Source organism: Dysgonomonas mossii DSM 22836 (assembly GCF_000213575.1).
GTDB classification, from domain to species: Bacteria; Bacteroidota; Bacteroidia; order Bacteroidales; family Dysgonomonadaceae; genus Dysgonomonas; species Dysgonomonas mossii.
Genome location: NZ_GL892008.1, coordinates 178,597 through 236,267, shown reverse-complemented (window position 1 = coordinate 236,267; position 57,671 = coordinate 178,597). Strand labels below are relative to the sequence as shown.

Sequence of the window (57,671 nt, the reverse complement as noted above, 5' to 3'; positions counted from 1 at the left end):
TGTATTCTTAATGTTTGGCTGGTGTTTCTGCTGTTCTTATTTTTCTGAACAAACTTCTTATATAGAAGATACCCTATAATAGAGATACATATACTAGTTAGGCCGATAATTATTAAAACAATAATACCTGATTCTTCTTTCGGATAATTTGTAAGATCTCCCGCTGTAATGGGAGGGAATGCCAACGAATAAACCTTAAGATCGGAAGATACATCATCGGCAAACTCCTGTACAATTGCATACAGATTGTTTAGCTGATGGTCGTAATATAGATTAGCGTTTGTTGTAATCTTATCCGAATATATCGGAATCGAGTCTCCTAATATTTCATAGCTGCCGTCTTTCAGTGAGAAGCGGTACAATTGTAAAAATGATTTCGAAAAATGCTCAGGATAGCACAATGTGTAAAAACAAGAATCATCAAGGATAACCATTCCCCGTACAGGTACTACATTGTTTTTATCCCATGGAATTTCCCAGAGCTTTGTAATATGTTTTGTATTTAAATCAACTTTATGCAGATCATAGAAATATTTTCGTCCTACCACCTGTTCGCCCGATTCGTTGCCCATACCTCCGAATACATATATGGAATTTGTTTTCTTCAGATATCCTACCGACGAAAAGTAACGAGGAAGTATTGTATCTCCGCTAAACCCGTCCAGTGTCGACCATTTTCTCTCGTTTAGGTCGAAACAGTAAAAGTTCTTACTGTAGTACATATTGCCGAATCCACCAAAGATGGTATATTTATCTGTGGAAGGATCGTAGTAAGCTCCGTGATGATGTAGTTGTTTGGGCAGTCGCTCAGTACTTTCCGTTGTCCATTGATATGTGTCCAGATCTAGACTGGCAATCATGGGTTGTTCATCCGTTATATTGTGATACACCTCGTACGCATATAGTCTATTGTTTTTCGTATCGATAAAGTTTGTACCCAAAGCAAGGTTTACCGGACATTTTTCATCAAATACTTTTGTCCTTGTTTCACCCGATCTTACATTATATATAGAGATAGCATCCCTGTTGAAATAATATATTTCTTTCTTTCTTACGTTGTAGTTGGCTCCGGCTACAGTTTCGGATTTGAATGAAGTCTTAAAGCTCCAGTGATAAGCATCATTTATCAGCCATTGTGGATTTAATACTTCTCCCAATGCCTTCCCTTTCGAATCGTGGACAATACTTCCCTCATTCTCTCTTAATGGGAATGTATATTTCTCATTATTCCCCACCGAAAGCTCCTTGATCGCAAAAGAAGGAGTGTCGATAATGTGATCGCTTTTACCAAAGAGAATAACCGGATAGTATTTTTCAGGAAGCCCTGAGGCTACAGCTCTAAATACCCTGTCGTTTACCGTTAATCTTATCGAATCACTCTTTAGGTCAAATGATATTATCATTCTGAGCCAATGCTTATCAAGCTGTTCTTCTTTATTTAGTTCGGCAGTGATCAAGCTGCTTCGTCCTTCTTCGTTGAACTTGAATACAAAACTACTGCCTTGTCCGTCATAAAATAAATTATAGATTTTATCGGATTTCTCATTTTTTATACGAAGAATGTATCCAATTTCTTTTGCAGGATAAAGGGCTATCTTAAAATCGATATTGAAATAGTTGGAAAATGCAACGGATGAATTTTTGAAAACATCGTAAGAAGTTCTCTTATCTATAGCTTGCTCCCCTCCACAAAATTTTAGACCTTGAGATAAGGCTGTTTGTGAATAAAAACAACTAAGTATGAAAAATATATATAGATACAGTTTCATGGAATAGAAAGTACAATTTTCAAGTTAATAAGATTGTTTCCGGGTGACCTCTATTGCAATACTCTGTTTTGTGATAAATGGAGATGGGCAGAGGTGTCTTATCAAGATATAAAGATATTAAAATCTTTTTAATAGAAAGAGATTCCCTTTTAATACCGTTTTAACTGGTTTTTCATAGTTTCTTATAATGTCCACATAATAAGGTAAAAAGAACAAGATTAATGTTTTTTTTACTTAATAACCCAAATTTAACCCAATAATTAACCTTTGAGCGCCAATCTTTGGTAAAAATGATAGCAGGCAATAAATATGTCGAGCTGTATCATAAAAGAAAAATAATTAAATAACCAAAATCTATTAATCAACCAACCAAAAATCAGCCTATGTACATTGATGTTTCTAATTAATGTTAACTCTTAACTTTTATAACATGATTTTAATGAAGAAAATTTTGCGAACATTTCTGTTCGTAGCTATGCTTGGCGGCATAGTATCTGTAGCAGCCTCATGTAGTGATGATGAATCGGAACGTGTCGATTACGGCACTGTTACGGGGATTGTATTAGATGAGATGGATGCTCCTATTAGTGGTGTTACTGTTACCATATCGGGTGTAGAGGAAACAGTGACTACAGGAAGTGATGGCAAATATACTGCCCAGAACGTATCTATTGATTCCCATTCGGTAAAATTCTCAAAGGATGGATTTCAAACAATTGGTGTAACTATTACTGCCGGTAAATTCGATGCAAACAAAGTAGCAACTACAAGTGTAAAAATGGTAAATGCCTCGGCAAAAGTTGTCGGTACCATTACTGATGCTAAAAACGGAGGAGCTCCTCTTGCCGGCGTAACAGTAAGTGTAAGTGCTGATGAAAGTGCTACATCGGGAAGTGATGGTAAGTTTGAAATTAAAAATTTAGTGGCAAACGACTACACCGTAACGTTTACTAAAGCAAACTATGTAACAATAACCAAAACAATAACCAAAAGTGATTTCGTTGATGGTGTTGCAACAATAGATCTAAGAATGGGTGGCGTTGAACTGCTACGAGGTTTAACCGCAGAAGATTTGGTAACTGCCGATAAATGGTATTACAATGAATACCGTGGTGGTGGTAATGCCGATGCGTATCCTCATTGGGATTGGGCATGTGACTATATGTGTTCCCTTACCTTCTGGGGCAACTGGGAAGAGCAATGGGAAGGAACTACGTTACGCATTAGAAACGATGGTGCAGATCAAAAGAATCCTGCCGATTTAGACGTTTTTGATTCATTTACATACGGTAGCAAAAAAATAACAGAAGATAATAAAATTCTTTCTGTGAGACTTCGTACGCATAATGCTGATCCCGCTGCGCCTGCATATTTCGGAGTACAGGTAATAGACCTTTCGGCTGCTGATCCCGTAGCTGTAAAAGTAGGCGATACAAAAACACACGGGTCAGGAAACTATGCAGACTATCATTTCGACCTGAGTGCGTATGTTGGTAAAGAAGTGATTGTGGCTATTGGTATCTATCGTCAACAAACCGGAGATTATTGGAAACAATTAGTCCTTCGTCGTATTGCTTTTGCCCAAGAAAATGTAACTAACTGGGATTGGATACCCGGAACAGAAGTAATAGATGGTTGGAAGCTGACTCACGAGATGGTAAGGTCAACAATGCCACATAACAAGAAGTCGTTTACCGGTATAAGTCCTATCAGTGCGGGAAGAGATGTAAACATGGCAACCGGATATCCGGCTGCATACCGAGCATGGCGCAATGTTTCTCATATAGGACACGAATGGTCATTTGTCCCTCTTCACAAAGACCCGGAAGTATTCCCGTCCGAAGGTTACTTGATTAAGACCAGAGGCTCAGGCACTGCTGTTAATACCAAAGAGCCCGAAGCATACTTTTATTCTAAGTTTGCTATAGCAACAGGTAGTAACCAGTTGACTTTGAAGACTCGTAACTTTGGAAGTAACTATACATTCTTTAAGCTGACTGCAATCAAAGAAGACGGAACAATCGTGCATGTCGCTCCAAAATCGAATACCGCTCAAGAAGCTTCCGCTGCCGCAGACGGCTGTTGGAAATTCAAGCACGGTGCGGGTGGAGCCGGTGATCCTGAAGCCTATGCTTCATTTGTGTACGATCTGTCACAGTTCAACGGCAGCAATGTCGTATTGGCATTCGGCGTGTACAAAGGCGAAAGCAACGGTGACGAAAGCAAGCTGGTATTCTATAGTATCAATCTAAATTAATAAAAATGTTGTGGTCTTAGTGAATCCTCTGCATACGACAGTATGGTAAAAAAGATTGTCTATGCAGAGAGTACACTGAGATACAAGAAAAATAGAAAAAATGAAAAAAATAGTAACAACTATTCTTTGTTCTTTGTTGGTAATAACCGTTGCATGCAGCGATAATTCCGAGATAGACAATGGAGGAGGCAAAAAACCGGGAATTATTACTTCCGATAACCTTGCCGAGCAGAACATCCTTCGTGCTATGCAAATGGTAGATAGTGCCATGCTTTATCATTTCAAAGGCGAAGGAATGGCAATGTCGAGATTTTATAATCCTTATACTAAATCCAATGCGAATAGAGACGGCTCTGACGAAAAGGGAAGTGTATGGATGTACACCAGCTCTATCGAGGCTGTGAACGCAATATTACACGGGTTGAAAGCTCACAAGGAGAAAGGCAAAGCCGAACTTTATGATAAGAATTTCAACCGCTATACCGAATTGTTGAACAAGCTGTATACCAATGCCGCGTATTATAAAGGAACATTTAGTCTTACTTCATATACGCAGACTAAAGACTGGTCTGTGTACGGCGTAGATAGAGGTAATGCCAAAGGAACTGCACTGGTAGAAGGGATACACAATGTATATGACGATCAGCAGTGGCTGATACGTGAATTGTTGGAGGCTTATAAGCTTACCGGAAATAATACTTATCTCACAGAAGCGGAGTATCTAACAGAATACGTGCTCGATGGTTGGGACTGTGTTCTCGACAGCAATGGTAAAGAATATGGCGGTATTCCTTGGGGGCCGGGCTATGTAACAAAACACTCGTGTAGTAATGGTCCTGTAGTTAGCCCGTTAGTTTGGCTGTCAGAGCTCTATAAAGGTAAGAATGATGAAATTACCTATAAGTATATTGCTACAGATAATAGCCGCAAATCGGCAACTGTGAAAAAGAGCGAATACTATCTGAAATTTGCTAAAGCAGTTTATGACTGGCAAAAAACAAACCTCTTGCGTGAAGATGGTGTATACCATGATATGATGGGTGGTTGCGACCCTAACTGTGATGTGGCATACGAAACCGTGAATGGTGTAAAATATCGCAAGCACACCAATCTGCGCGATCGTACAGGTACTCCTTATTCGTACAATTGCGGTTCGATGATTTCAGGCGCAGCCGATCTGTATCGTGCAACAGGGGAAAATGTATATCTGGAAGATGGAAAAAAACTATCGGATGCAAGTTTCAAATATTTTGCAAAACTTGGTCTTAATGTTCCGGGATACTATACCTACGACCTGATTGGTTTCAACAACTGGTTTAATGGCGTACTGATGCGTGGATATGTAGATGCATACTCATCTTACAAAAACGCATCGCAATATATCGATACCTTCCAGAAGAATTTGGATTACGGATACGATAACTTCTTCTATAGAGGATTACTTCCTGCAAATCTGCTGGTTGGCTGGAGCCGCGAAAATGTAAATAACAGACTGGAAGGGATGTTTACATTCGCTTTTGCTGCCGAATACGCAACCTTAGCACGATACGAATTGGAGAAAAATTAACTAACTTAAATTTATATTGTTATGATAAAAACACATCATGCCAGAAGGATGCAATTTTTGTGTTCCTGCATTTTAATGATGCTCTTTCTTGTCTTTGCGCCTTCGCTATGGGCTCAAAACAAGACCATATCGGGTATAGTTACAGACGAAAACAATGAGCCTGTAACCGGAGCGAGTGTAGCAATTAAGAATACGACTGTTGGTACAATCACAGATATAGATGGTAAATATACTATCGATGCTCCTGCAAATGCTACGTTGGTCTTTAAATTCTTGGGATATGGAACCAAAGAAGAGAAGGTGAACGGACGTAGCCTGATCAATGTAGCAATGACCGTTGACGAAACTACACTAGATGATGTTGTAGTTGTTGGTTATGGCGTACAGAAGAAGGTTACTTTAACCGGAGCTGTTGCCGGCATCAAAGGGAACGAGATGCTGAAAACCAAGAACGAAAACCCTCAGAATATGCTTACCGGTAAAATTGCCGGGGTGCGTGTATGGCAAAAAAGTGCTGAGCCGGGTACATTCAATAACAACTTTGACATTCGCGGACTAGGTGCACCATTGGTCGTTATTGATGGTATTCCGAGTACTACAGAAGAATTTCAACGCTTGAATGCAAATGATATTGACGATATCTCTGTTCTGAAAGATGCTTCGGCAGCTATATATGGGGTTCGTTCGGCAAATGGAGTTGTATTGGTAACCACCAAGAAAGGATCGAAGGACGGAAAAACATCAGTTTCTTATAACGGTACATATACTTTCCAAAAGCCATCGGGTATGCCGGTTCTTGCCGACCCTTACCAGACTATGACATTGTACAACGAAAGGTCGATGAACAATATCAATGGGGGAAGTATCATCTATAAAGAGGAAGATTTTGAAGCTTTTCGCAACGGAACTCGCCGCACAACGAATTGGACAGACCTATTGTTCTCTAATTATGCACCTCAAACACAACATGATTTAAGCATCACCGGCGGTAACGACAAAACTCAGTTCTATGTAGGCATGGGGTACTTCTATCAGGAAGGGTTCTTTAAGTCGGGCGACCTTAATTATAATAAATATAATCTTCGTGCTAACGTTACTACTAAGATTCTGGACGGGTTAACTTTTGATGTTAATTTAAGTGGTGTTGCCGATGAGCGTAACAATCCATATACAAGTGCTGTAAATATCATTCGTACCTATTGGAGACAAGGTGTTTTGAATCCGGCGTATGCTGACCCTGAAAACACAATGCTAAATTATCAAGGGTTGGAAATGCAGGAGAATGCCGTAGCACAAATGACTTCCGATATATCGGGATATAGAAAATATCAACAAAAATATTTTCAATCTTCGGCATCCCTTAATTACGATTTAGGTGTTGTTGCTCCCGTATTGAAAGGCCTATCGGCAAAAGCATTAGTGAGTTTCAATTACCGTATGGATAACAATAAGGCATATCGTAAAGAATACTATCAATATGCATACAATGAGGTTACTGGTTCTTATGATCAGGCATTATTCAATGCCAGTTCACCAAGCCGTCTTCGTCGCGAATCATACAATAAGCAACAGATTCTAAGCCAGCTATTGTTGAACTACAACCGTACTTTCGGTGAGCACACTTTTGGTGGAGTAGTTGGTATGGAAACACAAAAGCGTACCGGTGATAATTTCTATGCACAGCGTGAGCTTGCATTTTCTACAGATTACCTATTTGCGGGTGTGGACGAAAATCAGTTGGGCGGTATGAATATTGGCAACAATGACCTTTATGAGGAAGCCAATGCCGCAATGATAGGTAGGATAAATTATGCTTATGGCAGCCGCTATATTCTCGAAGCCCAATTTCGTTACGATGGATCTTCTAAATTTGCAAAAGGACACCAATGGGGATTCTTCCCTTCTGTATCGGCAGGATGGCGTATATCTGAAGAGCCTTTCTTCAAATCAGTTTCTGCCTTATCATTTATAAATCAGTTGAAACTGCGTGCTAGCTACGGGGTGTTAGGAGATGACTTGTCTAGTAATTGGAATTATGAGTGGGCAAATGGATATAACTATCCTGCTACAAACTCTAACTCAGCTTCGGGATATTACAATCAATATGCACCGGGATTCATCATCGGAGATAAATATATTTCTGCCGCATCTACCAAGCCGCTTCCTAATGTAGGCATTTCTTGGTACGAGTCTCGCACATTCGATGTTGGGGTAGACTTTGAAGGATGGAACGGATTGTTTGGTTTTGCCGCCGATTATTTTGATCGTCGTCGCGAAGGTATGTTTGCCCGTCGCAAAGGAGATCTGCCTACCGTAGTAGGTGCTGAGGCTCCAAATGAAAATCTGGACAGTGACCGTCATTTCGGTATAGATCTTGAACTATCACACCGTAACAAGATAAATGATTTTTCATATCGTGTAAAAGCGATTGGTACAATTACCCGTCAAAAACACATGATCGCTTCCGAAAAAGGACCTTGGGCAAACTCGTACGACAGATGGCGTAGCGACAACTTGACTAATCGTTATCAGGGAGTACAGTTCGGCTATACTTCTGCCGGACGTTATCAGAACTGGAAAGATATCTGGTCTTATCCGATCTATAAAGATCGTGGACTTTTACCGGGCGACTATAAATATGTAGACTGGAATGGCGATGGTGAAATAAGTGATTTGGATAAACACCCTTATGCGTATGACCAAACACCCTGGTTGAATTACAGTTTCAACTTTGATTTCGAATACAAGAATTTCGACCTGAATATATTGTTGCAAGGATCAGCACTTGGTTCTATGAAATACCAAGAACCATTGTATGCTATATGGGGTAGCAATGGTGGTGGTACACTTACTCAGTTCCTTGATCGTTGGCATCCGGTAGATCCGTTTGCAGATCCTTACGATCCGGCAACACAATGGGTATCGGGTTACTATGGCTATACAGGACATTATCCTGACCCAGATTCTGAGTTCAACCGTGTAAGCACAGCTTATCTGCGTCTAAAGAGTATCGAACTAGGGTATACATTGCCTAAGATAAAGGCATTGTCGTCTATGAGATTGCGCATGTTTGCCAATGCTTACAACCTATTTACTATAACAGGAGTGAAATTTGTTGACCCTGAGCACCCGGATGATGAATTGGGACGTTTGTATCCACTCAATAAAACGTACACCGTTGGTATGTCTCTTACGTTCTAAAAACTTGTATTAGTAACGAAATAATAAATTTGATAGATATGAAAAAAATATTAATACTGTCTTTGCTAAGCATGTTATTCTTTGCTGCTTGCAACGATCTAGATATTCCGCCAAAAAATCTGATTACCGATGAAGACCTTCTTACCAATGAGTCGGGTATGGATATTTACATGGCGACTATGTACAGCAATATGCCTTTCGAGGATTTCAAATATATGGGCGAATGGGGTGTAGAATTCAACTCATGGCTCGGATCGATGGGTATAGAAGGAACAGGAGAAGCCCTTAATCGTGACGGTATATGTAAGACTTTCACAGGCGAACGCACAGCCTATTGGGGAAATGCATTCTCATTGTTGCGCAAAGCCAACTATTTGCTCGAGACACTACCTAAATATAAAGATTCGTTTCAGGAACAGACATACAATCATTATTTAGGAGAAGGATACTTTGTGCGTGCCTTTGTATTTTATGCTATGGCTCGTCGTTTTGGTGGAATTCCATTGGTAACAAAGGTTATGCAGTATCCCAATGAGAAAGAGGCGCTAGAAGTACCACGTGCCAGCGAAGAAGAAACATGGGATCAGATTCTTGCCGACTTCGATCAAGCAGCTTCATTGTTGAGCCCAACCAGTCCAAAGTCCGGTTACGCTAACAAATATGTAGCTCTGTCTTTCAAATCGGAAGCAATGTTATATGCAGGAAGTGTTGCTAAATACAACGAAACTGTAACAGGACGTCTTACCGGCTTTGGTCAGAAGACCGGTGTTCGTGTAATTGGTTTTGGTGAAGATACATGGCAAAGTGCATCCAAGAGATATTTCAAAGAAGCATATAAAGCCGCACGTGAAGTAATGCAGACCGGAGGGTATTCTCTCTATAAGAAAAAATGGTCGGCTACAGATCGAGAAGCACAATACCAGAATATGGTGGATATGTTTAGTGACCTTTCGAGCCTTGAGAATATTTATGTGAGAAAATATGTGTACCCAACTCTAACTCACGGGTATGATGCATATAGTGCGCCATTCATATTCCGTGCACCGTTGTCGTCGGGAACATGTCCTACTCTTGACTTCCTTGAGTTGTTTGACGGATTTGCTCGCTATGCTGATGGAACAGTTAAAGTAACAACAGGAACATCGAATACGAACGGTGACTATATATTGTATGATAAGCCAATGGACTTTTTCAAAAATGCAGAGCCAAGATTGCGTGCTTATGTAATATTCCCCGGAGATATGTTTAAAGGCAAGGAAATTGAAATTCGTGCGGGAGTATACACAGGCTCAACACCGGTTAAGCCTTTGTTCAAGGATTATTCGTATGCTAATGCCGAAACGTATTACCAGCATTTGGATGTTTATACACAGAAACCTAAGACATTGTATCTGAGTCCAAAATCAGAAAATCCTGAAAAGGTAGAATTCAATGGGCAAACAATAACAGCTTCCGGAGCAAATGGTCCGTTCTACGATCAGGGAGAATCTGCAATGGCAGGGCTTTATGGACGTAAATGGCTAAATCCTGACCCTGCTTTTGTGGCAGCAGAAGGAAAATCGGAGCAACCATTTATCCTGATGCGTTATGCTGATGTATTGCTCAATGCCGCAGAGGCTGCTGTAGAATTGTCATTGGCAGGAGAGCCGTCTCCTGACGGATCAGACTTGTTGAAAGTAGCAACAGATGCAGTAAACGAGATTCGCGAACGCGCAGGAGCAACCAAGCTTACTTCTAACCTTACTTCATCTGTAGAAGGACGCAATACTGTGCGCAAAGAGAGACGTAAAGAACTTGCTTTTGAGCATAAGACTAAATGGGACTTGAGACGCTGGCGTGTACAACATTACGATGGACGTGATGGCTTTTGGGGTGAAACACGGAATAAGGATGCTTACAGCAATAACTCTCGTTATCGTTTCCGTGGATTGTATCCGTTCCTTTCTACTCAAACAGGTAAATATTTCTTCGATGCCCATTTCCAAATGGTAGGTTTGAGAACATTCGAGTATAATCCGATCGATTATTATTTCGAAATCCCTAATGGAGAAGTTGCTAAGAGCTTAGTGATTGATCAACAGCCAAATAGATAATGAGCAATAATAAAACACAGAATATGAAAAAAATAGTATTTTATTCTTTAATATGCGTACTGCTATCTTTCAGTTCCTGCGATTTGTTCAAGATGGACAATTACGATGAGCCGGCCGAAACACTGGAAGGAGAAGTAGTAGACGTGGCTACCGGCGAGCGTGTGCTTACCGATCAAGGTAGCGAAGGTATCCGTGTGAGTTTAACAGAACTTAGTTGGGGCGATAATGTTTTACATAATCCTTATTTTTATTGTATGCCTGACGGATCGTTTAGAAATACAAAATTGTTTAAAGGAAATTATAATATCCGTATCGATGGACCTTTTATTCCTCTCATCCGCGAAGCCGATGGCATTCTTTTGGCAGACGATACCAAAATAATGGATATAAAGGGCAAAACTAAGGTTAAGTTTGAAGTTCAACCTTTTCTCAAAGTAGAATGGGTAGAAGAGCCTACTGTTACAAATGGTATAATTAAAGCCAAGGTAAAGGTTACGCGCGCTGTGTCTGAAGAAGACTTCCGTGCAAAAATAGAACCGATGGGAAGTTATAATAATAGCTTTTTGAATATGACTGATATTCAGTTGTTCGTTAGCTATTCGTCAACAGTAGGATACCGTGCCCGTGACGAGAGATGGTCGAACCAAATAGAATATACAGGTTCAGCTTTCAACTCTTTGTTTGGTCAAACGATTACGATCGAATCTAATCCCAAAAAGCCTATTCCTTCCGGAAGAACTGTATTTATTCGTGCTGCTGCACGTATCAATTACGATACACCGAAAGGAAGTGGAACACGTAGATGGAATTATAATGAGCCAATGGAGGTGATGATTCCATAATGTAGAGAAAGTAAATTAGATTTAAGGTTTAAAGTAATTGACCTGCCGGTTAGGCTTTAAACCTTAAATTTTTATTTATTATCCTAAATCAGGTTATATTTGCAGATGTATACTAATGAGGTTTGTAATATATAAAGAAAATGCCCTTTGACAAGCCTTTGCTCTCTATGCAAAAAGTTATCTTCTATGTAACTTGATACTGATCTTAAACAAATTAAATTAACTTGGCTATTACCTTATTATGAAAAAGAATGTATTAATCTTATGCCTTTTGGGGCTTGGCCTTCAGCTGGGGGCTCAAACCAAAGACAATGTTAAAACCACATTCCAGACTTCACGAGAGTGGAGACCAACAATAGATACCCGAGCCGATGCGGTGATGGTATATGGAGTAGGTGGAAACCCTTCTGATAAATCGAAAAGAATACCGTTTGAAGAACGTGTGCAATCGTGGCGCGACAGAGGTTATATTGCTCACTTCATGACAGGCATAGCTTGGGGCGAATACCAAGACTACTTTACAGGACAATGGGATGGCAAAATGCATCTTGACGAAGGTCAGGTGCAACAAAATGGAGATACGATATGGCATGGACATATGGTTCCTTATATCGTTCCTACACAGAACTACCTGAAATATATAAAGGAAAGACATGTAAAGCGGGTGATCGATGCAGGCATCGACGCCGTATTTATGGAAGAACCCGAATTTTGGGCTCGTGCAGGCTATAGTGAAGCCTTCAAACGAGAATGGAAAAGCTATTATGGTTTTGACTGGAGACCACAACACGAGTCTCCCGAAAATACATATTTAGCCAATAAACTAAAATATCAATTGTATTACAATGCACTCAAAGAAGTGTTTACATACGCTAAAGAATATGGTAAGAGTCGGGGAATTGATGTGAAGTGTTATGTGCCCACACACTCACTGGTTAATTATTCGCAATGGATGATAGTTAGCCCTGAAGCAAGTTTGGCGTCTCTTGATTGTGTAGACGGATATATAGCCCAAGTATGGACGGGTACGTCAAGAGAACCAAACTACTTTGATGGAAAAGTAAAAGAGAGAGTCTTCGAAACAGCGTTTCTCGAATATGGGTCTATGGAGTCGATGACTGCACCCACAGGCAGAAAGATGTTCTTCCTCACCGATCCGATCGAAGACTGGCCGAGAGACTGGGCAGATTACAAAAAGAACTATCAGGCAACCTTTACGGCTCAATTGCTATACCCCAATATAGCAAATTATGAAATAATGCCTTGGCCCGAACGTATTTATGAAGGGCTTTACAGAACAAGTGCGAATAGTGACAAAAAGGAAAAAATACCAAGACACTATTCTACACAAATGCAAATAATGGTAAACTCGCTGAACAGCATGCCTCTGTCTGATAATAAGGTGACTGGCTCGCGGGGTATAAGCGTGCTGATGGCAAACTCACTGATGTTTCAGCGATTTCCTACACACGCAGGATATGAAGATCCTCAGTTGGCAAATTTCTACGGACAGGCGTTGCCTTTCCTTAAACGAGGAGTACCTGTGAAAACAGCTCATATAGAAAACTTAGGTTATAAAGAAGCATTAGCCGATACGAAGGTATTGCTTATGTCTTATTCGAATATGAAGCCTTTGTCTCCCGAAGCTCATACATATATCGCTCAGTGGGTGAAAGCCGGAGGTGTGTTGGTTTATAGCGGGCTCGATAGCGATCCGTTTCAGACTGTACAGGAATGGTGGAATACAGGGGGCAATAAATATACTGCTCCGTCTAACCATCTATTCGAGCAGATGAATATATCTTCATCTCCCAAAGAAGGAGAATACAGCTATGGAAAAGGAACTGTTTATATTATCAGAACCGATCCAAAAGACTTTGTTCTAAAAGCCGATAACGATAAGCAATTGCTCGATGTAGTGAAAAGAATGTACGAGCAAAAAGCAAATGCAGGGAAGCTGATCTTTAAAAACAATTTCTATCTCCAAAGAGGAGCGTATGATCTGGTTGCTGTGCTCGACGAAAGTGTGAGCAATGAGCCTTATATAATAAAAGGGAATTTCATTGACTTATTTGACCCCAAGCTACCTGTATACCAATCTAAGACCGTAAATCCGGGAGAACAAGCGCTCTTGCTGAATATCGACAGAGTGGCAAACAAACAACGTCCGCAGGTGCTTGCCACTGCATGCCGTGTATACGAAGAAAAGGTAGGTAAGGGCTCGTATTCGTTTATTGCAAAAAGTCCTATAAATACCACGAACGCATCTCGTGTTTTACTACCCCGAAAACCTGTGAGCGTATCGGTAAACGGCAAAGAAGAATTCTTGGCTAATGCATGGGATCAGCAGACCAAGACTTATTTATTGGAATTTGAGAATAATCCGGAGGGAGTATCAGTTAATATTAAATGGTAAATTATATACAAAACAAAAAGAAAATCGCATGAAGAGCATTGTGTTATATCTTCTTCCGCTGTTTGGCTTACTCGCCTGTAAAAGCAGTGGTGTGAAAGATTATGAAGTGGTTAAAAATGAATTAAGAGCCCCTGCGTATCCTTTGGTCACAATAGACCCATACACCAGTGCGTGGTCTATGACAGACAATCTGTACGATGGAGCTGTAAAGCACTGGACAGGAAAAGACTTTCCGCTTATAGGAGCTATAAAGGTGGATGGCGTTGCCTATCGTTTTATGGGTACTGAAGATGTAGAGTTAAACCCGCTTGTTCCAACATCGGAGCAAGGCGAATGGTATGGAAGCTACACGACTACCCAGCCGGCAGCTAACTGGAAAGATAATAATTTCAACGATTCGTCTTGGAAAAAAGACAAAGGCGCATTCGGTACAAAAATAAATGAGCCTACAGCTAAAACAGATTGGACAACAGAAAATATCTGGGTCAGAAGACATATCGTTTTAGATGAGGATGTACAAGGAAAACAAATCTATTTGGAGTTTTCGAACGATGATGATGCCGTTTTCTACATCAATGGTATTGAAGTACATAATACAGGTTCGACATGCAACAAAAATGCAATGATTAAATTGTCGGCAGATGTTGTGAATGCACTAAAGAAAGGTGATAATCTGATAGCCGCTCATTGTAAGAACCCTGTGGGTAACGGACTGTTGGATTTTGGTTTGCTGGTACAGAAAGAGATGCATACAGCTCTCGAAAAAACGGCTGTGCAAAAATCTGTGGATGTGCAAGCTACACAAACGCATTACACATTTGCTTGTGGTGAGGTTGATCTGAAATTGACCTTCTCTGCACCCCTGTTTATGGATGATTTGAAGCTACTGACTCGTCCTGTAAATTACATTACCTATCAGGTTGTGGCTAATGACGGAAAGGCTCATGATGTACAAATATACTTCGAAGCTTCTCCACGCTGGGCTCTTGACCAACCTTATCAGGAATCGGTAAGCCAGAGCTTTGAAGATAACGGTTTGTTATTCCTTAAATCGGGAAGCAAGGAGCAGAACATACTTGCTAAAAAAGGCGATGATCTGCGCATCGATTGGGGGTATTTCTATCTCGTAGCCGAAAAAAATAATGTATCGGTTAATATTGGAGAGAGCAATACTTTGAGAACTAATTTCGTCAACAACGTTCAAGACGGGCAGGCAACCTCAGGAGAAAATGAAAAGTCGAAAATGTCTTTGACGCATAATCTCGGCTCTGTCGAAAGCTTTTCAGGAAAAGTAATGGTTGGTTATGATGATATTTATTCGATACAATATTTTGGAGATAACCTTCGTCCATATTGGAATCAGGACGGCAACCAGACTATCGCAGGACAATTTCATGCGGCAAATAAAGAATATGACAAGCTGATAGAAAAATGCTATACATTTGATAAAGAGCTAATGGATAAAGCAACTCTGGCGGGAGGAAAGAAATATGCAGAACTTTGTGCTTTGGCATATCGTCAAGCCATTACAGCTCACAAATTGGTGAAAGCGCCGAATGGGGATTTACTATTCTTGTCGAAAGAAAACAACAGTAATGGCTCTATTGGTACAGTGGATGTAACATATCCGTCAGCACCGTTGTTCTTGTATTACAATCCTGAGCTGGCTAAAGGTTTATTAAATCATATATTCTATTATAGCGAAAGTGGTAAATGGACAAAACCGTTCCCTGCTCATGATGTTGGTACTTATCCATTGGCTAACGGACAAACCTACGGGGGTGACATGCCGATAGAAGAAGGAGGTAATATGCTCGCTCTTACAGCTGCTATTGCAGCCATGGAAGGCAATGCCAAATATGCAGAAAAACATTGGGATGTACTGACTACATGGACGGATTACCTTGTGGAATACGGTCTCGATCCGGAGAATCAGTTGTGTACAGACGACTTTGCCGGTCACTTTGCTCACAATGTGAATTTGTCGGTGAAGGCTATTATGGGTGTTGCTTCGTATGGCAAGCTTGCAGATATGCTCGGAAAGAAAGATGTTGCCGAGAAGTACACGGCTAAGGCCAGAGAAATGGCACAAGAGTGGATGAAGATGGCTGATGATGGAGATCATTATCGCCTTACATTCGACAAACCGGGAACATGGAGTCAGAAATATAATCTGGTATGGAATAAGCTTCTAAAGATGAATATATTCCCTGACGAAGTGGCTCAGAAAGAAATTGCTTATTATTTAGGTAAGCAAAACAGATACGGACTGCCTCTCGACAATCGTGAAACATATACCAAGACAGACTGGATAATATGGACTGCTACGCTTGCTGATGATAAAGCGACATTCGAGAAGTTTATAGATCCGCTGCATTTGTTTATGAACGAGACAGTAGACAGAATACCGATGTCGGATTGGGTATTTACAGATAAGCCAAACTACAGAGGATTTAAAGCCCGTTCGGTAGTCGGAGGCTATTATATCAAAATGCTGGAAGAAAAACTAAAAGGAAGTAAATAGGTTTTAGGCAACCATTTCATGGAAGGGGGTTCACAAATTATTTGTGAGCCTTCTTTTTTTGTTGGAGTTCATTATTATCAAGTACCCTAAAAAATTATCTATATAAGGACAGAGGTTCAATAAGAAGGTGACAGAAAAAAATGAGGTGAAAAGTGTCACTTTTGTCACCTTTTGAGGGGTAAAGTGTTGTTATATAGCGCAATGTTGTTTTTGGTAATTGTCACCTTTTATTCCTCACTGATCTTAGAAATATGATTATTAAGTAAAAAGAAGTAAAGAATGGATACTAAATTATTTGTAATAACTTTTTTTCTATTCGGAATAAGGTCGTATTTTTGCACACTAACTAAAATTTAGTTACATAGTACATTAATAAAACTGATTCGATGAATTTTGTTGAAGAATTAAGATGGAGAGGTATGATCCATGAAATCATGCCGGGTACGGAAGAGCAACTGCAAAAAGAATTAACTTCGGGCTATGTGGGTATCGATCCTACAGCCGACTCATTGCACATCGGACACTTGGTGGGCGTAATGATTTTGAAGCATTTTCAACGTGCAGGACATCGCCCGATAGCTCTCATCGGAGGAGCAACAGGTATGATAGGTGACCCTTCTATGAAGTCAGCCGAACGTAACCTATTGGACGAAGCAACTCTCCGCCATAATCAGGAATCGTTGAAAAAGCAACTTGCTAAATTTCTCGATTTCGAGTCTGACAAACCCAATGCAGCCTTATTGGTAAATAACTATGACTGGATGAAAGATTTCTCTTTCCTTAACTTTATCCGCGACATAGGAAAGCATATCACAGTGAACTATATGATGTCTAAAGATTCTGTTAAGAAACGTCTTAACGGAGAGTCTTCGGAAGGAATGTCTTTTACTGAGTTCTCATACCAATTGATGCAAGGTTACGATTTTCTTCACTTATATCAGACATTAGGATGTCGTATTCAGATGGGAGGTTCCGATCAGTGGGGAAATATCACCACAGGGACAGAGCTTATTCGCCGTAAAGCGGGAGGAGAGGCTTTTGCCCTTGTTTGTCCTCTGATAACTAAAGCCGACGGTACTAAATTCGGTAAAACAGAATCTGGTAATGTATGGCTCGACAGAAGATATACATCTCCTTATAAGTTTTACCAGTTCTGGTTGAACGTAAGCGATGAAGACGCAGAGAAATATATCAAGATATTTACAGCACTCGACAAAGAAGAAATAGAAGGCTTGGTTGTTGAGCAAAAAGCAGCACCTCATCTCAGAGCATTGCAAAAGCGTCTTGCTAAAGAAATAACCATAATGGTTCACTCTGAAGAAGATTATAATCAGGCTGTGGAAGCTTCAAATATCCTATTTGGAAATGCTACTGCTGATGCTTTGAAGAAGCTGGACGAGGAAACTTTCCTTCAGGTGTTTGAAGGCGTTCCAACGTTCGATATCTCGAAAGATGAGCTTGCGGCAGGAATCAAGGCTGTTGATCTGTTGACAGAGAAAGCTGCTGTTTTTCCTTCGAAGGGAGAAATGCGCAAGACTGTGCAAGCGGGAGGTGTAATGATCAATAAAGAGAAGCTGGAAAACTTTGACGATGCTATTGACGCTTCGTCTCTTATAGCCGAAAAATATATAATAGCACAAAAAGGGAAGAAAAATTACTTCCTGTTGATCGCAAAATAAAATAATTATTACTTTTGTACTCGCAAAAGTAATATTGTCTCATGGTGTAATGGTAGCACTGCAGTTTCTGGATCTGCCTGTCTAGGTTCGAATCCTAGTGAGACAACAAAACTAAAGAGGCTGTCCTTCTTTTCTGGGGGACAGCCTCTTCCTCTTTTTAGAATAGCCTCATTTTATTAATCGACCTAGTGTTTACAAAATTAAAACCTTATAAATCGGTTATCGGTTTGTAATGAGGAACTAAGCTCTTCATTATAACCCAACCTATAAGATAGGCAAAAGCGCATATACAGAATATAATAAAGTATCCTGCCGGTTTTCCTTCAAATCCCATAAATGTAAGCTGTACTTCGTCTGAGTAAACGAAGAGCTTTCCGGCAGACTTTTGCAAGATCATAGAGCTTATTCCTCCGGCCATACCTCCTATCCCTGTGATGGATGCAATAGCTCCTTTCGGGAACATGTCTCCTATGGTAGAGAAAATATTAGCCGACCATGATTGATGTGCTGCACAGCCTATACCAATGGTTATGACTGGTAGCCAAGGCGAAATAGTACCCAGCGGTTGTGCAAACAATACAACCAGCGGGAAGAAAGCAAAGATAAGCATCGCTCTCATGCGTGCGGCGTATGGATTCATTCCTGTCCTGTTCATGATGATGGTTGGTAATTTTCCTCCCAAAACAGAAAGCATGGTGATTGCATATAGCGTAAATATCAATGCAATACCCAATCCTTCGGAGGTCTTTATTCCAAACTGTGTATTCAGATATGAAGGTGTCCAGAAGAGGAAGAACCACCATACCCCGTCAGTCATGAACTTGCCTGCGGCAAAAGCCCATGTCTGTTTATATGAGAAGCATTTCCAAAAAGGTATCTTCTTTTCATCCTCCGCTTTACCGGTATCTATAATGCCTTCTTCATTTCGGTCTTGTTCTATGTATGTCAGTTCAGCCTCATTTACATGCTTGCTCTTTGCCGGTGAGTCATATATAAATATCCAAAAGCCCATCCAAATAAAGCCTAATGCTCCAATTACGATAAAAGCCATTTCCCATCCCCAACACTTTGCCAGCAAAGGGATACTTAGTGGAGCTACTAATGCGCCAATAGACGCTCCGGCATTAAAGATGCTGGTTGCATAAGCTCGGTCTTTCTTCGGGAAGTATTCAGCTGTTACCTTGATTGCTGCCGGGAAGTTACCCGCCTCGCCCAAGGCTAATATGCAACGGGCTAGTAAGAAGCAATACATGCTGAAGGTAGCTATTACTACAGCAACATCGCCTGTAGCGGCAGCCAATTCTGCTGCACTATGTAGCCCGACATGTGCTTCGGTAACCAGTCCGCAGACAGCATGAAGGCATGCACCTACCGACCATACTCCGATAGACCAGAGGAAGCCTTTCTTGCTGCCCATCCAGTCGATGAAACGACCTGCAAATAGCATACAGACTGCATATATAAAAGAAAACATGGAAGTGATTGTTCCATAGTGGTTTTCATCCCAATGAAATTCAGGCTTTATAAATTCGTCCCAAGTAAGGGATAGTACTTGCCTGTCGAGATAATTGATCGTAGTAGCAAAGAAAAGCATCAGGCAGATAGTCCACCTGTAATTTGTCATTTTTGTTTTTCCGGTATTCATAAGGTATTTTTATATTGTTTTTGCTTTAGCTATTATCTCAAGAGCCATCTTGCATATCTGCGTTATTCTACCCCAATCTTTTGCTGCGATAATCTCCTTCGGGAACAAGTTTGATCCCATGCCTACGCAAGTAACACCGGCTTTAAACCATTTCGTCAGATTCTCTTCAGATGGTTCTACTCCGCCTGTCACCATAATATTCGACCAAGGCATTGGTGCTTTTAGATTCTTTACAAATGAAGGACCTCCCACATCGCCTGCCGGAAATATCTTTACTACTTCTGCTCCTAACTCTTGTGCATAACCAACTTCGGATACCGATCCGCAACCGGGAATATATGCTACTTGCCTACGGTTGCACACTTTGAAGATGTCAGGGTTTAATAGTGGCCCTACTACAAAGTTGGCTCCAAGCTGTAAAAACAAAGAAGCTGTACCGGCATCGACAACCGATCCGATACCCAGTATCATTTCGGGGCATTCTTTGGCTGCCCACTTATTCAGGTCTCCGAATATTTCATGAGCGAAATCACCTCGATTGGTGAATTCAAATACCCTTACACCTCCTTCATAACAAGCTTTGAGTACCTGTTTGGAGGTTTCGAGGTCGCTATGATAAAAAACAGGAACCATTCCTGTCTCTGCCATTACCTGACAGGTTTTTATTCTTGAAAATCGTGCCATCTACAGTCGTCTTATTTTAGAATTAAAAGGTATTATATCAAAAAGCATGAACAAGCAAGTAGGTATGTTTTACATATATATCAATAAAAACAATGGATCGAGTTATCATACCCGCTTGCTGTTCATATTTTAGTTATTTACTATTTTTCCCATTTTTATCTTGAAACACGCCCCGAGCCGTCCCCTTTCATCAGGTTCTCTACTTCGGCTACCGTTACAAGGTTATAATCGGCATATATTGTATGTTTCAGACATGATGCCGCCACAGCGAAGTCAAGTGCTTTCTGATCGTCAGCAGGGTAGGTGATGAGTCCGTAGATAAGCCCACCCATAAAAGAGTCTCCTCCGCCCACACGATCAACGATGTGTGTGATGTCATACCTTTTGGATTGATAAAGCTTATCGGAATATAAGCAACCTCCCCATGTATTATGATTTGCATTAATCGACCCACGCAATGTGATAATCACTTTCTTAGCACGGGGGAAGCGTTTCTTCAATTGAGTACATACCGACTCAAATTCTGCGGCATCCACATCTCCACCTGTATGTGCTACGTCAAAACCTTCGGGCTTGATACCGAAAACTTTTTCGGCATCTTCCTCATTGCCTAAAATGATATCACAACCTTCAACCAAGGTCGGCATAATATCAGAGGCTGACTTGCCATATTTCCAGAGATTTTTTCTGTAGTTGAGGTCTGTAGAAACAGTAATTCCTTTTTTGTTTGCTATTTTGATGGCTTCCAAGCATGCATCTGCTGCCCCTTGCGATAGAGCCGGGGTAATGCCTGTCCAGTGAAACCATTGGGTATCTTTAAATACTTCTTCCCAGTCTACCATTCCGGGTTTTATGTCTGCCATCGCAGAATTTGCCCTGTCGTAGATAACTTTCGAAGCACGGGCTACTGCACCTGTCTCCAAATAATAAATGCCGACACGGTCACCACCTCGTATAATATTCTGAACACCTACATTGTACTTTCTCAGATCAGAGATGCACCATTCTGCTATATCATTCTCGGGCAAGCGGGTTACATAGTCGGTAGGGATACCATAGTTGGATAGTGATACGGCTACGTTGGCCTCTCCGCCTCCAAATGTAGCATTCAGGCTTGTAGACTGTATAAATCTTTGATATCCGGGAGCACTAAGGCGTAGCATGATTTCCCCGAATGTTACTACTTTTTTCATTGTCTTGATTCTAATAATATTCTAGCGTTTAGTTATATTTAATTATCAATGGCTGTTTTAACCCTTCCGAAAAGGTTTGGATATATCTTTCGAAATCACTCAATGTAGGGAACCCAAATTCAGACCAACCGTAACCAGTATAATATGTTACCGGAATGTTGGGTTGTTGGGCTGTAATGCCTAGAACATGGGAGTGTTTTTCTTTTCTATTTGTTACAGGATTAATAATCTCATAGGTATCTATTTTGTTTTCTGTCATACCTTGAAGAAAAACAAGTCCTAGATATACGCCGGACGTTTTGGGAGTTGTTGGTTCGGCGTAAATAATATAGTTCTTGTCTAAAGAACTGACAATTGAATCTCCTTTCTCTCGTTTAACAAAGCCGGCAGCTACAGGCATTGTTTCTTTTATGGTATATGCCTGAATAACTTTTGATAATTGAGAGCCTGCATCTAACGAGATTGTTCTGCTTTCGGCTACAGATTGTCCGTTTATATTCAGATTATTGTAAGTCAACTTGAATGTTGTGCGCAATGGACCATTATCAAGCAGTTCTTCTGATACAAAATTTTCGTTCAACCAAAGTTTGCTGTCTACATAAGGAGACATAGCACCTGCTCCAAGGCTGTAACCTGTCTTATAATCATTGAGTCCTTCGCTCGGATCTTCTTGATAGGATATTGTTCCCGAAGCATCCTCTTTATACCATTTGTCTATGATAAGATTATTTGTGCGTTTGTACCAGATATTTATACCGTTCCCGGGACTATTCGTTTCCATACCGGCAGGACCATACATACGGAACGCCACACGGTCGTTTTCCCAAACGAAGCCATCTTTATGTCCCGAAAGAAGCCGTCCGAATGTTTTTGGTGTAAAGTGCTGAACCTCTCCCGTTTCTATCATAAAAGACTTTGACTCGTTTGCTCTTAGTTGTGGTTGAAAAATAATCTTACGATCGTATGTAACTTGCGAAGGTATAATTTCACCTTCGGTCGTTTTAATGACATAAACTAGACTATCTGATACCACAATCCTATTCTTAATGCTATCGATTGGTATTTCTACCAGTTCTGTCATCCGATCAAAATCTGTCGGGTTTTCGATCGTGATTATAACATCCTTTTCGGAACAAGCTAATAAGAATATCGTAGATAATATTATGAAATATAATTTCTTCATTTCTATTGATTTTTTGAGTTTACAATTCTGCTTAAGGTTTAATATAACTTGTCAGTAGAGAAAGTGCCCATATCGCCACCAGTCCGATTTTATATTTTAAGATTGATCTTTAGAACTTAAAGAAGTTTTTAGCATTATAATACGATACGTTCTCAACCAATTTGCCCAGAAACGGCAATTCGGAATAGGGGAGTAATCCTTGTTCAACATCTGTCCCTATGAGGTTGCATAGTATACGACGAAAATATTCGTGACGAGGGTATGACAAAAAGCTTCGTGAATCAGTTAACATGCCTACAAAGCGGCTCAGTAGTCCAAGATTTGATAGAGAATTTATTTGAGCTTCCATCCCCGCTTTTTGGTCGAGGAACCACCAGCCCGATCCGAACTGTATCTTTCCTGCAACAGAGCCATCCTGAAAGTTGCCAATCATGGTTGCAATCATATCATTATCGCGTGGATTCAGGTTATATATGATTGTTTTAGTTAATTTGTTGTCAACGTCGAGTCTGTCAAGAAACTTCGACAATGCTTTAGCTACTGTAAAATCGCCGATGGAGTCGAAGCCTGTATCTGCTCCTGCTTGTTTAAATAGGCGGGTATTATTGTTTCGGATGACACCGTAATGAAACTGTTGAGTCCAGCCTTTTTCCCAATCCATGATTGCCCCTTCTACGAGTATGGCAGATTTGAATTTGATGATCTCTTCACGTGATAGCTCTTTGCCTCCATATACTTTGTTGAAAATAGCCTCTATTTCCGTCTGAGTATAGTCTTCGGCATAAAATTCTTCCATACCATGATCAGAGAGCTTGCAGCCGACATTGGCAAAGAAGTCGTGACGTTTACGAAGAGCAGTAATCAGGTCGGTAAAGTTACTGATTGATACACCTGAAACTTCGGATAGCTTCTCTACATACGTGCGAAATACATGAGGTACTTCTATCGCCATTACTTTATCGGGACGCCAAGTAGGGAGTACTTTTATAGAGAAGCCTTCATTTTTTAAGGCTATGTGATATTCCAATGAATCTATAGGATCATCTGTGGTGCACACAGCCTCAACGTTGTAATGCTTCATCAATCCCCGAGCCGAGAATTCGGGTGTGCGAAGTTTCGCTGTGCATTCATCATATATCTCTTTTGCTGTCTCAGGTTTTAATAACTTGGTAACCCCAAAGGCAGTCTTTAATTCCAGATGCGTCCAGTGATATAGCGGGTTACGCATGGTGTAGGGTACTGTTTCTGCCCATTTCTCAAATTTTTCCCAATCGCTGATATCCTTTCCTGTACAAAACCTTTCGTTAATGCCGTTGGTGCGCATTGCACGCCATTTGTAATGATCTCCACTTAACCAGATTTCCCCCAAATTATCGAACTGATAATTTTCTGCAATCATTTTAGGATCGAGGTGACAATGGTAGTCTATGATAGGCAAGGATTTAGCATGCTCGTGATATAACTGTTGAGCTGTTTCATTTTGCAATACGAAATTGTCATCTAGAAAGTGTTTCATGAGCTCTATGGTTTTATTTTCTTCAATCAGATTCGTCTGTTAACTTGCTTTATGTACTGTGTGCGCACACACAAACTATTGCAAATATAGCGATTAATGGTAATTAAACAATCTGTGTGCGCACACATTATTTGTCTTATGTATGATAAGTTGCAATATAATAAATTGTTATGAAGTTTTTAAGAGCTAAAAAATGTTTTAAAACATTTATGTTGTATCTGTAACTTATAAGGGCAAGTCATAAATTAAGAGATACCCTCTTGATATTCGATTCTAAAATACATTGACGGATTTATATAAATTTATAGACTAGCAAAAATTCCTAATTCTCCAAATATCATCTGCTATAAATTGATTGTGTGATAAGAGTCTCAGTAGATATTTATACAAACTCATATAAAGAATTTAACGAAGTATTGGAGAAAAACAACGAATCCATATAACCTAGACCGAATTTAAACGAGCCGTAAGTTTGCTATAGAAAAATATATAATTTATATTTGATTACAAATAATATTGACTCATGTGTCTTTATATATAAGTAACATATAATCTAATTAAGAAAAACACAAAAGTCTGATTCTGATCAACTAAAGTAATCGTAATAAGACTATAAATTTGATTGAGGATGTCTCAGAATGTATTTACACAAATAACATCTGCTGAATTTGGAAAGTTATTTGAACAGTATAAGCCACAATTTGTGATGGTTGCTCGCTCCTATGTCCGAGATGCTATGGTTGCAGAAGATTTAGTTATGGATAGCTTCATATCTTTTTGGGAAAATAGAAATAAAACGGAAATAGTTCAGAATATACCTTCATACATCTTGATTTCTATCAAACATCGGTGTTTAAATTGGTTACGAGATCAAAGTATACATCTAAAGGTACAAGAAGATATTCATTCTACAGCTTTACGTGTCATATCATCACGTATAGCAACTATTGAGACAAACGACCCAAAGGGTCTTTATGCGGAGGAAATTAGTACTATTATAAAACGAGAATTGGCTAATATGCCTTCAAAAACACGCAAAATATTTTTAGCTAATCGTTTTGAAAATATGACTTATAAAGAAATAGGAGAAAAATTTGGCTTATCTTTTAATCAGGTAAACTTTGAAATTAGAAAAGCAACCCAGATACTTCGGTTGTCTCTAAAGGATTACCTTCCATTACTTATCACATTGGCTATTTGGAAGTTTCTCCTATAAAATCTTTGTAAAATATAAAAATCTCATTTTTCGATTGCAAATAGTTATTGCTCATGTGTCTTTATATAGTAGAGAGGAGAAGATCTCTTTAAAAAATAAAAATTATATATACATTATTGCAAACAGTCAGCTATTAAGTGTCTTTATTATAGTATGGAAAAAGAATTACTTATAAAGTTTTTAAAATGTGAAACAACACCGGAGGAAGAAAGGCTTTTGGTTGATTGGCTCGAATCGGACCCCGAACATCGCAAAGAGTTAGATTCCATGCAATTGATAATGGAGGGTATGGCTTTGTGCGCACCTGATTTAGAAAAAATGACTTCAGACAAAACTTCACCTCGGGTTTCACTATTTACAAGACTTGCAAAAATATCAGTAGCTGCTTCTATAGCAATAATTCTTGCAGCAGGAATAGGATATAATTACATTTCAAATAAAATAGACAATCTGTCTAACCAAAAAACAATGATAGATGTTCCCGAAGGGCAACGAGTACAAATTACATTGGGTGATGGGACAGAAGTTTGGCTTAATTCGAGTGCAAAGTTGGAATACCCTTCTGTCTTTTCAGGAAATCAACGGCTTGTAAAATTATCCGGTGAAGCAATGTTTAATGTTAAACATGATGAAAAACACCCCTTTATAGTAGAAACATACGCTTGTAACATTGAGGTGCTTGGTACAAAATTTAATATCAATGCAGATGAATCATTAAAAAGCTTTTCGGTGGCATTAATGTCTGGGTCAATAAAATTAACAAATAAACTGATCCAAGAGAATCCCATCATAATGAAAGTCAATGAAGTAGTTACACTTAAAGACGGGCATTTACATCTGAAAAATATAGAAAATCACGATGAGTATCTTTGGACTGAAGGAATTATAAGCATCCATGATATATCTTTCGTAGAGCTTATGGCCAAGTTTGAGCAAATTTTTAATGTTCAAATAGAAATACGAAGTAAAAATATCCCTACCATTAGTTATAATCGAGGAAAAATACGTGTTTCTGATGGAATCGATCATGCTTTGAAAATATTGCAATTATCATCAGAATTTACTTATAAAAAAGATCCGGAGACAGGAGTAATAACAATTTTATAAATAAAACCTTAAATATGCCTATGAAATAAAAAAAAGTAAACAATCACTCTCCTGCCATTTACATAATAAAACCTGCCAATGCTGTAACATTGACAGGCCGTAAATCGCAGTTAATTAACTTTAAAGTTCTAACTACTAATGATTCTTATTTCACAAAGTTATGGATAAAAAAAGTATTCAGCAAAAAAAATGGTTCTTTACCACGATGTTAGCCATTTGTTTTTTTCTGATCAATAATCAACCTATTCTTGCACAAAGTATCCGTGTGACTATAAATATGCAAAATGTCTCGATGGAAAGTGTAATGAATGAAATCGAAAAACAAACCAAGTACCTCTTTATATCAGATAAAGAAGTAAATATTAAGCAAAATGTAAGTGTTAACGCACAAAACAAACCTCTCAGTGACGTGTTGGCACAAATGGTAAAAGGAACGGACATTACTTATAAAATAAGTAATTCTAATATTCTTCTTTTTAAGCAAGTTGACTCTGTCAGTAAAGTTGAAACACTGTCGGGGATTGTATATGACCAGAATGGAGAAATCGTTATCGGAGCCTCTGTCGCAATAGAAGGTACCACAAATGGAACTTTGACAGACATAGATGGAGCTTTCTCCTTAAAGGCTTCAATCTCTAAGAATACATCTCTGCAAGTTTCTTGTGTAGGTTATGAATCTAGTATAATACCGGTCGGGAATAAAACACAGTTTAGCATTACACTCAAGGAAAAGGATAATGTTTTGGATGCTGTAGTCGTCACAGCCTTGGGCATCAAACGTTCCGAAAAGGCATTGAGTTACAACGTAACACAGATAGATGCCGAGTCTGCTCTCAGTGTGAAAAGTTCCAATTTTATCAACTCTCTGACTGGTAAAGTTGCAGGTTTGAATATCAATGCATCCTCTTCGGGGATTGGTGGAGCCAGTAAAGTCGTGATGCGAGGTTCTAGAGGAATTGAGCAATCGAGTAACGCTCTTTATGTAATAGATGGTATTCCGATGTACAATCTCAGTGCGACAGGAGGAAGCGAAGAATTTCAATCGCAAGGATCTAGTGAAGCTATCGCCGATATCAATCCCGAAGACATTGAATCGATGTCTGTTCTGTCAGGTGCCGCCGCAGCCGCTCTTTACGGTAGCAACGCTTCAAATGGAGCTATTCTTATTACAACAAAAAAAGGACATGTAGGACGTACTACAGTTACTGTTTCAAGTAACACTGAGATGCTGAATCCTTTTGTCATGCATAAGTTCCAGGATAGGTACGGAACATCTGGGACAGAGGCTAGTTGGGGTTCGCGTCTTAATGCCGGCAATTATTACGGATACAACCCAAAAGATGATTATTTCCAAACAGGCCTTATCGGAACCGAAACAGTTACGCTGTCGACCGGATCTCAGAAAAATCAAACTTACCTGTCTGTTGCTGCTTTAAATTCACGGGGGATAGTACCTAATAATAAATACAACCGTTACAATTTCACCTTCCGTAATACAACATCTTTCTTAGATGATAAAATGAAACTTGATGTAGGTCTGCAGTATGTTATACAAAAAGACCATAATATGGTGAATCAGGGAGTATATGCCAATCCGATCGCGTCTGCTTATTTGTTCCCGCGAGGAAATGACTGGGAAGAATATAAGATGTTCGAACGTTTCGATCCTACACGTAACTTATACACTCAGTACTGGCCACAAGGCGGAGGGTCGTTTCGTTTACAAAACCCATATTGGATCAATTACCGCAATTTACGCGAAAACGATAAAGACCGCTACATGCTCAGCACCGCATTGTCTTACGATATTCTAAGCTGGCTGAATGTTTCAGGAAGAGTTCGAGTAGATAACTCTACGAATACTTATAAACAGAAATACTATGCCAGTACCGAACCTGTTATTGCCGAAGGCTCACAAAACGGTTACTACGGAGTAGCCAATACGGGAGACAAGCAAACATATGCAGATATTCTGATGAATATTAATAAATACTTTGGCGAAGACTGGTCATTAACGTCCAACATTGGAGCTTCTTACTCAGATAATCGGTCTGATGCTCTCTCTGTTTCGGGACCTATACCCGCAGATGGGCTTGCTAATTATTTCACTATCGCCCAATTGGATAAAGCGACAACTAAAAGGAGGGAAAATGGCTACCGTGAACAAACCCAATCCGTTTTTGCTTCAGCCGAAGTGGGCTATAAAAATTCCTATTACCTGACGCTCACAGGGCGTAACGATTGGCCTTCGCAACTTGCCGGTCCTCGTTCTGCAACGAAATCGTTTTTTTATCCGTCTATAGGAGGCTCAGTTATTTTTTCTGAACTTTTAACCTTGCCTCAAGATATATCCTTTCTGAAATTACGCAGTTCGTGGGCATCTGTAGGTCTTCCGTTTAGTCGTTTTCTAGCTAGTCCTACTTTCTCGTGGGATGACTCTAAAGGAGGCTTTACTTCGCAGTCAGCTTACCCGTTGTATAACCTGAAACCGGAACGGACTAACTCATGGGAAATAGGTCTTACCACGTACTTCTTTAAGAATTTCAACCTGGATGTTTCATACTATAATACAAAAACCTATAACCAGACGATGAATGCTAATTTATCTCCTACAGGTGGTTATAGCACATTTTATGCGCAAACAGGCGATGTGAGCAATCATGGTATAGAACTATCTCTTGGCTACAAAAACACATGGAATAAATTTACGTGGAGTTCTAACTATACTTTTAGTGCCAACAAAAACAAGATTAATAATCTGATAGATGGATACATACATCCGTTGACCGGAGAAAAAATCACAAAAGAAGAGATGAATGTAGGCGGTTTATCAAAAGCCCGATTCATTTTAAAGAAAGGAGGCTCGTTAGGAGACTTATATTCTATGGCCGACTTGCTGCGCGATTCAAACAATAATATTTATGTAGATGCAAGTGGAGCTGTAAAGGTCAACGATTTGACTGAGGGTATCTATCTGGGGTCAGTATTTCCAAAATCAAACATGGCATGGAGGAATGACTTCCTGTTTGGGAATTACGAATTAAGCTTCCTTGTTTCAGCACGCTTTGGCGGCGTCGTTTATTCAGCAACACAGGCTGTTCTCGACTCTTATGGCGTATCTGAAGCAACAGGAAATGCCCGCGACAACGGGGGCGTCGTTATCAACGGCAACGATATGCTCGATGCACAGCAATGGTATACAGCAATTGGAGCCGACAGTGGTATCCCTTTGTTCTATACTTATAGTGCAACAAATATACGTTTACAGGAAGCTTCTTTTAGCTATACGATCCCTCGATCAAAGATTAATAATATTGCAGACGTCACTCTTTCACTGGTAGGACGTAACCTCTTTATGTTTTACTGCAAGGCTCCTTTCGACCCTGAGGCTGTTGCCACTACAGGTAATTACTATCAAGGTGTTGACTATTTTATGATGCCAAGCTTGCGCAGCATAGGCTTCAATGTAAAACTTAAATTCTAAAACTCAGATAGTATGGAATTACATAAAACTATAGCAAAGTTTATCGCGATCGGCGCAATTCTTTTTGGAGTGGCCGCTTGTACATCGAACTTCGAAGATTACAATAAAAATCCTTACGAACCGGATGCTGATGATATGATGGCAGATGGGTATTTAGTCAGAGCCCTTGTGTTAAATATGCAGGATGTGATGATGCCCGAAAACGAAAATTTCTCTCAGTATGTAGATTGTTTAATGCCGGGTGGGTTTTCTGGATATATAGCTGACTCTAACCTAGGAACCGGTTGGTCGGGGCGTTTTGCTACTTATAATCCATCCGAAAACTGGTCAAGAGTTCCTTTTGGCGACTTCTATGAAAAGTTTTATCCGGATTACTTCCAATTGGTAAACCAGAGCAAAGATGAACTTTTTCTTTCACTGGCTGAACTGTATCGTATTGCTGTCATGCTTCGTGTAACTGACACTTACGGACCGATACCTTACACAAAAGTGGGTGTTGATAATGCGATTAAGTCTCCTTACGATTCGCAAAAAGACGTATATATGAGAATGTTTGAAGATCTGGATAATATCATCGAAGTTCTCACTAAACTATCCACCCAAAAATTCAATGCGGGAGCAGATCGCATCTTTAGCGGTAATATTGCCTCGTGGGCAAAGTTTGCGAATTCACTTAAACTTCGTATGGCTATGCGTATAGTATATGCCGATGAAACGTTGGCAAAAACAAAAGCGGAAGAAGCTGTAAATTCTCAAATGGGTGTAATGACAGCATCTACTGACGGAGCTTTCCGTAAAGTAGCAGATCATAACCCATGGGAACGCTTCATGCCTAACTGGTCTGATGCTCGTATTTCAGCCGATTTGGTCTGTTATATGAATGGGTTTAACGACCCTCGCCGTCCGATATATTATAACAAATCAACCTTTGCGGCCACTTCTAACGGAGGTTATACTGATGCGGAAGATTATGTTGGCTTACGCCGTGGAATCAGGCAGGGAGAATTTAACTCTTGGTCTCATGGTTATTCTTGCATGAATGTAACCACTGAAGATGATATTCTCGTTTTTCCGGCTTCTGAAGCTACATTCTTACGGGCAGAAGGTGCTCTTCGCGGATGGAACATGGGAGGTACTGCTCAAGCCCTTTACGAGGAAGGTATCCGCATGTCATTTGCTGAACGAAATGCAACAGGAGTTGATGCTTATATTGCCAATGCTACCGGAAAAGTAACAGCCTATAAGGATCCGCTAGCCAGAAAATCCGGGCAAATCTATGATTATTCGGGATCTATTGTATCTGATGTGACTGTTGCATGGAATGAGTCTTTCGATTTTGAGACAAAATTAGAGCAAATAATTACTCAAAAGTGGATCGCTATATTTCCTAATTGTATGGAAGCTTGGTCCGAATACCGCCGTACCGGATATCCTAAGTTAATGCCGATGGCAGCCAACCTGAGCGGAGGAGTCGTCAATGATACTGAGGGGATAGCTCGTCTGACTTATCCGACCAATGAATATCGTGAGAACGGGGAAAACGTAGCAGTAGCAGTGAATTTACTGATCAAGGAATCGAGCAACAAAAAAGGAGATTCAATGGCTACACGTGTTTGGTGGGATTGCAAACCTGGTAAATAATCCGTTTTAATGAAGAATAACTATGAAAAAATATAATAAAAATAATATTTCTCTAACGCTCTTTTGCTTGCTGGCAGTCATACTGATGGTGTCTTGCGATGATTGGAAAGAGGTAGAAACCATTGATCTCGACAAGGCGGATATATCAAAAGATAATCCGGAGCTTTATGCTAAATATCTGGAAAACTTGCACGAATATAAAAAATCAAATCACGTTTTGGTATATGCATGGGTTGACAATAGCGAAAAAAATCCTTTCTCTAGAGCGCATCACATCACCGATCTTCCCGACAGCGTAGACATAATAGGACTGATACATCCGGACAAGCTTGCTGATTGGGAGTTGGAAGATATAAGCAAAGTGCGTAGCGAGAAGGCAACGAAGGTTATTTACACAATAGACTTTGAGGCAATCAAAGCCGCATTTAATGCCAAACTTGAGATGGCCACCGAAGATGAACCTGTTGCATTGGATTTTCTGGACTTTTTGACCGACTCTTTGGAGTATTCACTTAGTCTAGTACAAAAGTACAACTACGACGGTATTTGTATCGGTTATGCCGGGAAATCACGACTCCATATGCGTCCCAATGAGTTGAATCAATATATCGAAAATGAAACAGCTTTCATTAATATTATGAGAGATTGGAAGAAACGCAATCCGGAGAAAATAATAACATACGAGGGAAAGCCTCAAAATCTCATAGATACCTCGTTGCTTGATGATTGTTTATCTATTCTTATTTCAGGAAAAACAGCAAAAGCGAAGGATGAATTAACTTATACTTTACTCCTTGCCAACATAGATAATATTCCGAAAGATCGTTTCGGAATGGTGGTAATGGCTATTAACCTGAATGATCCCAACAAGAGTATTGGATATTTCGCCAACGGTACAGTGACGATGGAAGGTCTTGCCGATTGGGCTCCCGTTGTACATGGCGAAATAAAAGTAAATGCCGTGGGAGTTTACAATGCTTCTACCGATTATCATACTACTGTAAAGGATTATTACTATCTAAGAAAAATTATTTCGAGTGTTAATCCATCCGTCAAATAAAAGAAGAAATGATTATGAAAAACAAATTCAATAATTTAATACTTTCATTTTTTGTAACGTTCTTGGCTGTTGGAACATTGACATCCTGCGGAGACGATGCGGAAAATTATGACAATAAAGCTTTCACTACTTCAGAGAAAGTCGGCTCTATACTATTGATGGGAACTAATGAAACAGAAAGTAGAACTATTCAGACATCTGTTGCCAAACCCGAAGCGTCTGATATTATCGTGACCTATAAAGTCGATGCATCTTTAGTAAGCCAATATAATATGACATATGAAGGCAATGCTATTATTCTTCCCAATGAATATTATGAACTTACGGATGCTGTATCTACAATTGCAGCCGGCACAGTGAAAGGTAATGATGTGGAAATAAATTTCAAAAATCTTTCCGGCTTAGATCGCGATCTAGTTTACGTATTGCCTATAACCGTGGCTAATTCAAATATTGAATTTCTAAGAAGTGCTCGTAATACTTACTTTGTAATTAAAGGTGCTGCCCTGATTAATACAGTAGCTGATATTACGGAAAACTATCTTTCGCTACAGAATCCGGGAACTTCTACGTTGAATGATATGAAAGAGGTATCCATAGAAGCATTGTTGTATGTAAATAAATTCGGCAAGCTTATTAGTACAGTAATGGGTATCGAAGGTAACTTCCTATTTCGTATTGGTGATGCCGGTGTTCCTGACAATCAACTTCAGCTAGCTACTTCCAATGGAAATCTCACAGATGCAGCCTGGCAGATACCGACTAACGCATGGGTGCATCTTGCTGCAACTTACAACTCTGCCGACGGTGCTGTGAATGTTTACATCAATGGCGTTAAAAAAGGAGATACTAAAACAACAAATTATCGTAACAGTGTCAACTGGGCTACTTCCAGCTTCTATGTAGGCAAATCATACGATGACAATCGTTATATCGAAGGCACTATATCCGAATGTCGTGTTTGGAACCGTGTGCTCACAGCAGAAGAGATCCAAGGGAAAGATCATTTTTATGTAGTAGCACCTAAAAGTCCGGGATTGGCAGCATACTGGAAGTTTAACGAAGGAAGTGGACAGGTAATAGCCGACCACACAGGTAATGGTAATACTATAGTTGCAAACAAAACAATTACATGGATACCTGTCTCGTTACCCAAATAACAGTCTTATAACTTTTAAGAAAAGAAACTATGAAATATTTAAAATCTAAATATAGGATTGCAGCCTTTATAATAGCAGGTATTATGCTTACAGCCTGCTCCGAGGATATTAATGTAGGAACTTTGGACGAAAACAAATATTCTACGGGAGATGGTTCTGTAATGGGCTACATTAGTGACAGCAAGGGGAAGCGAATGTTCTCGAATGTAGAATTCCGCGATGCAGGTGATATGTACCTACAACTAAAGACGACAGCAAAACTTGCTTCAGAAGGAACAGTGACAGTAAGTTATGATGAAACCGTACTTGCCGAATATAATAATACTTACGGTACTGCCTACGACGCATTTCCGCAGGCAAAAGTGACATTCGCAGATGGAGGAATAATCAAATTGAATAAAGGTTCCGAGCAATCGGCTGATATGAAAGTATCATACACATCTGAAGGGGATCTTTCTCCCAAGAAAAGCTATGTTATTCCATTGCGTATGAAAGTAACTTCAGGAGACTTTAAACTGGCTGAAGCCGATCAAACCCGGATGATATTCATAAAAGATCTGACAGGGCTTCCTGACTGTACAAAATACGTTGATGGAGCTCCAGGTGTTAAAGTATTCAGCTGTATGGAAATCAACGACACCAATCCTTTGAATAATCTTAGCTTTACTTTGGCCGGTAGCGGTAAACCCTTAGTAGATGCTTTAATTCTTTTTTCTGCTAACATCAACTATAACGAAGAAACCGGACGGGTATATATTTTCAATAACGAAAATGTAAAAGCCATTCTTGATAATCGGGAGAAATATCTGAAACCATTACAAGATAGAGGTATAAAGATTATATTGGGGCTTTTGGGAAATCACGACCGATCAGGAGTGGCTAATATGAGTAAAGAAACAGCACAGGAGTTTGCCAAAGAAGTAAAAGCAATGTGTGATGCTTACCAATTGGATGGGATTTTTGTAGATGATGAATATTCAAAATACGAATATAGTAACATAACTCCCGGCTTTGTATATCCCGGCAAGGAGCCGGCAGCAAGATTGTGCTACGAGGTGAAAAAGATACAACCGGAACGATGGGTAGTTGCCTATTGCTACAGTACAACATACGGTTTGCCTTCTATTGATGGTATGAATTCAGGGGAATTTGTTGATTATGCATTACATGATTATGGTGGGTCTTCTGATTTATCCTCTTACTTTCCTGGAATGCCAAAAGCGAATATGGGGCTGTATTCTCAAGAATTTGCTCAAGGGCGTATAGCAAGTGAGAATAACCTGAAAAAAATGCGCGACAACGGATATTTGTCACATATGATCTTTGCGATGGATCCTAACCGTTCCAACTTCAAATCATCACAGCTAACTGCAATGCAAAGAATGGCAAGAGCATTCTATAACGACGAGTTGGTATTTGATGGTATTAAGTATTCGAAAGACTGGAGATAGGAATGCGTACTAATCATTTAAATGTAAAATGAATTATGAAAACCATAAATAAAATAATACAGATTTTGGTAGTCGCTATATTCTTGCCCATAGTGTTTACAGGATGTAGCGATGACGACAATGAAATCACAGATCCGGGAACCGAAACTGAAGTTCCGAATTTTATACTTGGACAGGAATCCATTAGAGTAAAAGTAGGTGCTGAAAATAAAGTGACTGTGGATGTAAAAGAAGGTGGAGGGGAATACGACGCATTTATCTTGAATGCAAATATCGCTAAAGCTGAAACTGTAGATGGAGTGTTGAAAGTAGAAGGAGTTGCTAATGGACAAACCTCATTGATAGTTTCTGATAAGTATAACCGCTATCGTAAAGTACCCGTTAGTGTATACACCACAGATAAGCTTGAGTTGAGTCATAAAACATTCGACTTGGTTACCGTATTAGGTAACTCTGGAACTCTTACAGCGAGTGTAGTATTGGGTAATGGTGGATACGAAGCTACATCAAATAACTCTGCAGTAGGGGTTAGTGTGAATGAAGAAGGAATTATTAGTATGACTGCTATTTCTAAGAAAGCCGAATTTACAGCTATCGTTACAGTAAAGGACTGTACCGGATTATCAGAAGAGATTGCAGTTACGGTAAAAGCATCTATGGATCCTTTTACGAATGCAGAATTAGAAACTATTATGCTTGACGGTACTCGACGTTATTTCTATAATGGATCGAAAACTGACTCTTCATACTATACATATCTAAATGAAGTAACCGGAGAAGGTAAGCAACGGTATGGTTGGGACTACTATTCCTATTATTGGTATAAATTGGAATTCAAAGGGAATAAGGATGTTGGAACCAAAGAGGATGCTGTGTTTGACTATTACTATTATAGAGATGGTTCTGTTCTTACTCCTGTCACGATGAAGATTATCAAAAATGATGGAGTCAATATCTGGGGCGTATTTTCATACATAAATGACGAACAAGAGAAATTATATACAGGATACTTTTGTTCACCTATATAAAAGGCAATCTTAAAGTATTATAAATAACTGACAGCCGCACAGGCAAAGGCGGATAACCTTTGTCTGTGCGGCTTTATTTTGCACTTCGAACTAAACTTCTATGCACCACTATGGGCTGAGGGGCATTGTTAGAAGATATAAGTAAGATTGATAATTGAATTAAATAGAAGATTACTATTAATTAACATAAAACCATTCGGAGTCTATTTGTGATCGAATAGATAACTTAATTTGAGATAAAAAATTAAATCGAGAGATGAGAAAAATTCATATTCAAATAAATAAACTTGTGGTATTAAGCTATATATTGTTTGGTTTGGCTGTGCTTACCTCTTCCTGTAAAAACAAGGATCAGCATGTTGAAGAAAACGATTTTACACAATATGTTGATCAGCGTATTGGAACTGGTGGGCACGGCCATGTTTTTATGGGGGCAAATGTCCCTTTCGGATTGGTACAACTGGGGCCGACGAGTATTCCTCAAACATGGGATTGGACATCAGGTTATCATATATCCGATACAACGGTTATAGGATTCAGTCATTTGCATCTGAGTGGAACGGGTATAGGAGACCTGAGTGATATTGTACTGATGCCTACAACAGGTGCTGTAAACCATAATCGAGGTACGCACGATAGCTATGATACGGGAATGTGGTCTTACTTTAGCCATGCTAATGAACGCTTTGCTCCCGGTTATTATTCCACATTCCTCGATCGTTATAGCGTTAAGGTAGAACTGACTGCAACCCAGAGGGTTGGATTCCATAAATATACTTTTGAAGGAAATGCAAATGATGCTCGTATTGTTATAGACTTGGAAAACGGCACATGCTGGGATACTCCGGTAGAGGGAAACCTAACAGTATTAAATAATAATACTATTGCCGGATACCGCTATTCGAAAGGCTGGGCGGACGATCAGCGGATATATTTTGTTGTCGAATTTTCTCGCCCTTTCAATAAGTTCCAAATATATGATAAGAATGTACCTAAAGAAGGCAAATCGTTTACCTCTACGCAAGTATATGGAGAGGCTTTTTATGGAAACATAAGTTCAGAGGCTATTTATGTAAAAGTGGCTTTGTCACCTGTTAGCATCGAGAACGCAATGCTGAACATGAAGGCTGAGCTTCCTGAATGGGATTTCGATCAAATAAAACAGAATGCACAAAATATTTGGAATAAGGAATTGTCGAAGATAAAAATAAAAACTGAAGACGAAAATGTAAAAAAGATATTTTATACAGGGCTTTATCATACAATGATTGCCCCATCGGTCTTCAATGATGTGAATGGAGATTATAGAGGTGCTGATGGCCGCTCTCACACAAATGACGGGTTTACTAATTATACTACCTTCTCGTTGTGGGATACATACCGTGCAGCACATCCATTGATGACAATAATTCATCCCGAAAAAGTGCCTGATATAATAAATACCATGCTTACTATATATCAGCAACAAGGTAAGCTTCCTGTATGGCACCTGATGGGGTGCGAAACAAACTGTATGGTTGGTAACCCGGCGATTCCCGTTGTAGCAGATGCTATGTTAAAGGGTTTTACAGGGTTTGATTACGATCTGGCATACGACGCAATGAAGGTGTCGAATATGAAAGATGAGCGAGGAATGGACTTATATAAAAAGTATAGCTATATCCCCTTTGATAAATATAATGAATCTGTTGCAACTTGTCTCGAATATGCACTGGCAGACTGGGCATTGGCTCAGGTGGCGCAAAAGAATGACAAGAAAGTAGATTATCAGTATTTCAACAATAGAAGTAAGGCTTATCGGTATTATTTTGATACACAAAGTCATTTTTTACGAGGATTGTCTTCTGATGGGAAACGACGTGCCTCATTCAATCCCATTCATTCTACACACAGGGAAGATGATTATACCGAAGGTAACGCATGGCAATATACATGGTTGGTGCCTCACGACATAGAAGGCCTTAGTTCACTGTTTGGCTCACGAGAGAATTTTCATCAAAAACTCGACTCGTTATTTATAGTCGAAGGTGACATGGGAGAAGGGGCCTCCCCTGATATTACAGGCCTTATAGGACAATATGCTCATGGGAATGAACCTAGTCATCATGTGCTTTATATATATACAATGACAGGGCAACCCTGGAAGACCGCAGATTTAGTAAGACGAGTGCTTGCCGAACTTTATCATAGTCAACCGGATGGATTGTCCGGAAATGAAGATGTCGGCCAGATGTCTGCATGGTATATCTTATCGGCTCTCGGATTTTATCAGGTCGAGCCTGCCGGTGGTCGTTATTATTTTGGATCACCAATAGTTGATGAGGCTATATTAAATGTCGGAAAGGATAAAACGTTTAGCATTATTGCGCATAACAACTCTTCTGAAAATAAATACATCCAGTCTCTCAAACTTAATGGAAAGCCATATAAACTACCATATATTCATTTTTCGGATATATCAAGCGGAGGAAAACTGGTATTAGAAATGGGTTCAAAACCTGCTGTATGGTTTGAATAACTTTTAAGTTAACTAAAATAGACTAGAAGAACCTAAGACTACATATATCACATTCGATTTTTAGTCTTACGTTCTTCTAGTCTTAAACAATTAAGTTATTATTTTAAATATCAGTAGTTTATTGGAATAATTCAGGGTGTTTCTCTTTCGATATGCAATGAGTTTGATTTTTAATATCTTCGTCTAAAATTGATTTCCAACCCAGCTTATCAAACTCTACTTCAAGAGCAAGACATACCTCGAAGTCTTCTTCTGAAACTTTATATGTTTGTCCGTCTTTATTTGCTGATACCGAGATTTCAAAACGGTTGTTCATTACCCATACATGAACTTTGTATCCGTATATTTCTGCGTATTGAGGCTGTTCTAAATCGCAGAAGTGTGGTATTACGATTCTAAGTTTGTCCAGATCATCGATAGAATACGATTCTAATGGATCAAAGGCAATTGCGCCTTCCGGTAATGTTTTTAAAGCTACTCCTATCTTCGAAAGCTTAACTATTAAGTCTTCTCTACTCCCATATTTGAAGTAAACACAGAAGGAATCACCTTCACAATTGTGCCCTCCACGCGAACGCATGTAATGGAAAAACTGCAATTGCGGGCACCAGCGAGTTATTTCTTCTTTTGTATTGTTCTGAAAAAGCCTATCTTCCGTTATTTTATCTATATTCATCTATATCTTATTAATCAGGTTCTAAGATATTATATTTTTTGTTATTGAAAAAGAATTCAAACTATTTGGGTGTTTTCGTGGAGGATAAGTCCATTAATGAAGTATTGATTTACAGATAAACAATATAGTTACAACTTCACGATAAGCCTTGAGAAGTGAGTAATTGAAAAATGAGTACAATCTCTACTGTTTACCTCATAAAAGGCTTTTAACTACAGTAAATTCTGTATCCCAAAAGTTTAGGTTGCATATCATCTTATTTATTTGAAATTATGTTACTATTTTTGTACAAGTTCGTAGAAGTAGTAATATAGACAAATATGTAACACAAGATATCACATGAAAAAGAGTTATGCTAGTTATTTATTATGTATCCTATTACTCTGTTTATCTTCTTCTTTTGCAAAAGCAAATAATCCATATATTGTAAACTTTGATAGAAACACATACGGTGCAGCAAACAAAAACTGGTCTATAGATCAGGATGAAAGAGGGTGTACCTATTTTGGAAATGATATCGGGTTGCTGCAATTTAATGGAGTAGAGTGGAAGCTCTTTGAGATGGCCAACAGGTCTGTGGTAAGGAGTGTGGCAGTACTCGATCATCAAACAATATTTACCGGCGGTTATGAAGAGTTTGGCCTTTGGAAAAGGGACATTTCCGGGCAATTGAAATATACGTCATTAAAATCTTTGGTCGATCAGAAATCGACGCAGGAAAATGATTTCTGGAAGATATGGTTTAATGATAATAAGGTGTACTTTCAATCTTTTAATTCCATTTTCATATATGATTATAAAACTGTTAAGCAAATAAAGATAAATAAGAATATTCTTTTTTTGTTGAAGGTACGCGGGCAGTTCTGGGTACAAGAAATGCAAGGTGAATTGTTCCGATTGATAGACGATAAGCTTACAAAAATAAACGATGGAGAGTTTTTTAAGGGAAAGGATGTCAGAACGATTTTACCCTACAAAAAAGATCAATATTTGATCTGTACTGCAACTAACGGACTTTATATTTACGATGGAGCGAAAATCTCCCCTTGGAATACTCCTATCTCATCAGCGTTGAAGCTAAATGAACTTAATTGTGGATTACTCACTTCACGAGGTACATATTTTTTTGGTTCTATTCTTAATGGTATATATGAAGTTGACGAAAACGGCAATATCTTAAATCATTTTTCTACAGCCACAGAGCTTAACAACAATACAGTACTATCGTTGCGCGAAGATAAAAACGGAAATTTCTGGGCGGGATTAGATAGAGGTATTGCATACATACAGTATCTCGACAATATGAGCTATTATACTGATCCGAATGGAAATATAGGGGCTGTATATGACGCTTTTTATTGGAAAAATAAACTTTATATAGGAACTAATCAGGGTTTGTTTTACATGCCTCAGGGCAAACTGCGATCAGTAAACTCTTTAGAAAACCTTAGATTGGTAAACGGAACTCAGGGGCAAGTATGGAGCTTGCGTGTTATAGACAATAAGCTGATATGTTGCCACAATCGTGGTGCGATGATTATCGAGGATGATAAGTCATATCCTTACCTGCCCTTTATAATGTCCGGCATCTATGATATAAAAGAATATACGGTAAATAAAGCTCAAATATTGGCTGTATCGACCTACAATCACCTAAAGATAGTTCACAAAGGAGCAAATAAGGTATATGATATAGACGAGAGCCGAGGACCTGTCTTCAAGAGCGAACTCGATCATCTGGGAAATATATGGGTTCAGCATCCATACAAAGGGACTTACAGATATCTATTCAATGAGGATGTGATGGGTGTAAAGAGCTGGAGTTATTATGGAGACAATACGCAAGAAAATCTTCCTCACAAATTATCGATGTTTAAAGTAGGAGGGCGTATAATCTTGTTTGGTGATAATAATTTTCTGACGTATGACGAAATTGATAATACAATCAAGCCAAATGAGAAGCTGAACAACTGCTTTAAGTCTATTAATAAAATAAAGAAAATTATTCATATCAAAGATAATTCATTTTGGGCTATAACGGATAAAAGCCTTTTCAAATTCAGTTACGATGGGAGTGAAGCCAAAATAGAGGAAAGATATAACGTAGGTTTACACAAACTGTCGTTAGTAGAAGGATACGAGAATATTTCGATTTTGAATGATTCAATAAACTTCATTTGTTTAGATAATGGCTTCTTGCTCTATAATGACAGAATTCCCGCAAAGAAATATAAGTCGGTTCAGGACAGGCCATATCTGGAAACCCTAGAGATAAAGTCAACGAAAGGAAAGTACGATTTTCGAGATCCGGCAACATTGGCTGAAGTTCCTTACGGATATAACTCAGTTACATTTAGCTTTATATCCGATCAGGTATTAAGCCGGAATCTCTTATTCCAGTACAAGCTGGTAGGAATAGATAACGAATGGTCGAAACCTCAGAAGATAGATAAAGTCACTTATGACCGTTTATCTGCCGGAAAATATACATTCATGCTTCGTACTACAGACAATATTGGTTATACATCCGAGATTACGACATCTCAGTTTGTTGTATTATCTCCTTGGTATTTATCTTTGTGGGCTTACCTCATCTATATATTACTTATTATGTTTGTTGCATATATCGTATGGGTTATCATCCTAAGGAGATATAAGAATAAACACCTGCAAAAAATAAGACAGAGAGAAGCCGAAAGATTGCAAACCATAAATCAGGAATTGCAAAGCGAAATAGAGAAAAAAGATGCAGAAATCTTTGATCAGACATCATTTACCATTCAGAAAAATGAGATTATACTATCTATAAAAGACGTGATTGATGAGTTCTGTCTTTCAAGCGATAATAAGACCTTGAAGCTTTTGTATCAGAAGGTATTGCCTATCTTAAACAATAATCTGGAGAATGATAACGACTGGAAAGTTTTATTGATAAAGTTTGAACAAAAGCATACCAATTTCTTCAAGAAATTGAAAATTCTTTATCCCGAACTCACCCCCAACGATCTTAAGCTTTGCGCATGTTTGAAGCTAAATCTCGAGACAAAAGACATTGCCTCTCTTATGAATTTGTCGACGAGATCGGTCGAAAACAATCGTTATAGATTAAGGAAGAAACTTAACCTCAGGTCTACACAGAATCTAAATGATTTTATTTTAAATCTCGATTAATTTTAATTAATATTCTATAATACAGATTTTTAAATTTGTGAGAGTGGAAAATGTGCATTGTTAATGTATGTTAAATAGAGTGTGTGCGTATTTGATGTGAACCTTCCTTTTGCATGATCTTGTCTGTGTGCTCTAAATTTGACATAAATCTAAATATCATGGAAAGAGTCACCTCACTCTATAGCCGGTTGGCTATTGTAAACATTACTCCTGCCTTATTATTTAGATTAATTGGTTAACAGTTAATTAAAGTAATTTGAACTATGAAAAAATCCAAAAAAGACTTTATTTCAGGGAATCTGAATTCACTGATTTTGCGGTATTTATTATTCCTGTTTTGTTTCCTATCAACCACAGGAAATATTTATGCTCAAACGAAAACTATTTCAGGAATTATAAAGGACGAAGCCAATGAACCGCTGATTGGCGTTACTGTACAAATAAAGGGAACAAGTAATGGTACCATTACCGATATTGATGGTAGATATACCCTTGCTGCAGCTACAGGCAATGTTTTAGTATTTACGTATGTGGGAATGCAAACACAAGAAGTAACCGTTGGCTCACAAGCAAGTATCGATATCGTTATGAAAAACGACAGTCGGATGCTTGCCGAAACAGTGGTTATAGGTTATGGTAGTGCAAAAGCGAAAGATTTGACATCTCCTATTGCGACTATCAAAGGGGATGATGTCAACAGGCATCTTACAGCATCGCCGATGCAAGCAATGCAGGGTAAAGTTCCCGGACTACAGGTGATTAACACCGGTCAACCGGGTAGTTCGCCTAAAGTGCGTATCCGTGGTGTCGGAAACTATGATGATTCTAAAACCGGCCCTTTGTATGTTGTAGATGGTATGTTCTTCGATAATATCGACTTCTTGAATAACAGTGATATCGAAAATATGAGCGTGCTCAAAGACGCTTCTTCTGCTGCTATTTATGGAGTACGTGCTGCGAATGGAGTTATCATTGTGACAACTAAAAAAGGCTTGACAGACAGAAAACCTCAGGTTACTTACGATGGTTACTTTGGTTTGCAAAAGGCGTCTAACCTGGTAAAGATGGCTAACTCTCAGCAATATGCCACTGTGATGAAAGAAATCGGTAATACAAATACTATCGATCAGTCTATCGCTAAGTTTGGTGGTGCTAATGGTATTCCTGCTGTAAATACCGATTGGTATGACGAAATATTGAGAGTAGCACCAATGCATAGCCATGCTATAAATGTTAACGGAGGTGGAGAAAAAACAACGTATTCAATCGGTATCAGCTACTTGAATCAGAAAGGTATATTGGATAGCGACAATGGTTATGAGAGATTAAATATCCGTTCTAAAGTAGATATAGGTATCACCAACTGGTTGAAAGTAGGAGGTAGCTTTATTGTTGTAAACAGTGATCAAAAGCTTGCTAATAACAGTGCTTTTGGTAATGCGTATACATCCCCTTCTATATATCCGGCTTATGATCCGAACAATAGCATTGCATCGCCAACCAAATATGGATCGGCACAAGATGTAGGGCTAACAAACTACTTTTGGAATCCGGTGGCTATCGCTGATTATTACAACAACAAAGTGGGGACGACAGAAGTTCTTCCGGCACTTTACATGGAGTTATCTTTCTTAGAAAATAAGTTGACATTCCGAACTTCTTACAATCAGGATTTGTCTTTCCAGCGCAATCGTTTATTCTTGCCGATATATACCGTTTCGGCCAGTCAACAAAATAAGAAAACACAGTTGACTAAATCTCAGAAATATACAAACAATTGGTTGATAGATAATATCTTGACATATAGAGACACTTTTGCCGAGAAACACAATGTGACTCTGATGGCAGGTAATTCTATAAGAAAAGAGAGATGGGAAAGAATGCGCTTGCAGGCTGAAGGTATCCCTGATGGAAGAGACGAGTACTGGTACTTACACAACGGTTCTATTGTCGAACAAGGAGCAGACGCTGATACTTGGTACGACAATGCAGAGGAAAACAGAGGTGCTTCGTTTTTCGGTCGTTTGATGTATGACTATGCAGGCAAATATTTATTATCTGCTACATTCCGTGCCGATGGTAGCTCTAAGTATCAACAAAAGTGGGGATATTTCCCTTCTGTAGGTCTTGGATGGGTGCTTTCGGAAGAAAACTTTATGAAGAATCAAAAAGTATTTGACTTCCTGAAATTAAGAGGAAGCTGGGGTATGCTAGGTAACGATAAGATACAGCGAAATGACGGTTTTGCTTCTATTACACAAGAAACAGGATATTTCAACGGACAGATTATGCCGGGTACATCCAGCCTTTCGTTCTTCTCTTCACTGAAATGGGAGAAAGTAGAAGAATTGGATTTTGGTTTGGACTTTACTATCCTGAATAACCGTTTATCCGGAGAACTTGATTATTACAAACGTACAACAAAAGATGCCGTGTTCTTGAAAACACTTCAGTTAGGAGCAGGTTCATTATTAATGAATAACGGTGAGATCCAAAACTCGGGAGTAGAAGTATCTCTAAACTGGGAAGATAAGATCGGACGTGATTTTACTTACAATGTGGGTGTGAATATGTCAACTTTAAAAAATAAAGTGACTCACCTTGATGGTTTGGAACGCATAATTACATCCGGAGACTATGGTCGTATCAGACAGATTGGTCAGACAGTAGACTCTTACTATGGATATGTAATGGAAGGTATTTATCAGAATCAGGCAGAAATTGATAATGATAAAACTTTAACGGATATTGCCAGCAAACCGGTTCCGGGAGACATTAAGTTTAAAGATATAGATGGCGACGGAAAACTGACAGACCAAGACAGAACTTTGCTCGGTTCCCCACTGCCTAAGTTTTTCTTGGGTGGTAATATCGGGTTCACTTACAAAGCTTTTGACTTTAGTACAGCATTCCAAGGGCAATTTGGTCATAAGATCTTGAATCAGAAACGGTTCTTAAGACAAAAACAAACTGATATAAATTTCGACGAAGATATCGTTAAAAACCGTTGGACAGGTGAAGGTTCTACAAACCAATATGTATCAGGCGCAGCTTTGGGACATACATGGACATATAGCCGCTTCAACTCATTCTTTGTTGAAAGTGCCAATACATTTACTATTCAGAACATACAGTTGGGATATACTTTCCAGAACATTTTCCCTCAGAGTGGAAACAAGTCTAGTTTGAGAGTAAGCTTTACGGCAGAGAGACCATTCAACTTCTTCTCTTATAATGGATTCACTACAGATGTGGCTGATGGGATAGATAACAATGTTTATCCTCTAACCTCAACTTACAGTATTGGTTTCAGATTGGTATATTAATTAAAGAAATAAGAAATTATAGTTATGAAATTTTATATATACATTATATCAGCATTATTGTTATTAAGCAGTTGTAGCGACTGGCTAAATAAGGAACCCGAAAATGTATTAGATGTGGAGGGGCTTGATTATACTCTGACCGAAAATATGAACCAGCCGCTTATCGGTATCTATGCACGTATGCGTGGTGGAAGTGGACTTAGCTTCTGGGGAAGACTTGGGCTACTGAGCGTAAGAGGTGATGATATAAATAAAGGTTCTTCACCTTCCGATCAGGGAGAGTTAAACTATGCGAAATCATTCGAATACAATCAACTTGGTGGATATTGGGCATTAAACTCATCATGGACAGGCTTATACAATTTAGTGTTGAGTTGTAACTCTGCTTTGGTAGACTTGAGCAGATATAACGAATATACAACAACTGATGCAGACAAAAAATTGAATATTCAATATCAGGCAGAGGTACGTTTTATCAGAGCTTTTGCTTATTTTCAGATAACCAGATTTTGGGGCGATGCATTGCTTGTTACCAATAACGAAGAAGTATTAGGTACACTTAATGTTACCCCCCGGGCTGATATCTACAAGTTTATTAATGATGAACTCGACTTCTGCGAAGCCAATCTTCCGGCTTTACGTCCGAACGAAATGCCTCTGAAAGGTCAGGTCACTAAATATACAGCTCTGGCATTGAGGGCAAAAGCAAACTCTGATATTAATAATTGGGATGCTGTACTATCTGCTACAAATGAGATTATCAACAGTAACAAGTTTGAGCTCTATCCTGATTTTTATGATTATTTCAAAAAGCCGGGATGCTTATCAAACGAAAACTTGTTCGAACTACAATATGGTTTGGTTGGTAGCACAGCAATAGAATCTGATGCGTGGTTTGCATTCCAAGGCCCAAGAAATGGATTTGTAGGAACAAATATTGAAGGAGGCTGGGGCTTTATGGTTCCTAGTGCTTCTTTAGAAAAACTATTCCAAGACAGGGGTGAGACCGTACGTAAAGAGACTACATTCTTGTATGCGGGATCTACAACCAAGGAAGGAGATGTGCTAAAACCAAGTACAGCAGCAGATGGAAACGATAGAGTATTTAATGGAAAAGTGTATCTGCCTAGCACACAGCTTCCGGAAGGAAGAACCGGGTATGGATTTGGTAATAATATCCGTGTGATGAGATATGCAGACATCCTTCTATTGAATGCCGAAGCTAAAGTTCGTAAAAATGAGAATGGGGATGCTCCTTTCAACTTGGTGAGAACCAGAGCGAAAATGCCAACATTGACCAATGTTACATTGGATCAGATACTGGAAGAAAGACGAGTTGAATTAGCTTGCGAATGGGGCGAACGTTTCTTCGATCTTGTTCGTACAGGTAAGGCTGCCGGAACACTTCCGGGATTTACAGAAGGTAAGTCCGAATTTTATCCGATACCTCAAGCTCAAAAAGATTTGAATCCAAATCTTAAATAAGAAACTATCAGGAGAGGATACTCAGTGTCTGAAAAGGTGCTGAGTATTCGTCTCTTCTTATACTGAATATATTATAAACAAGTCTTTATTATCAACGTAAATCCCATATCATGAAATTAAGAATAATCTTCTGTCTGTTAGTTATAAGGTGTCTATCTGCTCCTGCGCAAGAACAGGAATACGATCACATTTTTTTTGACAATAGTTTGATGACAGGGCGTTACTATTACAGTAAAGCTGATTACACATCTCCTAGCTATATTCAGAATATAGAAAGTAAACTACCGGTATCCGAAAAGGAATATTTTACAGCAAAAAACTCACTGCTATTGAACTATGTATCTGCACCCAATGGTAGCTGGTCGGCGTCGATTCTTTATCATGATTGGCGAGGAAAGGACTTTGTGAAAGAAGGCAAATCATTGGACTTTAAATTATTTGTCAAATCGGGAACAGAAGCAGAAGAATTGCCTCTTATTGCCATCGGTAGTATTAGCAAGAAAGAAACAGCTACATCGTCTTTTCTCAACCTTAACAACTATATATCTCAATTCAAACAAGGGGAATGGGTGTCAGTATCCATCCCTCTATCTGAATTTAAAAATTTAAGCTACACAAATACAAAAGAAATAAAAGAAGTTCTTTTCAAACAAAATTCACAAGATGGAAAAGAGCATACTTTATATATAGATCAGGTAGAATTAAGTCCTATCCAAAAGCCTGTTTCAGACGTGATAGTGCCGGCGATAAAAGCAAAAGCCTATGAGCGTCATGTAGACTTGTGGTGGGATAAATCAGGATTGGAAAATACAAAATATATCAAAATATATCGCTCCGAAGATGGGAGAGAGTTTAAGCAGGTAGGCATACAATACCCTTATACAGGGCGTTATGCAGATTTCACAAACGAACCGAATAAGACATTCAGCTACCGCATTGCTTGTGTAAATTATGACTATTCCGAATCACAACCATCTAATATAGTAGAAGCAACAACCCGCTATATGACCGATGAACAGCTCTTGGATATGGTGCAGGAAGCTTCGTTCAGATATTACTGGGATGGAGCAGAACCAAATTCAGGGCTAGCCCTTGAAAATATTCCGGGACGCAGAAATATGATTGCAACAGGAGCTTCCGGTTTTGGGATGATGGCAGTTGTAACCGGTGTAGAGAGAGGATATATTACTCGTGAGGAAGCCACAGAACGGTTCAAAAAAATAGTCGCATTTCTCGACAAAGCCGAAACTTTTCATGGAGGTTATGCTCATTTTATAGATGGAACGACAGGTAAAGTAGAACCATTTTTCGGAATGCGTGACAATGGAGCCGATATGGTAGAAACCTCTTTTCTGTTTCAAGGGTTATTGACTGCCCGTCAATACTTTGACAAGAACAGTGATGATGAGAAATACATCAGGAATACAATCACCAAACTGTGGGAAAATATAGAATGGGATTGGTTCAAAAAGACAAAAGACAGTAAATATTTATATTGGCATTGGTCTCCCGATCAGGAATGGGTAATAAATCACAATCTTATCGGCTGGAATGAGACAATGATAACCTATTTGCTGGCAATAGCTTCTCCAACTCACGGTATAGGCAAAGACATGTATTATTCGGGATGGGCTAGTCAGGAAAAGCTGGCACAGGATTATCGTGCCGACTGGGGACAAACACGTGATGGGGCAATGTACTCGAACGGAAATACATATTTCGGAGTAAAACTCGATGTGGGAGTGTCTAATGGAGGACCATTGTTTTTTATTCACTATTCATACTTGGGGCTTGATCCGCACAAGATAAAAGATAAATATGTTTCTGGAAATTACTTCGAAAACTTTCAGAATATAGCTCTTATAAACTACCGTTATTGTGTAGAGAATCCTAAAAAGAATATCGGATATGGAGTAGATAATTGGGGGCTTACCGCAAGTGACGGGCCTTGGGGCTATCGTGCTGCCGAGCCGGTAGATCATCAGGATGTAGGAACGATGGCACCTACAGGAGCTTTGGCTTCATTCCCTTATCTGCCCGAACAATCGATGGCGGCATTGAAGAATTACTATCGTAACTATGGTTCTTTCCTGTGGGGTGAGTATGGTTTCCGTGATGCTTTCAATCTGAATGAGAATTGGTGTGCGAACATTTATATGGGACTTAACCAAGCGCCAGTAACAGTGATGATAGAGAATTATCGTACAGGGCTTATTTGGAATCTGTTTATGAAAGACCCCGATGTTCAGCGAATGGTAAAAGAAGTGTTTATTAAATAAATTGAAGATGAGATTGAATTGGATTACATCTTTTGCTTTGCTCTGTCTGCTTATACTTGCAGGCTGTGGTAAAGACAAAGATCAGAGGGATGCTGAGGTGGATAAATTTGTTGATGACTTGCTTAGACGAATGACTCTGGAAGAAAAAATCGGGCAAACGGTTTTATATACCAGCGGTTATGATGTTATAACAGGCCCTACAGTTGACCCAAACTACAAAGAATACCTCAAGAAAGGAATGGTTGGGGGTATCTTTAATGCTGTGGGTGCGGACTATACACGTAGTCTGCAAAAGATAGCTGTAGAAGAAACCCGTTTAGGTATACCTCTCATCTTTGGTTATGATGTAATTCATGGACAGCGAACTATCTTTCCTATTCCCCTTGCCGAATCATGCAGTTGGGATCTCGAAGCGATGGAACGTTCGGCAAGAATTGCCGCTTCCGAGGCTACAGCCGAAGGTATAAACTGGATATACGCTCCGATGGTCGATATCTCTCGTGACCCTCGTTGGGGACGTGTAGCCGAAGGAGCGGGTGAGGATGTTTACTTAGGTTCATTAATTGCAGCAGCACGTGTGAAAGGGTTTCAAGGAGACAATCTATCGGCTGTAAATACTGTAGTTGCATGTGTGAAGCATTATGCAGCTTATGGGGCGACTATGGCAGGGAGAGATTACAATACCGTGGATATGTCTCTCAATGAACTGTGGAATACATATCTTCCTCCATTCAAGGCTGCACTCGATGCCGGATGTGGTACGATAATGACCTCTTTCAATGATTTGAACGGAATACCAGCCACGGGAAATAAATACTTGCTGAAGGACATTCTTCGTGATAAATGGAATTTCAATGGATTTGTAGTTACAGACTATACTTCTATCAATGAAATGATACCGCACGGATATGCTAACGATGAGAAGCATTCTGCTGAAATAGCGATGAATGCGGGTGTAGATATGGATATGCAGGGTGGTGTGTATATGAATCACTTGAAAACTCTTATAGAGGAAGGAAAAGTCTCGGAAAAAGATGTGACCGAGGCGGCTCGGGCAATTCTGAAAATAAAATATAAGTTAGGACTGTTTGAAGATCCGTATCGATATTGTGACGCCAACAGAGAGAAAACCGATATTCTCACGCCTGCAAATAAAGAAGCGGCTCGGGACATGGCACGCAAATCGATGGTTCTCTTAAAGAATGACAAGCAAACTTTGCCATTGAAAGAAAATAAGCGGGTTGCATTGATTGGCCCTTTGGTGAAAGATAAGTATGAAATATTGGGGTGTTGGTCTGCAATGGGAAATCGTGATACGATTCCCGTAAGTGTGTATGATGGTTTGGTTGAAGCCATCGGTAAAGACAAAATCTCTTATGCTAAAGGCTGCGATATACAAAGTGAAGATACAAAAGGGTTTGCCGAAGCTGTTAGAGTAGCTTCCGCTTCTGATGTTGTGGTGATGGTAATGGGCGAGTTTCATAATATGTCGGGAGAAAATAATTCCCGCACAAATTTATCACTTCCCGGTGTTCAAGTGGATTTACTCAAAGCGATAAAAAAGACCGGAAAGCCTGTAGTTCTTGTTTTGATGAATGGACGGCCGTTGACTATAAACTGGGAAAAGGACAATCTGGATGCAATCTTAGAGGCTTGGTTTCCCGGTACAATGGGAGGCGCAGCTATTGCTGATGTGTTGACAGGAAAATACAATCCGTCTGGGAAACTAACAATGACATTCCCTCAAAATGTAGGACAAATTCCTTTATTTTATAATCATAAAAATACGGGTCGTCCTTATGATCCCAATGTTCCTCAATTTGCGTATGGATCTCGTTATTGGGACGTTTCTAACGAACCTCTTTATCCATTTGGATATGGACTGAGCTATACAACATTTACCTATTCAGACTTAACGTTATCGTCAAAAGAGATAACAAAAGAAAATCCGCTTAAAGTAAGCGTAAAACTTACCAACTCGGGCGAATATGACGGAGAGGAAGTTGTACAGCTATATACTCGCGATTTGGTAGGAAGTGTTACCCGCCCTGTGAAAGAACTGAAAGGATTCAAAAAAGTATTCTTAAAAGCCGGAGAGTCTAAAGTAATAGATTTTACCTTGTCGGTGAATGATTTGAGATTCTATAACTCACAGCTTGAATATGTCTACGAGCCGGGAGATTTCCATCTTTTTGTCGGAGGAAGTTCCGATACGAAATTAAAAACAGAATTTACATTAAAATAGAAACATGAAGAAACTTATTACAACTGTTTTGCTTGGGTGTACCCTAATCGCTAATGCACAGCAGAACCAAAACACAAAGATGGATCGCTTTATAGATGATCTGATGAGTAAAATGACTATTGAGGAGAAAATAGGTCAGCTCAACTTGCCGGGTTCGGGAGATATTGTTACAGGACAGGCAAAGAACAGCGATATTGCAGGCAAGATTAAAAAAGGGCTTGTCGGAGGCCTTTTCAATATAAAAGGCGTTGAAAAAATAAAAGATGTGCAACGTGTTGCCGTTGAACAAAGTCGTTTAGGTATTCCTCTTATTTTTGGGATGGATGTTATTCACGGATACGAAACGGTATTTCCAATTCCATTGGGATTATCTTGCTCGTGGGACATGGATGCTGTTGAAAAATCAGCACGCATCGCAGCGATCGAGGCCAGTGCCGATGGTATCTGCTGGACATTCAGCCCGATGGTTGATATATCAAGAGATCCTCGCTGGGGGCGTGTATCTGAAGGCAATGGCGAAGACCCTTACTTGGGCGGGCAAATAGCCAAAGCTATGGTAAGAGGTTATCAGGGGGTAGGAGACAAAACGTTTACGACTAACAATCAGATTATGTCGTGTGTAAAGCATTACGCACTGTATGGAGCAGGAGAAGCGGGACGTGATTATAATACGGTAGACATGAGTCGCCAACGCATGTATAATGAATATTTTTACCCATATCAGGCAGCAGTAGATGCGGGAGTAGGTAGCGTAATGGCATCTTTCAACGAAGTAGATGGGGTTCCTGCTACGGGCAACAAGTGGTTGATGACAGACGTTTTGCGCAAACAATGGGGATTCAATGGGTTTGTGGTAACAGACTTTACAGGGATCAACGAAATGGTAGATCATGGTATCGGCGATTTACAAACCGTATCGGCTCGTGCTCTTCGTGCTGGTATCGATATGGATATGGTTGGAGAAGGTTTTCTTACAACTTTGAAGAAGTCGTTAGATGAAGGGAAAATAACCGAAGCAGATATAAATAGGGCATGTCGTCTTATCCTTGAAGCAAAATATAAGTTAGGATTATTTACCGACCCTTATAAATATTGCGATGTGAGCAGGGTAAAGAAAGAGGTATATACACCCGAACATCGTGCTCTTGCCCGCAAGATAGCGTCAGAAAGCTTTGTTTTGCTTAAAAATGAAAATGTGTTGCCATTGAGTAAAAAGGGTACGATTGCCGTTGTTGGGCCATTAGGAAATACCCGTGAAAATATGCCCGGAACATGGAGTGTAGCGGCAGATTTCAATAAAGCGACAACAGTAGTTGACGGACTAAAAGCGGTAGTTGGCAACAAAGCGAATGTAGTATATGCAAAGGGTAGTAACTTAACTACCGATCCGGTGCTGGAACAAAGAGCAACTCTTTTTGGAAGAGACTTGCAACGTGATGGCCGTACAGAAGAAGAATTAAGAAATGAAGCATTACAAATAGCCAAAAATGCGGATGTAATTATAGCTACATTGGGCGAATCATCAGAGTATAGCGGCGAGTCGAGCAGTCGTTCCGAAATAGGCATTCCTGATATTCAACAACGCTTGTTAAAGGAGCTATTAAAAACAGGAAAACCTGTCGTTTTAGTCTTGTTTACAGGCCGTCCGTTGACTCTTACATGGGAAAATGAAAATGTTCCTGCAATACTCAATGTGTGGTTTGGCGGAACTGAAGCAGCCTATGCTATTGGTGATGTACTGTTCGGAGATGTAAATCCGAGTGGAAAGCTTACTACCACATTCCCTCAGAATGTAGGGCAAATACCATTGTATTACAATCATAAAAATACAGGTCGCCCATTAGCTGATGGTAAATGGTTTGAAAAATTCCGCAGCAATTATCTCGACGTATCAAACGATCCTTTGTATCCGTTCGGCTTTGGACTTAGCTACAGTAATTTCGACTATAGTGATGTGAAACTTAGTTCGACACAGATAGATGCAAATGGGGAACTGACTGCAAGTGTAACAGTAACGAATAAGAGTAAAGTAGACGGAGCGGAAGTGGTGCAACTATATATTCGCGATGTTGTGGGAAGTGTAACCCGTCCGGTAAAAGAACTGAAAGGTTTTGAGAAAGTTTTCATCAAAGCGGGAGAGTCTAAGACAGTCAACTTTAAGATAACACCCCAAATGTTGAAGTTCTATGACTATGATCTTAACTTTGTATTCGAGCCCGGAGACTTTGATGTGATGATCGGGGGCAATAGCCGTGATGTTAAAAATGCAAGATTTACGTTGAAATAATGAATCTTATGAAAATAATACAGGCTATTTTTGTTTCCGGACTTGCTCTCTGTCTATTAAACTGTGCTAATAATAAAGATAAAAGTGTAGCAGAGGAAGCTTCTGCAATATCTGATGAAGCATTAATAGATACGGTACAGCGGAAGACATTCCAATATTTCTGGGATGGGGCAGAGCCTACTAGCGGCATGGCTCGTGAACGTTTCCATGTAGATGGAGACTATGGCAAATATGACAAAAATACGGTAACATCAGGTGGTAGTGGTTTTGGGATACTGGCTATTATCTCCGGCATAGAGCGAGGATATATAACCAGAGCACAAGGCCTCGAGAGATTTAATAAAATAGTTGGTTTTCTCGAAAAAGCAGACTCTTTTCATGGTGTGTTTCCTCACTGGTGGAATGGAGAAACCTGTAAAGTAGTAGGCTTCAGTGATAAAGACAATGGTGGAGATTTGGTGGAAACATCATTTCTTTTTCAAGGGCTTCTTGCTGTGCATCAGTATTATATAAACGGAACAGAAGAGGAAAAAGCTCTTGCGGCACGTATTGATAAACTTTGGAAGGCTGTAGACTGGAACTGGCATCGCAATGGTACAAACCAATTGTACTGGCACTGGAGTCCTGAGCATTCTTGGGAAATGAATTTCTCTATACATGGTTATAATGAATGTCTTATAACATTTATTCTTGCCGCTTCATCTCCTACTCATGGTGTTCCTGCTGCTGTTTATGAGGAAGGATGGGGAGAAAATGGAAAGATTATCGGCCCGCATGAGGTAGAAGGTTACAAGTTGAATATGCGTTATCAGGGTACAGAGGTAGGGCCTTTGTTCTGGGCACATTATTCTTTCTTAGGCTTAGACCCAAGAGGACTAAAGGATAAGTATGCAGATTATTTTGAAGAAATGAAAAATTATACGCTGATAAACAGAGCGTATTGCATTCGAAACCCAAAAGGATATAAAGGTTATGGTGATGACTGTTGGGGGCTGACTGCCAGCTATTCGGTAAAAGGATATTCGGCTCATGAGCCAACCGAAAAAGGAGATCTTGGGGTGATTACGCCTACTGCTGCACTATCTTCTATTGTATACACTCCCGAAGAATCAATGAAGGTGATGAGGAAACTCTATAGCATGGGAGATAAATTGATGGGGGCTTATGGCTTTTATGATGCCTTTAGTGAAACAGACAACTGGTACCCTCAGAAGTATTTGGCGATAGATCAGGGTACAACTGTGGTAATGCTCGAAAATTACCGAACAGGATTATTGTGGAATCTGTTTATGAGTCATCCGGATGTGCAAAGCGGATTGAAGAAACTGGGATATGAATCCCCTCATTTGAAGTAATGTGTTATTTTAAGATATGAAAAGATTAAGTATATTATTGTTATTTATTACAGCGACTTTCTGGCTGTCGGCGCAGCAAAAAACATATTGTAATCCTATCAATATTGATTATGGATATGGTCCTATTCCCAACTTTCTGACTTGGGGAAAGCATCGTGCCACGGCAGATCCTGCAATTGTGAATTATAAAGGAGATTACTATCTGTTTTCTACCAATCAGACAGGGTATTGGTGGAGTAGCGATATGTCTGACTGGCATTTTGTATCACGTCATTTCCTTACTCAAGAGGCTATTGACAATACGCCAAACAAGTGGGACGATCTTTGTGCTCCTGCAGCATGGGTACAAGGCGACTCGCTCTGTGTATTCGGTTCTACTTATTCTCGTCTTTTTCCTATTTGGGTGAGTACCAACCCCAAGGGGAATGAGTGGAGTAAAGCCGTAGAACGATTCGATATCGGGGGCTGGGATCCGGCTTTCTTTGTTGACGATGACGAGCGTCTTTATATGTATAATGGCAGTAGTAATGTATATCCATTGTATGGCATAGAGCTCAATCGCAGCAATTTTCAGCCCATAGGAACACGCAAAGAACTCTTACTGCTTGATGATGAGCGGATCGGTTGGCATCGGTTTGGAGAACATATGGATAATACTTTCCTAAAGCCGTTTATGGAAGGTGCATGGATGACAAAGCATAATGGAAAATATTACCTGCAATGGGGTGGTCCGGGTACTGAATTCAGTCACTATGGAGACGGTGTAGCAGTCAGTGACAGTCCTCTAGGATACTTTGAGCATGTATCTCTCCCGCTAAGTATGAAGGCCGGAGGTTTTATAAGAGGTGCTGGACATGGAGCTACATTTCAGGACAATTGGAAAAACTACTGGCATACTTCTACAATGGTGATCAATGTGAAAAATAACTTTGAGCGTCGTGTTGGTATTTGGCCTGCCGGATTCGATAAAGATGATGTGATGTATTGTAATACTGCATTTGGAGATTATCCTCACTATTTACCAAATGGTGAAGCAGATCACTTGCAGAGCCGATTTACAGGCTGGATGCTGTTGAATTATAATAAGCCGGTGCAAGTATCATCTACTCTTGGGGCTTTTTATGCAAATAATATAGTAGACGAAAATGTGAAAACATATTGGAGTGCTCAGACAGCGAACAAAGGAGAATGGCTGATCTCCGATCTGGGGCAAATTTCTACTGTACATGCCATACAGATCAATTATGCCGATCAGGATGTAGAGCTTATGGGTAAGCAAACAGGAACATGTCATCAGTATATGGTTTATTATTCTTTGGATGGGAAGAAGTGGAGCGTGCTGATTGATAAGAGTAAAAATCAGAAAGATGTGCCTCACGATTATGTGGAGTTGGCAAAACCTGTTGAAGCTCGTTATCTGAAGCTTGAGAATATACATATGCCAACCGGTAAATTTGCAATATCAGGATTCAGAGCCTTTGGATTAGGAAAAGGAGATAAGCCCAAAGCAGTGGAAGACTTCATTGTCTTACGTTCAGACATGACAGACAAACGCAATGGATGGCTGAAGTGGAAGCCTGTAGACGGAGCTTATGCTTATAATATATACATCG

General features: G+C 39.5%; 32 protein-coding genes and 1 tRNA gene (2 of these 33 only partly in view). 26 read left to right on the top strand and 7 right to left on the bottom strand.

Going from position 1 to position 57,671, the window contains the following annotated elements; all coding sequences use genetic code 11:
* Window positions 1-1,769 carry the 5' portion of a Kelch repeat-containing protein gene (locus HMPREF9456_RS12675; RefSeq protein WP_006843936.1) on the bottom strand. It extends 727 nt beyond the left edge of the window, so the window shows 1,769 of its 2,496 coding nt (coding positions 1-1,769); it begins with the start codon at window positions 1,767-1,769; its stop codon lies off the left edge, out of view.
* Window positions 1,770-2,208: 439 nt separating this feature from the next.
* Here HMPREF9456_RS12675 and HMPREF9456_RS12670 point away from each other — a divergent pair, with 439 nt between their 5' ends.
* From HMPREF9456_RS12670 to HMPREF9456_RS12630, 9 genes are all read left to right on the top strand, one after another.
* Entirely contained in the window at window positions 2,209-4,026 is a 1,818-nt protein-coding gene (locus tag HMPREF9456_RS12670; protein ID WP_018075012.1) for a carboxypeptidase regulatory-like domain-containing protein, read from the top strand.
* Window positions 4,027-4,126: 100 nt separating this feature from the next.
* Window positions 4,127-5,593, top strand: a complete 1,467-nt coding sequence (locus HMPREF9456_RS12665; protein WP_006843934.1) for a glycoside hydrolase family 76 protein — start codon at window positions 4,127-4,129, stop codon at window positions 5,591-5,593.
* A gap of 21 nt (window positions 5,594-5,614) precedes the next feature.
* The gene (locus HMPREF9456_RS12660; protein ID WP_006843933.1) at window positions 5,615-8,794 is read left to right on the top strand and encodes a SusC/RagA family TonB-linked outer membrane protein; all 3,180 of its coding nucleotides are present in this window, start codon (window positions 5,615-5,617) and stop codon (window positions 8,792-8,794) included.
* A 38-nt stretch (window positions 8,795-8,832) separates the two neighbouring features.
* A complete protein-coding gene (locus tag HMPREF9456_RS12655) occupies window positions 8,833-10,887 on the top strand; it encodes a RagB/SusD family nutrient uptake outer membrane protein (RefSeq protein ID WP_006843932.1) in 2,055 nt (684 codons plus the stop codon).
* A gap of 23 nt (window positions 10,888-10,910) precedes the next feature.
* The gene (locus tag HMPREF9456_RS12650) at window positions 10,911-11,729 is read left to right on the top strand and encodes a DUF3823 domain-containing protein (RefSeq protein WP_006843931.1); all 819 of its coding nucleotides are present in this window, start codon (window positions 10,911-10,913) and stop codon (window positions 11,727-11,729) included.
* Between the two features lie 241 nt (window positions 11,730-11,970).
* Complete coding sequence (locus HMPREF9456_RS12645) at window positions 11,971-14,145, top strand: hypothetical protein (RefSeq protein WP_006843930.1); 2,175 nt, start codon at window positions 11,971-11,973, stop codon at window positions 14,143-14,145.
* A 28-nt stretch (window positions 14,146-14,173) separates the two neighbouring features.
* On the top strand, window positions 14,174-16,669 hold the full coding sequence (locus tag HMPREF9456_RS12640; protein WP_006843929.1) for a glutaminase domain-containing protein: 2,496 nt from the start codon (window positions 14,174-14,176) through the stop codon (window positions 16,667-16,669).
* 386 nt (window positions 16,670-17,055) lie between these two features.
* The gene (tyrS, locus tag HMPREF9456_RS12635) at window positions 17,056-18,348 is read left to right on the top strand and encodes a tyrosine--tRNA ligase (RefSeq protein ID WP_006843928.1); all 1,293 of its coding nucleotides are present in this window, start codon (window positions 17,056-17,058) and stop codon (window positions 18,346-18,348) included.
* Between the two features lie 35 nt (window positions 18,349-18,383).
* Window positions 18,384-18,454 (top strand) — tRNA-Gln (locus HMPREF9456_RS12630).
* Window positions 18,455-18,556: 102 nt separating this feature from the next.
* Here the strand turns inward: HMPREF9456_RS12630 and HMPREF9456_RS12625 are convergent.
* The 5 genes from HMPREF9456_RS12625 to uxaC all read right to left on the bottom strand — a co-directional run bounded on the left by HMPREF9456_RS12625 (window position 18,557) and on the right by uxaC (window position 24,569).
* Window positions 18,557-19,993 (bottom strand): MFS transporter, encoded by a 1,437-nt coding sequence (locus tag HMPREF9456_RS12625; RefSeq protein ID WP_006843927.1) that lies wholly within the window; start codon window positions 19,991-19,993, stop codon window positions 18,557-18,559.
* A 9-nt stretch (window positions 19,994-20,002) separates the two neighbouring features.
* Window positions 20,003-20,677 (bottom strand): bifunctional 4-hydroxy-2-oxoglutarate aldolase/2-dehydro-3-deoxy-phosphogluconate aldolase, encoded by a 675-nt coding sequence (locus tag HMPREF9456_RS12620; protein ID WP_006843926.1) that lies wholly within the window; start codon window positions 20,675-20,677, stop codon window positions 20,003-20,005.
* Window positions 20,678-20,832: 155 nt separating this feature from the next.
* Window positions 20,833-21,870, bottom strand: a complete 1,038-nt coding sequence (locus tag HMPREF9456_RS12615; protein ID WP_006843925.1) for a sugar kinase — start codon at window positions 21,868-21,870, stop codon at window positions 20,833-20,835.
* A gap of 28 nt (window positions 21,871-21,898) precedes the next feature.
* The gene (locus tag HMPREF9456_RS12610) at window positions 21,899-23,053 is read right to left on the bottom strand and encodes a DUF4861 family protein (protein ID WP_006843924.1); all 1,155 of its coding nucleotides are present in this window, start codon (window positions 23,051-23,053) and stop codon (window positions 21,899-21,901) included.
* A gap of 109 nt (window positions 23,054-23,162) precedes the next feature.
* Window positions 23,163-24,569, bottom strand: coding sequence for a glucuronate isomerase (uxaC, locus tag HMPREF9456_RS12605; RefSeq protein ID WP_006843923.1), 1,407 nt, complete (start codon window positions 24,567-24,569; stop codon window positions 23,163-23,165).
* Window positions 24,570-25,197: 628 nt separating this feature from the next.
* On the opposite strand from uxaC, the gene HMPREF9456_RS12600 reads away from it, so the two are divergent.
* From HMPREF9456_RS12600 to HMPREF9456_RS12560, 9 genes are all read left to right on the top strand, one after another.
* Window positions 25,198-25,785 (top strand): RNA polymerase sigma-70 factor, encoded by a 588-nt coding sequence (locus tag HMPREF9456_RS12600; RefSeq protein WP_006843922.1) that lies wholly within the window; start codon window positions 25,198-25,200, stop codon window positions 25,783-25,785.
* Window positions 25,786-25,938: 153 nt separating this feature from the next.
* Window positions 25,939-26,892: a FecR family protein gene (locus HMPREF9456_RS12595; protein WP_006843921.1), complete on the top strand. Its 954-nt coding sequence runs from the start codon at window positions 25,939-25,941 to the stop codon at window positions 26,890-26,892.
* Between the two features lie 160 nt (window positions 26,893-27,052).
* Entirely contained in the window at window positions 27,053-30,376 is a 3,324-nt protein-coding gene (locus HMPREF9456_RS12590; protein WP_006843920.1) for a SusC/RagA family TonB-linked outer membrane protein, read from the top strand.
* A 12-nt stretch (window positions 30,377-30,388) separates the two neighbouring features.
* Window positions 30,389-32,017 (top strand): SusD/RagB family nutrient-binding outer membrane lipoprotein, encoded by a 1,629-nt coding sequence (locus tag HMPREF9456_RS12585; protein WP_006843919.1) that lies wholly within the window; start codon window positions 30,389-30,391, stop codon window positions 32,015-32,017.
* Between the two features lie 22 nt (window positions 32,018-32,039).
* Window positions 32,040-33,077: a glycoside hydrolase family 18 gene (locus HMPREF9456_RS12580; RefSeq protein WP_006843918.1), complete on the top strand. Its 1,038-nt coding sequence runs from the start codon at window positions 32,040-32,042 to the stop codon at window positions 33,075-33,077.
* A 14-nt stretch (window positions 33,078-33,091) separates the two neighbouring features.
* Window positions 33,092-34,237 (top strand): DUF1735 and LamG domain-containing protein, encoded by a 1,146-nt coding sequence (locus HMPREF9456_RS12575; RefSeq protein WP_245531021.1) that lies wholly within the window; start codon window positions 33,092-33,094, stop codon window positions 34,235-34,237.
* A gap of 29 nt (window positions 34,238-34,266) precedes the next feature.
* Window positions 34,267-35,688 carry a BT_3987 domain-containing protein gene (locus HMPREF9456_RS12570; protein WP_006843916.1) on the top strand — a complete coding sequence of 474 codons (1,422 nt, stop codon included), beginning with the start codon at window positions 34,267-34,269 and terminating at the stop codon, window positions 35,686-35,688.
* Window positions 35,689-35,723: 35 nt separating this feature from the next.
* Window positions 35,724-36,716: a hypothetical protein gene (locus HMPREF9456_RS12565; protein WP_006843915.1), complete on the top strand. Its 993-nt coding sequence runs from the start codon at window positions 35,724-35,726 to the stop codon at window positions 36,714-36,716.
* Between the two features lie 256 nt (window positions 36,717-36,972).
* Entirely contained in the window at window positions 36,973-39,234 is a 2,262-nt protein-coding gene (locus tag HMPREF9456_RS12560; RefSeq protein ID WP_006843914.1) for a GH92 family glycosyl hydrolase, read from the top strand.
* 118 nt (window positions 39,235-39,352) lie between these two features.
* Here the strand turns inward: HMPREF9456_RS12560 and HMPREF9456_RS12555 are convergent, their stop codons facing one another.
* Window positions 39,353-39,910, bottom strand: a complete 558-nt coding sequence (locus HMPREF9456_RS12555; RefSeq protein WP_006843913.1) for a hypothetical protein — start codon at window positions 39,908-39,910, stop codon at window positions 39,353-39,355.
* 339 nt (window positions 39,911-40,249) lie between these two features.
* Between HMPREF9456_RS12555 and HMPREF9456_RS12550 the strand changes: the two genes are divergently transcribed.
* The 8 genes from HMPREF9456_RS12550 to HMPREF9456_RS12515 all read left to right on the top strand — a co-directional run.
* A complete protein-coding gene (locus HMPREF9456_RS12550) occupies window positions 40,250-43,081 on the top strand; it encodes a triple tyrosine motif-containing protein (protein WP_006843912.1) in 2,832 nt (943 codons plus the stop codon).
* Window positions 43,082-43,344: 263 nt separating this feature from the next.
* Window positions 43,345-46,407, top strand: a complete 3,063-nt coding sequence (locus tag HMPREF9456_RS12545; protein ID WP_006843911.1) for a SusC/RagA family TonB-linked outer membrane protein — start codon at window positions 43,345-43,347, stop codon at window positions 46,405-46,407.
* Between the two features lie 24 nt (window positions 46,408-46,431).
* Window positions 46,432-47,892 carry a RagB/SusD family nutrient uptake outer membrane protein gene (locus tag HMPREF9456_RS12540; RefSeq protein WP_006843910.1) on the top strand — a complete coding sequence of 487 codons (1,461 nt, stop codon included), beginning with the start codon at window positions 46,432-46,434 and terminating at the stop codon, window positions 47,890-47,892.
* A gap of 110 nt (window positions 47,893-48,002) precedes the next feature.
* Window positions 48,003-50,171 (top strand): glucoamylase family protein, encoded by a 2,169-nt coding sequence (locus HMPREF9456_RS12535; protein WP_006843909.1) that lies wholly within the window; start codon window positions 48,003-48,005, stop codon window positions 50,169-50,171.
* A 7-nt stretch (window positions 50,172-50,178) separates the two neighbouring features.
* Entirely contained in the window at window positions 50,179-52,416 is a 2,238-nt protein-coding gene (gene bglX / locus HMPREF9456_RS12530; RefSeq protein ID WP_006843908.1) for a beta-glucosidase BglX, read from the top strand.
* Window positions 52,417-52,420: 4 nt separating this feature from the next.
* The gene (gene bglX / locus HMPREF9456_RS12525) at window positions 52,421-54,703 is read left to right on the top strand and encodes a beta-glucosidase BglX (protein WP_006843907.1); all 2,283 of its coding nucleotides are present in this window, start codon (window positions 52,421-52,423) and stop codon (window positions 54,701-54,703) included.
* Window positions 54,704-54,711: 8 nt separating this feature from the next.
* The gene (locus tag HMPREF9456_RS12520; RefSeq protein ID WP_006843906.1) at window positions 54,712-56,058 is read left to right on the top strand and encodes a glucoamylase family protein; all 1,347 of its coding nucleotides are present in this window, start codon (window positions 54,712-54,714) and stop codon (window positions 56,056-56,058) included.
* Window positions 56,059-56,074: 16 nt separating this feature from the next.
* Window positions 56,075-57,671: the 5' portion of a family 43 glycosylhydrolase gene (locus tag HMPREF9456_RS12515; protein ID WP_006843905.1), read on the top strand. The gene runs 155 nt beyond the window's last position; only the first 1,597 of its 1,752 coding nucleotides appear in the window; the start codon lies at window positions 56,075-56,077; its stop codon lies beyond the right edge, outside the window.

Coding starts and splice junctions, on each gene's coding strand:
- HMPREF9456_RS12665 (WP_006843934.1), top strand. CDS start 4,127: ATGAAAAAAATAGTAACAACTATTCTTTGTTCTTTGTTGGTAATAACC.
- HMPREF9456_RS12520 (WP_006843906.1), top strand. CDS start 54,712: ATGAAAATAATACAGGCTATTTTTGTTTCCGGACTTGCTCTCTGTCTA.
- HMPREF9456_RS12670 (WP_018075012.1), top strand. CDS start 2,209: ATGAAGAAAATTTTGCGAACATTTCTGTTCGTAGCTATGCTTGGCGGC.
- HMPREF9456_RS12650 (WP_006843931.1), top strand. CDS start 10,911: ATGAAAAAAATAGTATTTTATTCTTTAATATGCGTACTGCTATCTTTC.
- HMPREF9456_RS12585 (WP_006843919.1), top strand. CDS start 30,389: ATGGAATTACATAAAACTATAGCAAAGTTTATCGCGATCGGCGCAATT.
- bglX (WP_006843908.1), top strand. CDS start 50,179: ATGAGATTGAATTGGATTACATCTTTTGCTTTGCTCTGTCTGCTTATA.
- HMPREF9456_RS12565 (WP_006843915.1), top strand. CDS start 35,724: ATGAAAACCATAAATAAAATAATACAGATTTTGGTAGTCGCTATATTC.
- HMPREF9456_RS12535 (WP_006843909.1), top strand. CDS start 48,003: ATGAAATTAAGAATAATCTTCTGTCTGTTAGTTATAAGGTGTCTATCT.
- uxaC (WP_006843923.1), bottom strand. CDS start 24,569: ATGAAACACTTTCTAGATGACAATTTCGTATTGCAAAATGAAACAGCT.
- HMPREF9456_RS12550 (WP_006843912.1), top strand. CDS start 40,250: ATGAAAAAGAGTTATGCTAGTTATTTATTATGTATCCTATTACTCTGT.
- HMPREF9456_RS12610 (WP_006843924.1), bottom strand. CDS start 23,053: ATGAAGAAATTATATTTCATAATATTATCTACGATATTCTTATTAGCT.
- HMPREF9456_RS12590 (WP_006843920.1), top strand. CDS start 27,053: ATGGATAAAAAAAGTATTCAGCAAAAAAAATGGTTCTTTACCACGATG.
- HMPREF9456_RS12570 (WP_006843916.1), top strand. CDS start 34,267: ATGAAATATTTAAAATCTAAATATAGGATTGCAGCCTTTATAATAGCA.
- HMPREF9456_RS12600 (WP_006843922.1), top strand. CDS start 25,198: ATGTCTCAGAATGTATTTACACAAATAACATCTGCTGAATTTGGAAAG.
- HMPREF9456_RS12560 (WP_006843914.1), top strand. CDS start 36,973: ATGAGAAAAATTCATATTCAAATAAATAAACTTGTGGTATTAAGCTAT.
- HMPREF9456_RS12595 (WP_006843921.1), top strand. CDS start 25,939: ATGGAAAAAGAATTACTTATAAAGTTTTTAAAATGTGAAACAACACCG.
- tyrS (WP_006843928.1), top strand. CDS start 17,056: ATGAATTTTGTTGAAGAATTAAGATGGAGAGGTATGATCCATGAAATC.
- HMPREF9456_RS12580 (WP_006843918.1), top strand. CDS start 32,040: ATGAAAAAATATAATAAAAATAATATTTCTCTAACGCTCTTTTGCTTG.
- bglX (WP_006843907.1), top strand. CDS start 52,421: ATGAAGAAACTTATTACAACTGTTTTGCTTGGGTGTACCCTAATCGCT.
- HMPREF9456_RS12545 (WP_006843911.1), top strand. CDS start 43,345: ATGAAAAAATCCAAAAAAGACTTTATTTCAGGGAATCTGAATTCACTG.
- HMPREF9456_RS12620 (WP_006843926.1), bottom strand. CDS start 20,677: ATGGCACGATTTTCAAGAATAAAAACCTGTCAGGTAATGGCAGAGACA.
- HMPREF9456_RS12655 (WP_006843932.1), top strand. CDS start 8,833: ATGAAAAAAATATTAATACTGTCTTTGCTAAGCATGTTATTCTTTGCT.
- HMPREF9456_RS12640 (WP_006843929.1), top strand. CDS start 14,174: ATGAAGAGCATTGTGTTATATCTTCTTCCGCTGTTTGGCTTACTCGCC.
- HMPREF9456_RS12645 (WP_006843930.1), top strand. CDS start 11,971: ATGAAAAAGAATGTATTAATCTTATGCCTTTTGGGGCTTGGCCTTCAG.
- HMPREF9456_RS12615 (WP_006843925.1), bottom strand. CDS start 21,870: ATGAAAAAAGTAGTAACATTCGGGGAAATCATGCTACGCCTTAGTGCT.
- HMPREF9456_RS12575 (WP_245531021.1), top strand. CDS start 33,092: ATGAAAAACAAATTCAATAATTTAATACTTTCATTTTTTGTAACGTTC.
- HMPREF9456_RS12660 (WP_006843933.1), top strand. CDS start 5,615: ATGATAAAAACACATCATGCCAGAAGGATGCAATTTTTGTGTTCCTGC.
- HMPREF9456_RS12540 (WP_006843910.1), top strand. CDS start 46,432: ATGAAATTTTATATATACATTATATCAGCATTATTGTTATTAAGCAGT.
- HMPREF9456_RS12625 (WP_006843927.1), bottom strand. CDS start 19,993: ATGAATACCGGAAAAACAAAAATGACAAATTACAGGTGGACTATCTGC.
- HMPREF9456_RS12555 (WP_006843913.1), bottom strand. CDS start 39,910: ATGAATATAGATAAAATAACGGAAGATAGGCTTTTTCAGAACAATACA.